Genomic DNA, 57,671 nt, shown 5'->3' on the forward strand with positions numbered 1-57,671 from the left:
TACTGTTATTCCATTGTGGGTTAATCCATTATAATTAATAAAACATACAATATTATATAATGAATTCAAAATCCAACTAACTTCATTTATAGACATTCTTCCTTTGCAATATGTTAATAAATCTCTTAATAAAATTAAATCTTCATCTTTTTTAATTACTATTCCTATTTCTCCAGATATTGTTCTAAAACTTTCTTTTACTTGTGGTAAATATTTATAGAATTCTTTTTTCATATCAATATTATCATATTTTATATTATTTAATTTGTTTATAGCATTAAGAACTTTTCTTTCATATTTATTATCAATTAAATATAATATTGAATTATTACCCACATACATATTTCCTAACTCAAAGGTATGCTTAATTCTAAAATTCATTTCATAATAATTTCCATTAATACACTTTAACTTTATAATATTTTTCATTTCATCTATACTTAACATTTACCATCACCAGCCTATAAATAAATTTTAATAATCTATATTTATGATTCTGTAAGAAATATTATGTAATTTTAAATAAATATATTTTCAAATATTTTCCAATTTGTTATAATATAATATATGTTATGTAAATAACTATTCCTATGTTAAAGATTGGAGTGTTTTTGGTGGAAAAAAATTTAAAATTCAAAATATACAATAAGGTTTTAAATAAATGCTTTAAGGTAACTAGAATAGATTATATGGATGAGGTTGTTTATTACTTTGATAGAGACAAAAATGATGAAGATATAGTTTCTTTTGATGATGCAGTGCTTTTAATGCCTACTGGAATTTGTGACTCTTCAGGTCGTGAAATATTTGAAGGTGATGTTATAACCTACCAAGAAAGTAGTTTTACTTATAAAAAAACTGCTGAAATAATATATGAAGATGGATGCTTTATGACAAGACAACTATTTCCAAAAAATTTAGAACTTAAAGCTCAAAAAGAAAACCTCATTGTTGATGACTTTAAAGATTTATTATGTGTTGCTACATCATCTATCTGCAAACCAATTAAAATTATTGGTAATGTTTTTACTTATAAATTAAGCAAAAATAATGGTAAAATAAAAATAGAAGTTTAATAGGACTTCTATTTTTTTATAAAAAAATAGGATATCGCATATACTACCATATCCTATTTCAATATTTAAATTTCTTTATTATACTCCGATAACTTTTCTATTAAGGCCTATTTTATACTTCCATAATTATTGGTACAATTATAGGCTTTCTCTTAGTTTTACTATATATAAATGATCCAACATCATTTCTAATATTATTTTTTATCTCTGACCATTTAAATATATTTTTATCTATTGAACTTTGTATACTATCATAAGATATTTCTTTTATTTGATTTACTAGCTCTTCTGATTCTCTCACATATATAAATCCTCTTGTTACAATATCTGGACCTGAAACAATAGATCGACTTTCTTTTTCTATTGCTACAATAATGTTTATAATACCATCCTTTGATAAATTCTTTCTATCTCTTAAAACTATATTACCAACATCTCCGATACCAATACCATCAACTAAAATATTTCCTGCTTGAACTTTACCACTTATGCAAGCCGACTTCCTATTTAAGCTTAACACATCACCATTTTCTAAAATAAATGATTTCTCTTTTTCTAATCCTACTTCCTCTGCTATTAATATGTGCTTTCTTAAATGCTTATATTCACCATGTACTGGCATAAAATATTTAGGCTTTAGGATTGATTGTAATAATTTTAATTCCTGTTCACAAGCATGACCTGATACATGAATTTCTTCTATGGATTTATAAATAACATTAGCACCCTTTTGTGTTAACTCATTTATAACTTTTGATACAGCTTTCTCATTTCCTGGAATAGGATTTGCAGATATAATTATCATATCATCTTTTTCTATTTGAATATTTTTATGAGTAGAGGATGCCATTCTTGTAAGGGCTGACATAGGCTCCCCTTGACTTCCTGTAGTTACAATTGTTATTTGATTGCTGTTATATAGCTTTAAATCTTTTAAATCAATTAACAAACCTTCTGGCATATCTAAATATCCAAGTTTTATTGCAACCTCTGATATCTTTTCCATACTTCTTCCACTAAAAGCAATTTTTCTTCCATACTTAATAGATGAATTTATTATTTGTTGTAACCTATGAATATTTGATGCAAATGTTGCTACAATTATTCTTCCAGTTCCTTTGCTAAATAAATTATCTAATGTTTCACCTACTGTCTTTTCTGACATTGTATATCCTGGATGACATGCATTAGTACTATCAGCCATAAGTAATAACACACCTTGTTTACCTATCTTAGCTAATCTTTGTAGGTCTATTACCTTACCATCAACAGGAGTAAAATCTACTTTAATATCTCCAGTATGAACTACTATACCTAATGGAGTGTGAATTGCTAATGCACAACTATCTGCAATACTATGATTTGTTCTTATAAATTCTACTTTTAATTTTTCTAAAGCTATAGTATCTCCTGGCTTAACTACATTTAACTCTACTATATCAAGCATTTTATGCTCTTCTAACTTATTTTGAATTAACCCTATTGTTAAATTAGTAGCATAAATTGGAGCATTAATTTGCTTTAATATATATGGTATTGCCCCTATATGATCTTCATGTCCATGAGTTATAAAAAATCCTTTTACTCTATCTTTATTGTTAACTAAATATGTTACATCTGGAATTACAACATCTATTCCATACATTTCTGAATCTGGAAAAGTCATTCCACAATCTACAACTATAATTTCCTCACCATATTCTATTACTGTTATATTCTTTCCTACTTCTCCTAGTCCACCTAACGGTATAACTTTTATCTTTTTTTTGCTTTCCATTAAAGTCCTCCAAATTATTTATTTCAATCTATTTTTCTCTATTTTTTTGCATAAAAACAAAAAGTTGTTTTAAATCAACTTATTTATAATTAAATATTATTTTATAATTCAATACGTTCAATTCTTATAACTAAACTGACATCTCTTATAAAGTTATTTACTTAACATTGCATTCACAATATTTAACATCTGATTATGTTAATTCTACTTATTGCCTAATGGTGCTAAGTTTATTTAAATATAATTTTTATATAATAATTATAAAACAACTTAAATAAATACACTTAAAAATATATTACTTATATTCATTTAACTTTTTTTATATTTATAAGTCATTATAAACAATTTCCCACATTTTTTCAACTCTATCCCCAAATTGTTCCTTGGAGCTTGAATGCCGTGATGACGAAAATTAATGATATTTCTAGAAGTAATATCATTAATTTTTCTCTATCACTGACTTTTAAGCTAAATTAAATTAATTCTAATAACTTTAAAACATGAGTTGCAATTTTTCTTTCTTTGCCTTTGTATGGATATGAATGTATGTGGATTGCTGGATTGAAGTTTAGTTCTATTATTGCATAATTAGTGTTTTCATCTCTATAGTCTTCAAGCATCATATCCACACCACAAATCTTAGCTCCTGCAGCTTTTGCTGCATTTACTGCTATATCTTTAAACTTTTGTGGAATATCATCTGTATAATCTACACTATCTCCACCAGTGCTAATATTTGAATTTTCTCTTAAATAAATTATTTCATCCTTTTTAGGAATATAATCAAAATTTTTACCTTGTTGTTTTAAGAATAACTCTGCATTTTCTTCTAATCTTATTTTTTCAAGTGGCGTTACATACCCTTTACCACGTAATGGATCTTGATTTTTAACTTCAACTAATTCTGTTATAGTTTTTTCTCCATCACCAATAACATTAGCTGGAACTCGATGTAATATTCCTACTACTTCATCATTTATAACTAAAAATCTATATTCTTTTCCTTTAATAAATTCTTCTATAAGAACTGTATTATCATTTTTAAAGGCTATTTCAAAAGCATGAATTATATCTTCTAAATTTGCACCCTCTGGGAAAATATTAATTCCTATACCAAAGTTAGTACTCTTTGGTTTTATTACAATAGGTTTATTAATATAGTTATGTGCCTTTATTTTTGCATCTTCTATACTATTAAACTCCTCACCTTTTGGTACCTTTACTCCCTTTTCTGCTAAAACCTTTTTAGTTACAGTTTTATTTTCCATAATCAATACAGATACATATGTGTCCTTAGAGGTCTTAGTTGCTTGCTTTACATATTCTATTTTTTCGTTATTTTTAAGAGATATAAAATTTTCACTTCTATCAACTATATTTACAGTAATTCCTCTTTTAATAGATTCCTTCATTAGAATTTGAGTTGATAACTCTAAATCCTCATATCCTTCTAACTTAAATCTATTTTTGTATGCAGATTCCTTATAAATTCTAGCTAAATTTAAAAATGCATCAATATATCCTTCTTCTTTTATTTTTTCAGTTATTTTATATGAGTAAGTTAATTTGCTATCTTTAACTTTATCTATCATGTTATTAATTATATCTTCAAAACCTAAATTTAACTCATTATTAACACTCATAACCTCATTAAGTATTTCTAATCCAAAATCTATTCTATTTATAGATTTTCCATCTTTCTTTAACTCTATATCATCAATTCCATGTACTGCAATTAATTGTTGATTTTCTAAAGCTTCCTCTTGCCAATTTTTAAAATCACTTTCTTCCTTAGTTAATAAATAAATATTAAATACTTGTAAAAATCTTAAATCCTCTAAACTTATTCCACCCTTTTCAAATGGATTAATATCAATTGTTCTATATTCTAAATATTTTATTCCATCATTAAGTAAAGATTCTTTAAAATTCTTTGTATCACTTGGCTTTAATCTTATTTGACTATATAATTCTTTATGATTTTCTATTAATTCATCTTTAATATATTCATTTATACTTTCTAAATGTTCATCAACACTATTATAGCTTGGGAATAAATCTACTTTATTTTTATATCCACACTTTCCATTTCTATGAGATATTGCACCTGAACTACTATACTCACTGTGTTTAATTTTCTTTAATGGACATTTACAGCCATCAATAAAACTTTCATGTACAATTGGTGACGCTCCAAGAAGGTATACTATAAGCCATCTATATCTTAAATAATTTCTAGCAATCTTTAAATAAATACTATTTTTAAATTCTTTATAAGACAGATTCTTATCACTATCTTCATATAATCTTTCAATTATAGTTTCATCAAAAGAAAAATTATAATGAATTCCAGATATAAGTTGCTTTTTCCCACCATATTTAAGTAATAATTTTTCTCTATATTCTTGAGCTTCTTTACTATGATTAGCAAACTTAGCTACTGGTATATCCTTATCATCTGGTATTATACATGGCATTGATTCAGGCCATAGATATTCATCTCCTATTTCCATGGCAGCTATATCATATAATGCTCTTGTAAAATTATAAGTTTCTTTAATATCTGATAATGCTGGTGTTATAACTTCTATCTGACTTTCCGAAAAATCAGTAGTTATATATGGATTATGTGCTTTATCCCCGAACTCTTCTGGATGATCACTTTTAGCCAAATATCCATTTCCATCTACCCTCAAAGTTTCTCTTTCAATACCAAAATTTCCATTTAAAATTTCTTTACTAGCAAATAAATTCTTTATTTTATTTAACATCTTTATAATTTCTCCTTATTTTTATTAAATATACTGAATACGCTGCTACTCCCTTTAATATACTAGAAATTGCTATACTCCACCATACCCCTTGAATTCCAAGTGTTTTCATTAAAACTAATGCAATTGGAATTCTTAAAACTGTAAAAACAATACTAATTATGGCAGGTATCTTAGGCATCCCTAAACCTGTAAATAATCCATTTGATACCATTTCTATTGTACTAAAGCTTTGAGAAAATGCAACTGCCTGTAAGTAACCACTAGCAATTAAAATAGTACTTTTCTCTCTAATAAATAATCTTATAATTGGTTCCTTAAAAATAATAAAAATTATAGACATAATCATTGAATAAATAATACCCAATAATAATGCAGTATAATATCCTTGTTTTATTCTCTTAAACTTACTAGCTCCAAAATTTTGACCTGTAAAACTCGCTATAGCTCCATTTAATCCTCCTATAACCATGTATGTTATTGACTCAATTTGCAATCCTATCTTTTGTGCTGCAATTGAATTTGTTCCAAAGATGGCAATTATCTTAGCTAAAATTATATTAACTACTGTAAATAATATTCTTTGAAATGCCATTGGAAAACCTAATCGCATAATTTCCATTACTTTTTCTTTATCAATACCTATGGATTTATCATAATGTAAAATTCCATTTGATTTTATTCTATATAGAATAAACATTACTATATTAGCTATTAGTGTTGCTACTGCTGCTCCTACCACACCTAATTTAAATATATAAATAAATATTGGATCTAAAACTATATTTATTATCATCCCTATAGCATTTATCTTTAATGAATCTCCATTATTTCCAAAACTACTAAATATTCTTGTATATAGAGAATTGAAAAATGAGAAAAATAAAATTGGTGCATTCATAGCTAAATAATAATATGAATTTCTTTCTACAAATTCATTATTAAGGTTTAAAAATGAAATAAAACTTTTCCCTAAAATTATTAAAATTAATGCATATATTATTGATATAACAAAATTTATTGCTAGTCCTGAATTAATATATTGCTTTACATCCTTATTATTTTTTTCTCCAATAGCATGAGAGACTTTTATTCCTGCTCCTATAACAACTAATGAGTTGATAGAATACCCTAATCCAGTAAAAAAGCTTGAGGATCCTATACTTGCTACGGCATCACTTCCTAATCCACCTACCCATAACATATCTATTAAGTTATAGGTAAATTGTAATAATGAACTTCCCATAATAGGTAATGCTAAAGCTGTGAGCACTTTAATAACTTTGCCTTGTGTTAAATCGATTTTCTTCATTATATTCTCCTTAAAACTATTTTTAGTTAATCAATAAAAATAATACTTATCACTTAAATATAGATACTCATCTATGTTTAATATAGTTTTTTATTTTTTAATTGTCAACACTAATAGTATTAACTCTCACTATAAACTTTTATCTTATAACTTAAAATACAAGGTTTATCACAATACTTAAACTTATTATGATAAACCCTTTGTAAATTTAGCAATCACACTTGCTATCTTCTTCAATTATTGTTTTTTTATTATTTAACATTAATTCATTTAAGAACATTAATAATTCCTTTGCATTATCCTCATTTAAACTATAATAATTCCAAGTTCCCTCTTTTCTTGAGCTAACTAAACCACATTCCATTAATACCTTCATATGATGAGATAATGTTGGTTGAGTAAATTTAAAATGTTCTAACAATCTACAAGCGCATTTCTCACCTAATGATAATATATAAATTATTTGTAATCTATTCGAATCACTTAATGCCTTAAATATTTTTGCATTATTAGCATATTTACTATCCATAAATTCCTCCAATAAAACAACTTTAAATATTATTCTACCCTAAATTCTTCTCTTAAATTACTAATTATTGTTTTTCTAATATCTTCTGCTAAATTTCTTTCTTCATCCTTTGTTAATCCTTCAGTTTCTATTGGCTTACAAAAGGTTACATTAACAGTAGATGGCTTGAATTTATTATTTTCTTCAAATGATGTAAATGCTGCATCTATTGTTACAGGCACTATTGGCACCTTAGCTTTAATTGCTAATTTTAAACTTCCTTTTTTAAATGGAAGTGGCTTTCCATCTAAACTTCTTGTTCCTTCTGGAAAGATCATCATTGAATATCCATCCTTTAAATTCTTTACTCCTTCAGTAATCATTCTTACTGCATCTCTAGGATTTTGTCTATCTAAAGCAATGCACTTCCCTTTTGGCAACCAGTAACTTAAAATAGGTGTTTTTAATACCTCCTTTTTTGAAACAAATCCTACCTGTCTTTCTGTAGAATATAATATAACTGGAATATCTAATATACTTGTATGATTTCCAATAAAGACGCATGGTCCATTAGGTATATTTTCTTTCCCTTTAACAACTACATTCATTCCTATAGTATTTATAGTGAACTTTGACCATAAATACATACACTTTACTGCATATTCTGTCGCTTTATGTATACCCTCTTTACGTTTTATATGTTCATATTTAAACCCCTTAAGTCTAGTATATACCATATAGAAAAAATATTTTATAGCCTTTATTATCATATAACTCCTCCTATGTTTATAGCTTTAATTATTATAACATTACTTTGTACAAGCTAACAAATATTTATTTTCTATGAGTTTATAATATGATAAATAAAGCATCTAATAAGATTAATTTTTCTTAATAGATGCTTATTTCTCTTTAAATTAAATATTATTTAAATGGATTTTCAGTCTTATATAGCATTCCTTTTGGTTGATTAAATCCAACTTCTTTAACTCCTAGATAATTAAATACATTTGTTATAGCCTTACCAAAATGTCCAAATGCAACTGCACCATGATGTGGGTATCTTCCTTCTATTAATATATGTCTATAGAATCTTCCCATTTCAGGAATTGCAAATATACCAATTGATCCAAATGATCTTGTTGCTACTGGTAATACTTCTCCTTCTGCAACATATGCTGTTAATTCGGCATCTGCATTACTTTGTAATCTAAAGAATGTAATTTCACCTGGAATGATATCACCTTCTAAAGTACCTCTAGTAATGTTTGGTTCTTGGTTTGGTTCTAAACTTCTTGCCATAATCATTTGATTTTTCATATTTTTGAATGATAATTTACATGCAGGAGTATTTCCACAATGGAATCCCATAAATGTATCCTTTAATGTATAGTTGAATTTATCTTTAATTTCTTCTTCATACATATCTCTTGGTACACTATTATTAATATCTAATAATGTTACAGCATCTTTACTTACACAAGTTCCAATATACTCACTTAATGCTCCATAAATATCAACTTCACATGATACTGGAATTCCTCTTGAAACTAATCTACTATTTACATAGCATGGTACAAATCCAAATTGAGTTTGGAATGATGGCCAACATTTATTAGCAAATACAACATATTCTCTAGATCCTTTGTGAGCTTCCATCCAGTCTAATAATGTTAATTCATATTGAGCTAACTTAGGTAAAATACCTGGCATTTTATTACCTTCTCCAAGTTCTTTTTCCATATCAGCTATAACTTCTGGAATTCTTGGATCATTTGCATGTTCATTAAATGCTGCAAATAAATCTAATTCTGAATTTTCTTCAATTTCAACACCTAAATTGTATAATTGTTTAATTGGTGCATTACATGCTAAGAAATCTTGTGGTCTTGGTCCAAAAGATATAATTTTTAAGTTTTGTAATCCTAAAAGTGTAGTAGCTACTGGTTCAAACTCTTTAATCATTTCTGCAACTTCTTCATAAGTTCCCACTGGATATTCTGGAATATATGCTTTAATATTTCTTAATGCTAAGTTATAGCTAGCATTTAACATACCACAGTAAGCATCTCCTCTTCCACCAATTAGATTATTTCCTGATTCCTCAGCAGCAGCTACAAACATAACTGGTCCACCAAATTCTTTTGCTAACAATGTTTCTGCAGTTTCTGGTCCAAAGTTTCCAAGATACACTACTAAAGCATTTACTCCAGCTTCTTTAACTTCTGCTAAAGCTTTTCTCATATGAACTTCACTTTCAACTGTTGTTGGACATTCATATATATCACCATAAGCTTCTTTATAAGCCTTAACTACAGCTTGTCTACGTCCTGCAGATAACTCCATTGGAAAACAATCTCTACTTACAGCAACAATTCCTAATTTTACATCTGGTATATTTTTAAAATTCATAATTAATTCCTCCACCCTTTTTTGTTCTATAATAATTTATTTTTAATTTTAATTACTTAACTTTTTAACTTACTTTAAAGAAATATTCTTTCCCTTAAGTCCTATAAAGGCTCCTTGCTCTCCTAGATTCGTTTCTGGATGACCTATAAGCCATTTATTTTTTGCAAACAATAATGCATCTTCACCTTGCTTTTGTATATTATCTTCTAATGCTGTATTTGTATCTTTATGTAGTATAACTACACATTTAAATCCATCTTCATTAGCATTACATGGTGCATAATGTAATGTAGTTCCATAAACTTCTATAGCAGTTCCTGCAGGAACAAATATAGCTTCAATATTTGAAGTGTCATAAGAGTAGTCCTCTTCAATATCTTGCTCTAATCCCAGTAGTAAAATTAAATCTGTAACTGCAATATTTATTTCACTAGTTCTGTGATATTCAACTGCATTTAGCATATAATTATTACCATTACAATATCCTATTTGAATATCAAGTCCACCAAATTCTCTATTTCTAAATTCTTTAGCTATTTCTAATTCCTCTAATTCTTTTATAGAAGGTTCATATATAACATCCTTTGGTAATGGTGTTTTTTCCATCCTATTTAAAAGCTCTTTAACATCATAATTCTTAAGTACTCTACCATACTTTTTAAATTCTATATCATTAACACTTTTTATAACCACTCAATTCATCTCCTTATATATAAGTACAAGCTTCTCAACATTTATTTAAATAATTTCATTGTTTCATCAACAACATTTTCTACTGTAAATCCAAACTTCTTAAATAATGTTACTGCATTTCCTGATGCACCAAATGTGTCTAATGAAATAATTCTTCCATCTAAACCTACATATTGATGCCATCCAAATGAAGTTAGAGCTTCAACTGCAACTCTTTTTCTAACGCTGTTTGGAAGTACACTTTCTTTATATACTTCATCTTGAGCATTAAATATTTCAAATGATGGAATACTTACAACTCTTGCATCTATTCCTTTTGCTTCTAATTCATCTGCAGCCTTGTAGATAAGTTCAACTTCAGAACCTGAAGCCATTAAAATTACATCAGGAGTTTCTTTCTTAGAGTCTTTAAGAATGTATCCTCCCTTTAATGCTCGCTTTGCACATCCATCATATAATGGTAACTTTTGTCTAGTTAATACTAATGAAGTTGGAGTAGTACCATTAGTTACTGCATAATACCAAGCTGCAGCAGTTTCCTTTGAATCTGCTGGTCTAAATACAGTCATATTTGGCATACTTCTTAATGCTGCTAATTGCTCAATTGGTTGATGAGTTGGACCATCTTCCCCTACACCAATACTATCATGTGTTAATACATAAGATACTGGTAAATTCATTAATGAAGATAATCTCATTGCACCCTTCATATAATCACTAAATACAAAGAATGTTGCACAGAATACTTTTAATCCACCATGAGCATACATACCATTTGCTATTGCAGCCATTGCATGTTCTCTTACTCCAAAGTGAAGATTTCTTCCACTTCTATCTTCAGCTGAGAAATCACCTTTTTCACTCATATATGTTTTATTAGATGGTGCTAAATCAGCTGATCCTCCAACTAAATTAGGTATTAAATTTGCTAATCTATTTATGATAATTCCTGAAGACTCTCTTGTAGCCATTTCTTTATCAAAGCTCCAAAATTCTTCATTATTTAATAAAGTCTCATTATCTATTTCTCCAGACATCCACTTAGAATATTCTTCTGCTAATTCTGGATATTCATTTTTATAAGACTCAAACAAATTATTCCAAGAGCTTTCTTTTTTAACTCCTGCATTAATATACTTATCCATATTAGAATATACTTCTGCGGGAACATAAAAATCTTCTTGTTTCCATCCTAGATTTTCTTTCATTGCTTTTATATTTTCAGCCCCTAAAGGTTCTCCATGGGCAGATGCTTTTCCTTGTTTTGCAGGGCATCCAAATCCAATTTGGTTTTTAACAATTATCATTGATGGCTTAGAAGTTTCACTTTTGGCTTCTTCTATTGCTTTTTCAATAGCTTCAATATCATTTCCATCATTAACTTTAATTACTTGCCAATTATATGCTTCATATCTCTTTGCTACATCTTCTCTAAATGCTATATCAGTATCACCCTCAATAGAAATATTATTTGAATCATATAAAACAATAAGCTTTCCTAATCCTAAAGTTCCAGCAAGTGATGAAGCTTCCCCTGAAATCCCTTCCATTAGGCACCCATCACCAACAATAGCATAAGTATTATGATTAACTACTTCATAGCCTGGTTTATTAAACTTTTCAGCTAAGTGAGCTTCTGCAATTGCCATACCAACAGCATTACATATACCTTGTCCTAAAGGTCCAGTTGTTATTTCAACACCTGGAGTATGTCCATATTCAGGATGTCCCGGTGTTAAGCTATCAACTTGTCTAAAACTCTTAATATCTTCAATAGTTATTCCATATCCAAATAAATGTAATAAAGAATATTCAAGCATTGAGCCATGACCTGCTGATAATACAAATCTATCTCTATTATCCCATTTTGGATTTTTACCATTGTGATTCATTTTCCCCCATAATGTATATGCCATCGTGGCTGCACCAAGTGGTAATCCTGGATGACCTGACTTTGACTTTTCTATTGCATCTGCTGATAATACTCTTATTGTATTTATACATAATTTATCTAGTTCTTTACTCATCTTTAACCCCTTTTAATTCGATTTATTTTCCAATTTATCGGGACAAAGGTCCCGATACTTTTCTACTTCCCGAAGGCTGAAGCCCAATCTGCCTTAAACTTTTCTAGACCTGCATCTGTTAATGGATGCTTAACCATTTGCATTACTAAAGCATATGGTACTGTAGCAATATGTGCACCAGCTCTAGCAGCTTCTGTAACATGAATTGGATGCCTTACACTTGCAGCTATTATTTCTGTAGTTATTCCGTGTATATTAAAAATTTCTGCAATTGTTCTAACAAGTTCCATTCCATCCATTGATATATCATCTATTCTTCCTAAAAATGGACTTACATAAGTTGCACCTGCATTAGCTGCTAAAAGTGCTTGATTAGCAGAAAAAATTAATGTTACATTAGTTTTAATTCCTTCACTAGCTAATACTTTAACAGCTTTAAGACCTTCAGCTGTCATTGGAATTTTAACAATCATATTTGGATGAATAGCAGCAATTTCTCTACCTTCTTTAATCATCCCCTCTGCATCTTCTGATATAACTTCTCCACTTATTGGACCATCAACTATTTCAGTTATTTCTTTAATAGTTTCAGTAAAGTCCCTACCTTCCTTAGCAATTAATGATGGGTTTGTAGTAACTCCACATATAACTCCCATTTCATTTGCTTCTTTAATATGTTCTACATTTGCAGTGTCTAAAAATAACTTCATATTAAAACTCCCCTTTATATTATAAATATTATTTAACAACTTTTTAAAATTACTTTCAAAAGTTTCTTTATAAAAAGGCAGCCATTATTTTCTGCCTTTTTATATTGTAAGTTTGATACCCATAACATTAATTAATTTAAAAACTCCTCTAATGGAACCATTGCTGCTCCTAAAAGATATGATTCTTTAAACTCTGTAACATCTATCTTACAATTTTCCTCATTTGTAAATAAATTATCTTTATATACAATACTTCTTAAAACATCTATATTTTCTTTTAATAAACTATTTATATCTCCACCTAAAACTACACTACTTGGATCTAATAGCATTGTTAAGTTAGCAATTCCTATACCAAGAATATTAAAGTATCTCTCTAAAACTTCTTTTGTAGTTTTATCTCCCTTTTCAAATAAAGATATAAATTCTTCTATATCATTTAATTTTTCATTACTTATTTCATTGAAGTCTTCTATTAACACATTCTTTGATGTATATGATTCTAAACACCCTTGAGAACCACACTTGCAGCTTTTACCACCTATAATTATTTTAATATGTCCCATTTCACCAGCGGCATTATTGCTTCCTCTATAAATCTTCCCATCTATTATTATTCCTAATCCTAATCCATCAGTGATTGAAACATATAAAAGATTACTTAATATATCCTTCTTATTTAAAAATTCATAATAAGCTGAAAGATTAGCTTCATTATCTATATAGATAGTAGTATTAAATTCTTCAAAACTTTTCTTTAAATTATAATTTTCAGCTCCTAATAAATAACAGTTTTTTATTATTCCTTCTTCTGAATCTACTGTCCCTGGAATAGAAATACCAATACCTAATAATTTATCAATTGAAATTTCCTTATTATTTAATATTTTATTTATATTTTCTTTAGCAATAGCTATTATACTTTCAATATCTTTTTTATTATGCCTTATTCTAATATCGCCTATAACTTCTTTTTTTAAATTTATTAAAGATAATTTTACATGACGAGGAGTCAACGCTATTCCTAAAGCAAACCTACAATTCTCATTAATTTTTAAAGCCATTGCTTTTCTTCCACCTGTAGATTCTAAGGATCTAACATCACTAACAATTCCTTCTTTCTTAAGCTCTGTAATATTAGTTGAAACTGTTGTAATACTTATATCTAAGCTTCTTGAAATATCTAATTTAGTTACTTCATTCTTTTCTAATAATAACTTAATTATCTTTTTTCTATTTGTTTCTTTGATTTTACTATGATTCACTTCTATCAAATTATGCCTTCCCCTCTCAGTTTACATTATCCAAAATTTTAAATATCCTTTAATCTTGGATAAAGTGAATTATATACTTTATATATCTTATCATAAAGGGCTATATTATCACAATTTGGATTCACTAAATCCTGACCTTTTATAATCTTTTCACATGCATCTTCTACAGAATTATATATACCAACACCAACTCCAGCTAAGATAGCTACTCCTAATGCTGGTCCCTCTGATGCTTTTATAGTCCTTAAAGGATAATTAAATACATCAGCTAAAATTTGTCTCCAAACTTCACTTTCAGCTCCTCCACCACTTACTCTAACATCAGTTATTTCAACTTTCATGTTCTCTATAATATCTAAACAATTCTTTAAGCTGAAGCTAACACCTTCTAGTATACTTCTGACAAAATCTCCATGATTATTTATTAAAGATACTCCAACAAATCCACCTTTTACATTTGGATCTATATGAGGTGTTCTTTCTCCCATAAGATATGGCATATAAATTACTCCATTTGATCCTGGTTTTGAACCAGCAGCTTTTTCTGATAAATAATCATATATATTTATATTTTTTTCTTTTGCTTCATCAATTTCTTTTCTACAGAAGTTTTCTTTAAACCATTTTAAAGAAAGTCCTGCACCTTGAGTTACCCCCATTACATGCCACTTATTAGGAACTGCATGACATAAAGTATGAACTCTACCTTCTTTATCAAATCTTGGAGTATCTGTTGAAGCAAAAACAACTCCTGAAGAACCAATAACTGTTGAAATTATTCCTTCACTTACTATTCCACTTCCTACTGCTCCTGCCGCTTGGTCTCCAGCTCCTCCAACCACAGCAGTACCAGCTTCTAATCCTGTCTTTCTTGCTACCTCTTCTGTAACATGTCCACTTACTACTACTGATTCATAAACATCTGCTAATATCTTCTTATCTATATCTAATTTTTGAAGTAACTCATCACTCCAGTTTCTTGTATTAATATCTAACATTTGCATACCACTTGCATCTGAAACTTCAGTTGCAAATATACCTGTTAATTTAAATCTTATATAATCTTTTGGCAGAAGAATTTTATATATATTATTATAATTTTCTGGTTCATTATCTCTAACCCATAATAGTTTAGAAAGTGTAAAACCTGTTAATGCTGGATTACCTGTTATTTCAATTAATTTTTCCTTACCTAAAACTTCAGTCATATATTGGCATTGCTTTTCAGTTCTTTGATCACACCAAATAATTGAATTTCTTATAACATTATAATCCTTGTCCACTAATACAAGACCGTGCATTTGTCCACTTAATCCTATACCTTTTATATCCTTTGCATTAACTTTACTGTTTTTTACTACATCTTTAATTCCATTAAGACATGCTTCCCACCAATCCTCTGGATTTTGTTCTGCCCATCCTGCTTTTGGTTGAAATAAATCATAACCATAATTTGCAGTTTCTATTGTATTCCCTAATTCATCAAACAATGCTGTCTTTGTACCAGATGTACCTATATCTAAACCTAATAAATATCTCATAAAATCCCCCGTATTATCTTAAAATTATTTTTGCAACAAACATTTAAAAACTATTATTAAATAACTTTTTAAATGTCTTTTCATAAGTTATTATAATACCACTTTTATACTTTTGCAATAACTTTTAAAAAGTTTTGTATACATTTTCAGAAATAAAGTTAAATACTTTTAGATTTTAAATAATTTAAAAGTATTTAACTTTACCTATTATCTTACTAATTTTCTCACTACTACCCCTGTCCCTATTCCCATCATAATAACTCCAAATAATATCTCAACGCTAGCAAGAATCTCTGATATATTTATAGGAATACTTTCATTTGCTCCAACTCCACTAAACAAGTTTATACTTAATATGATTCCTTGCCTTAAACATTCAAATACATTACTATTAAATATAGTAATTATAATGTTATCTATTTCAATTCCAAAAATTGAATATAAAACTCCAAATATAATCATAACAATAAATGAAAACAATAAAGCATTAATAGGTCTTTCTCCATATCCACATGTAGCCCAATATAAATCTGAAGCTAACCTCTGGGTAAACTTTAAGACATTTCTCTCTACTCTCTTGCATAAATAATAATATTCTCCAAAATTATTATTTAATGAATTTTCCTTAAACTTATCTGCAATAGTTTCATAAGTCATATAAATTCCTTCATATTCATTCCTATCTTTTTTTCTAAGTTCTATCTTATCAAAAAATGTTTTTTCATCTAGCTTTGTTTTCATTTTATCAGTAAAATCTAAATCTATAATATAGCTACCCATAATCTTCGCACCTGATAAATCACAATCCTCTATTCTTACTCTATTTACTTCACAATTATCAATAATTATGCTATTCATATCACTTAATATAAAATATGTATTATGAATTAAAGAATTATCAAATATTAAATAACTTAATGTACATCCATCAAATTTAGCATATATACTACAATTATTAAACTCACAAGAAAAATTATCATATCTATTTAATGATGGCTTCTTCTCACTTTCCTCTTTAAAAAAAGTACAATTTTCAAATATTACCCCACCATTTTCAAAATTACACTCATTAAATATACACCCTATGAAACTACATGCATCAAATTTTATATTTCCAAATGTACATTTATTAAATACTGCACAAATAATATCTTTATTAGAAATTACACTGAACTCTTCCTCGCCTAAAATTCTTCCTCCTCCAAAATGCTTTTCTTCAAATGTTTTATAACTATATTCCTTATCTGGATTATATGTATTAGGAAGCTCTCTTGATTTTACTAATTCATCAAATAATTTTTTATTATTTTCTCTCCTCTTTTTAAGTTGATTTGTTGCTTTATATCTTTCTTCCTTAAAATTAACATAGCCCATAATATCAACTCCTTTATGATATTATGAGCTATATATTATAACATTATTCTAATTTTAGCTTCTTTCAATTTTAACCTTACTTCCTCCCATTCCTGCTTCCGCTGGAGTAATTAAAAGCTTAACAGGAACTCTATTTTTAATAGACTCAACATGACTTATTATTCCTACCTTTAATTTATCATTATGAATTCTTTCAAGTGAACTCATAACAACTTCTAAAAGATTATCATCTAAAGTACCGAAACCTTCATCTAAGAAGAATAATTCAAGTGGTGCAGTTCCCTTAAGTTGAATTTCTGCTGATAATGCAAGTGCTAATGAAAGTGATGCTAAGAAGGTTTCCCCTCCTGAAAGTGTAGAAGCATCTCTTTCAGCTCCACCATTTTTATAATCTCTAATTATAAATCTTCCATCTTCATCAACTTCTAATCCATAATTTCCATTAGTTATTTCTTTTAACTTTTTACTAGCTTCAAGTGAAACATACTTAAGTCTAGTAGCTGCAACAAATTCAACAAACTTTTTACCCTTAAATAATTTATCTAAATCATTTAATAGTGCAAGCTTATGGTCTAACTCTTCCTTTTGTTTCAATAAACCTTTTAGCTCTATCATCTTTTCTTCTATTACCTTAAGTTCTTCTTGAAGCTTAATTTTTATTTCATTAAACTCCTTAACTCTAACTTCTTTTTCTTTTTTTTCTTCTTGTATAGAAACCCATTGCTCCTCACTTAATTCTCTATTTCCAATTTTTTTAGAAATACTTTCAATTGCTCCTTTAATCTTTGCTAAACTATCATTATAATTATCAATTTTAACTTTTAAAACTTCTATTTCACTTTTTTCTAAAACATTATTCTTAACTTCTTCTATACTTAAAAACTTTTCTTCCTTTAAAGCCTCATCAAGCTTTTGTTTTTCTTCATCTTTTCTTTTATACAGCTCTCTACCTTTTGAAGCAATACTAATTAGCTTAGAATTACATTCTTCATAATTTTTATCAGCTTCTTCTTTCGCTTTTTCTGCAAGTATATAATTCTCTTCAACTCTCTTTATTTCACTCTGAATATTTTTTAATATTTCTTCAATATTATCTATATCCTTAACTTTACTTTTTATCTTTATTAAACTTTCATCTTTAATTTTTATTTTTTCTTCTAATGTTGTATTAATCTTTGCTAACTCCTGATTAGTATCATTTAAGTCTTTTATTGCATCTTCTCTATTTTTACTTAATTCCTCTAATCTATTTCTATAACTTTTAATAGTTTTTTCAACATCTTCTCTTTCATTCTCAATTTTATTTATTTCATCATTCTTAGCTATAAAATCTTCAACTTTAGTCTTTTCCTTAAGACAACTCAATTGTCTTTCAATATCTTGTAACTTTTCTTCTTCCTTTTTCTTATCTTCTAATAGTTCTTTTATTGTATTTTCACCACTATTAATTTTAGTTTCTAATTGTGTATATTTAAGTTTTAAATTATTACATTTCTCTTTTAAAGTCTTATTTATATTTTCATATTCTTCTTTTTTAACATTATACTCATTTAGTTTAACTCTTAAATCACTTATCTTTAATTGAAGGTTAGATACCTCTTCTGCATTAAAATCATCACCTAAATTTTTAATTACCTCTTCATTCTTCTCTACATTTTCTTTAAAAAGAATTAACTTAGCTTCTATATCCCTTATATTATTAGATAATTCATCAAAAGATTTTTCTTTTAAAGCCATGCTATTTTCAAGACTATTAATATCTCTAATTTCTATATGTCTAATATTTTCTTTATGATGTTCCATAGAACCACAAACTGGACAAACATCTCCTGATTTTAACTCTTCCCTCAGTTTATAAGCTAAATTTTCTCTTTCTATTTCAAGAATATCTACTCTTAGCTTCTTAATTTCATTATCTAAATTAATATACTCTTCTTTTTTAGGCTTTAACTCTTTAGTTAATTTTTCAATTACATTTTTATTTTTTAATATCTCTTCTTTTGCTCTTTTAAATATATCTAATTTACCCTTAAGATCAGAATATTTTTCTTGCATATCAAATAAATCATTTTGATTTCCTGGGCAATTCTTTACTAAATTTTCCAAAACACTTTCATTTTCTATTAATAAATTATTCGTCTTATCTAACTCAAGTTTTAAAATATTTTTTTCTTCTACAGATTTTTTTATCCCTTCATTATTAGATTCTAATTTTACTTTATAATCTTCAACTTTCTTAAAGAAATTATTATAATCTCTAGTAATAACTACTCCTTGCTGAACATTTTCTTTTAATTCTCTATCAATATTTAAAGTATCCCTATATACTTCCTTTTCTTTTAATAGATTATTTCCTTTCTTTAATCTATTTTCGGAATCTATTAGTTTATTTTCATTTTCTTTTTTCTTTTTAAGTAAATCTTCTACAACTTTATTAATTTCTTTTATTTCACTTTCTAAAGCTACTAAAGCTTTTTTATCTTCTATTGCCTCTTTTATTTTCTCTTCTTGTATTTTATATTTAGGCAACTCATTATCTTTATTTATTCTAGCCTTATTCCATACCTCTTCATATTTATCTCTTTTTTCTTTAAGCTCTTCACATTGCCCTTTAATTTCACTTAATTCTTTTTCTGTAATTTTAATATTCTTTAATGTTTCTTCATAGGCAATTACAAATGGATTAACCTTACTTGCAGCTTCAGCATTTTTTACTCTCTCTTTAAATGAATTTATTTCATCTGATTTTTCAATAAGCTCATTTTCTCTTTCTTTATAGTCTTTAACTTCAAGTTGCATTTTCCATAGTTCTGAATTTTCTTTAAAACTTTTTTCAATTTCCTTAAGCTCTTTATTAGCTTTTTCTAAATTTTCAATACTTATATTTAACTCTTCTTCTTTCTCTTTTTTCTTATCTTCGCTTATATCTTCATAGCCCATAAGCTGTCCTAATAAAACACTATTTTCTGTTTTTTCCTTATTAATTTCTTTAGATAATTTACTTGAAAGTTTATCACCATATTCTCCTAAATTAAAAAGTCTTTCTAACATTTCTCTTCTAGGCTTTCCTTCAAGCTTTAAGAACTCTGAAAACTTTCCCTGTGGTAATACAACTGTTCTAGTAAAATCCTCTAAACTTAATCCAATTACCTCTTTACATTTATCCGTCACAGTTTTAACCTTATCTGCTAAAACCTCTTCTCCATTTGTTATATCAACTATTTTACACTTACCAGACACAGGATTTCCTGATTTTTTATCTCTTTTAAACTCTCTATTAACTAGATATCTTTTAGTTTCTGCTCCTGATATTTGAAACTCAAAGCTAACATTTAATCTGTCACAATTTGTATTTATATAATTAGAACTTTTTCTTGAAACATCACCATATAGTGCTAACGTTATACCATCTAAAATTGTAGATTTACCACTTCCTGTTGGACCAAAGATTCCAAATAATCCACGGTCAGTTAACTTTTCAAAATCTATAGTTTGTTCTTCTATAAAACTATTTAATCCTTTTATCTTAAGCTTAATTGGTCTCATTTTCATCCCCCTCTTCATTTATTAATTTTAAAAGTAAACTTACAATTTCATCATCAGCTTCTACATTTCTTTCTTTTTTATAAAAATCTCTAAATATTTCTTCAAAAGATTTCTCTTGAATAGCAATATCATTTTCAATATCATCTTGTGAATTTTGAAGCTTTGGTATTATTTCTAAAATATCCTTTTTAATTTCCTTCATCTTCTTTATTTCATCTTCTCTTATATATCTATCACATTTAATCTCTAAATAAACCCAGCAATCTCTATCTTTATTTTCTTCGCATCTTTCTATTGCATCATCAATACTTTCACACTTCCAAATTTCTATAGGTTTATATACCTTAAATTCTACTTCACTTATTTTACATTCCTCTTTTGGTTCTACATCAATAATAAAACATTTCTTATTAATATTTATTTCCTTTTTATTATAATGAAGGGGAGAACCTGAATATCTTGCCTTCTTATTGGTACCTGGTACAACCTGTGGTTTATGGACATGTCCTAAAGCTATATACTGTGCTTCTTCTGGTAAACATGACCCATTAACAATATAACTTCCACCAAGTTGAATACTTCTTTCTGAGCCACCTTCTTCACTTCCCATAGCAAATAAATGTGATACTGCTAAATTAATAGTATCTTCTCTATAGTTTTTCTTTAAAGAATCAAATAAAGATTTTATTCTTTCTCCATAAGTTTTTAATCTATCTTCATCACTATCCATCTCTCCATAAAGAACTTCATTTAATCTCTTTTCACTTGGATATGGTACTGTTAATATTACTGCTTTTTCATTATTAATTTCTATTTCAACAAATCCTTCTCCTGAGTTAATAACTTTATGCTGTCCATATTCACCACATTGTACAATAGTTTTAGGGGTCCCAACCATTATTATTCCATGCTCCATAGCAAGTGGCCCTGCTGCAACTAATCTTTCTGGATTATCATGATTTCCTGCAATAACTAAGGTTAATCTTTCTCCATTTTTAGAAAGTTTTTTTAATGTATTATAAAACATTTTTTCAGCTCTTGCCGGTGGATTACTACTATCATAAACATCTCCTGCAATTATAACTAAATCAACTTTATTTTCTTCAACTATATCTATAAAATCTTTTAAGAATAATTCTTGCTCATCCATTCTACTTTGGCCTTCTAAGTTCTTTCCTAAATGCCAATCTCCAGTATGTAATATTCTCAAATATATTACCTCCTTTTTTATTCCACTTTATAAATTTTATCTATTTTTAATTATACAATTAAGTAGTATATGTAATCAAACTTAAGTGATGCTCTAAATCTTAGATTTAGTTATCAGAGCTTACTCCTACAAATGAATGTGAGTAGTGAGTTTCCTTTAAGTAAAAAAAGATGATACATTTCTGCATCATCTTTTTCCTATTATCTATTTAACTTCTTTACACCAGCTTGAAGAAATTCTTGAATTATTTATATATCCTAAATAGCTATGTCCAACTTGTACTTCTAAACCATCATATTGGTCTATTTGATTATCATTTAACTTTTCTACTCTCTCATCACTTGCTAGATAAACATCCTTACTAAAAATATACTTATTCCCTTTACAAAATATCATAGTTATCACCTCATGAATGTTATTTTCATGTCATATTATACACCCTTTTACTAATATAACCATTTTAGTTGTAATTTTCAATTTTTTGAATAATTTTATTCATAAATTTTCCTATTATTCAATTTACAGAAAATAAAAAATAATTGAAATTAAACAAATTTAACTTCAATTATTTTAACTAATTATGTTTCCTCTATTTTAATAAAAATTCTCTTATTACTTTTATTTTTAATATTATATATGCAATTATACTTCCTATAATAGAGCTTAATGAAAATGGAACAATATAAACAAATAATGCAACTTCTCTTCCTAATAAAACTGCTGCTACTGGATAAGCAAGTAAAGCACCTATTATCCCTGTTCCAACAACTTCACCAACTACTGCTAATTCTATTTTTTTAAATCTCTTATATACAATTCCCGCTAAAAATACTCCAACCATACTACCTGGAAAGGCTAATAAGCTTCCAGTACCTAAAATATTTCTAAGTAACGATGATACAAAAGCACAAGAAACCCCATAAACAGGACCTAAAGTTATTCCAGCAATAACATTAACAAAATGCTGTACTGGCGATGCCTTTGCTCCTAATACTGGTATTGAAAATGTTCCTAGAACTGTTGCTATAGCAATTAATATTCCACTTAACACTACTTTTTGTGTAGTTTTATCTTTATTTTTAGCTATCTCCATATTTCCTCCTTTAATATCATTAATTAAAATAAGATTATTATTTTATATTTTCTCAATCCATTTTTCACATTCTAATTTTATGTTCTCAGCTCCAAGTATTGCAGATACAACTGCATACCCATCTACATTACACTCTTTTAATTTATCAATATTACTTAGTGATAATCCTCCAATAGCTACTACTGGTAATTTAATCACTTCTTTTATTTCTTTTAATTTTTCTATAGATACAGATTTTGCATCAAGCTTAGTTCTTGTTGTAAACATAGCTCCAACACCAAGATAATCAGCCCCATTTTCTTTAGCTGTTAAAGCCTCTTCTACTGTTCTTGCTGATACTCCCACTATCTTATCTTCTCCTATAAGCTCTCTAACTTTATTGGCTGGTATATCACTTTGTCCAACATGAACACCATCAGCATCACAAAGCATTGCAATATCTACCCTATCATTAATAATAAACTTCACATTATATTTTTTAGTTAATTCTCTAAGCTTAATTGCCTTTTCTAAAAACTCTTTTCCACTGGCATTTTTTTCTCTTAGTTGAAGCATAGTTACTCCACATTTTAATGCTTCTTCAATACTATTGTAAAAATCTCTATCTCTTAAAATATCTGAATCTGTTACTAAATAAAGTTTTAATTCTTTCATTTTTATTCCCTCTTAACTTCAATATTTTATGCTGCAGTATTTTTTATACTAACTTCTTTTTTAAATCGCTTTAAAGGAATTATTGATATAAGAACTGTACACAAAATTCCTTCAACACCTGCACTTGTAAAATTATATAAGAATGAATAAAGATAAGGATTCATTCCCTCTGGTGCAAATTGTGCAAAAAATACTACCCCTGATACAAAATAGGAAAATACACTTAAAGTAACTGCAAATAATGATCCTAAAATTATTTTATATTTTTTATCACTTCCAAAAATACATGTAAATCCTAATGCCATTGGTCCAAATAAACAATCTAAGAAAAATTGTATTGGATGTATTACATAGGCTCCATTTAATAAAGATAAAAGTCCCCATATTAATCCACCTGTAACCCCAGCAGTTCTACCATATAATAATGAAAGAACCATTATTGGTAACATAGAAAATAATGTTATTCCTCCACCTTGAGGATATTTTACAAATTGGATTAACCCAAGCATAAATGATAATCCACTCATCATTGCAATTATTATCATTTTTTTAGTTGTTATAGGATTTCTCTTCAAGTCTCTAAAATATAATGCAAATATTATTACTGATATTATCCCAATAAAAATTACCATATTAATCATTCCCACCATAACACTAAATTTATTTATTTGCCATATTCCAAAATTCCATCTCATAAAGACTAGATTTTATAAAAATATCTTTTAGCCTTTCCTTTTCATCTTCTGATATGTTTTCACATATTTCATCAATATAATCAATCCATTCTTCAGTACATTGTCTAAACTCTTCTGAAGCATATCCCTTTATCCATGGAGAATAAAAATTTTCTTCTAATCTATTCTTATATGTTTCATATAGATGTTTTCCGATGTAGTAATAGCTCCAAGTACAAGGCATTATTGTCATTGCAATATCTTTCGAATCACCTTTTAATGCAATTCCAAGCATATAATTTGTATAACTTGCAGTTGTTAACTCAACCTTATACTTTTCTACCTCCTCTGTACTTAACCCAAACCCTTTTAAATAATTAACATGAACTGCAGTTTCATCATCTAAAACCCCTTTTATTGATTCATGATAAAACTTCATTTCTTTCATATTTCTAGCTTTAACTAATCCCATTGCAAAAACTTTAGCATAATCTTTTAAATATAAATAATCTTGAATTAAGTAATTTTTAAACTTCTCTTTATCTAAAGTTCCTTCACCTATTCCTTTTACAAAAGGATGTTTTAAATATTCATCCCAAATCTCTTTAACTTCATCAAATAACTCTTCTGAAAACTTCATACTATTCAATCCTTCCATACTCTTTTAGTTTATCAATGTTCATTTCATAAACATTATTCATAAGTTCCTCTTTAAAAGTTCCTATTGATATATTATCTTTATCTGCTAACTCTCCACTTACTGCCATAGTAAGAACACCCATAGCAACTGCTTCTACCTTTTTAAAATTATCTCTTTCTCTACCTTCCAGATTGTTATATGCCCCTAAATAACTACCTATCAAACTTCCAGTCATACAACCAGTACCTGTTACACTTTTTAATTTTGAAGTTCCATTAAATATCTTTATAACTGTGTTACCATTACTAATGAAATCAATCTTTCCAGTAGCTACTACTATACATCCAATCTTTTTAGCTATCTTTTTAATAACTTCTGATATATCTTCTCCATCATCAAATGAGTCAACGCCTTGTCCTCTTACATCTAAACCACCTATAAACTTTATTTCAGCCACATTACCTTTAACAACATCAAATTTGATTTCATTTAAAAGTTTATTTGTAAAGTCAGTTCTTGTTTTCGTAGCAAAAACTCCTACTGGATCTAAAATAACGGGCTTATTAAATTTATTAGCTGCTTTCCCTGCTTTAACAAATAAATCTAATCTACTTGAATTCATAGTTCCTATATTAATAACTACAGAACTTGCAATACTTACAACTTCTTCAACCTCTTCATTTGAATAGCTCATTAATGGACTTGCTCCCAATGCAAGAGTAATATTAGCACAATCATTTATAGTAACTTCATTTGTATAATGAAGGACTAATGGATTTATTTCTTTTACTTTATTAATTAATTCAAACATCTTATATCTTCCTTTCTTATTTTAAATTTTGAAACTTATAAAAATGATTTACTGGACCTACACCTTTTCCAATATCAAAACTTTCTCTTATAGCTTCAGTTATATATTCCTTACTTAACTTCACTGCTTCAACTATGTTATATCCTAAAGCTAAATGTGAAGTTATTGCAGATGATAAAGTACATCCTGTTCCATGAGTATTTTTTCTATCTAATCTTTCTTGTTTATAAATCGCAAAAGTATCCTTACCTATTAATACATCAACAGCATCTCCTTGAAGATGTCCACCTTTCATCAATACATATTTAGGACCTAATTCTAATATTTTTTGCCCAACTTCCCTCATATCATCAACAGTATTTATTTTCATTCCTACTATTTCCTCAGCCTCAAGGGTATTTGGTGTTATTATATATGCCATAGGTATAAGTTCTTCAATTAAAGTTTTCTTTGCTTCTGGTTTTAGTAATGAATATCCACTTTTAGATATCATAACTGGATCTACTACTAGATACTTAGGATTATATTGTTTTAAAGTATTAACTATTGTATTAATAATCTCCGGACTAGATACCATTCCTATTTTTACTGCTGCAGGCTCTATATCCTCAAATACAACTTCTATTTGCTTTTCAATTATTTCTTTACTTAAATCTTCTACAAGAAATACTCCTTGTGTGTTTTGAGCTGTTACTGCAGTTATTACACTCATTCCATAAGTTCCAATTGCACTAAATGTTTTTAAATCAGCTTGTACACCTGCCCCTCCTGATGAATCTGAACCTGCTATTGTTAATGTTGGCATTTTATAATTTCTCATTTCTCTTCTCCTTTGAACTCTTAAATTTAAATATGTAAATAAAAAAGCAGCTATACTCCACTGGAATATAACTGCATAATCACAAATAATATATAAATCTTTTCTACACTCTATTAATATAAAACATTGGTTTTATAACAAAATTTTACACTCAAATTTGTAGATTTATTTTAGATATACATTAATAAGCTTTCCTACGCTGGTATTATCCAGATCAGGTACAAGGGTTAATAATAATTTATTTCTCAGCCTTATGGCACCCCTAGCATTTTTATTTAATTATTATATTTTAATTATATTACTTCTTAATTTGTTGTCAATATTTTCTAATATTTCTCTTTTTATTTTTTTTAATTATGTTTGCACTTTATTAAGTTATTTATTATTATATATATTAATATCTACATATACTAATAAAAAATAAGGAGGTTTTTTAATGTCAAGAAGAGCAGCATTTTTTGATATAGATGGAACAATATATAGAGAAGGACTTATTACTGAAGTATTTAAAAAAATAATTAAATATGATTTAGTTGATGAAAATAAGTGGTTTAAAGAAGTAAAGCCTGCTTATATTAATTGGGATAAAAGACAAGGTGATTATGATACTTATCTTTTAAAAATGGTTGATGTATATATAGAAGCTATTAAAGGATTAGATAAATATCATATAGATTATATTGCTAAAAAAGTTATTGAACAAAAAGGAGACAGAGTTTATACATTCTCAAGAGAAAGAATTAAATGGCATAAAGAAAATGGAGATATTGTTATTGCTATTTCAGGTTCTCCTATAGAACTAGTTAGAGAAATGTCTTTAAAATATCATATGGATGACTATAGAGGAACAATATATGAATTAGATAAAGATAATAAATATAATGGATATATTACTCCTATGTGGGACTCTGAAAGTAAAAAGAAGGCTATTAAAGAATTATGCGAAAAGTATGACATTGACTTAAGTAAAAGCTATGCTTATGGTGATACTGCTGGTGATTTTACAATGTTCAAGTCTGTTGGAATACCTTATGCTATGAATCCAACAAGAGAACTTATAACAAAAATTATGGATGATGAAGAGTTAAAAAAGAAAATTAATATTATTGTTGAAAGAAAAGATGTAACTTATCAACTGGATGTAAACTGTCTAAATCTTTTATAAAATTAATAATTAAATTTAATTAGGAACTCAATAACGAGTTCCTAAAAATATATTCTATTTAGTTTTATATGTAAACTTTATTTTATCTTTTTATTAAAACATTATCTAACATACTAATCTGCATTTCCCTTAACTTCATAAAATAATTAATTACTAAACTAGCTATCACTAGTATAATAAATGTAAATTTGAAGTTAGTTAATAGCATATAAATTAATAATAGCCATATAATTTGTGACATTTCTTTTGATTTAAATTTTAATGATAATCCTTTAATAACAAAAGAAAGTGAATCTTTTAATATAAAGTATATAATCACTACTCTTATTGCCATTACAACAGTTTTAAAATATACAAAATTAAATTCAAAGCCTGTAGCATTTAATACTTCATATAAAATTAAATATACAATACCAAATATATAAGTTTTCTTACTGCAACATATATAATCCCCATACTTTTTAAAGTTACTAATAATCATATACTTTTCATTAGTATTTTCATTTAATATATTGAGCTTTTTACCGATAAATAAAGCTCCTATATAAGCTACCAATATTGTACTTATAGGAATTGTAGCAACAAATATACTAAATACAATGGCCATATACTCTTCATTTAAAGGAAATAAAACTCTATAACTATCAAACTCTTTCATAAAGCTATAGCCTGTTAACTTTGAAAAGTATATATCAATTAATACCATAACAAAGCATCCTAAAATTGATGAGTAAAAAAAATCATCAAATATAGTTCCTTTTTTTCTTATGAAATATCCACATATTAATCCCATTATTATTCCTTGACTCATCCATATTGCAGATGCTATATCTCCTACTGCTAATGTTACAATAAGCAATGAAGTTATAGACGATAATAAAGTATATTTACTTCCTAACCTCATATATGTTAAACAAATAAAAAGTGGAACAATCATATCAAGATATAATGTATATGCTATCCCCGTATAAATTGCCATCATGCTAGTTACAACAAACAAAGCAGATAACATTGCTGCTTCTGTTAATTTTCTTGCGTTCACTTTAATCCACCACACTTATCTTTTTTAAAATAACTCTCTAAAATTTTAAAAAGTTATTTTATTTCTTAAGTTCTTTAATCAATTATACTCCTTTATTTTAAAGTTAAAAGTAAAATTTATTTTAATTTTCTTTTATTAAAGCCTTTTCTTTATAATAATTATTTAATCCTTCAAATGTTGGATTAATACCTAATTTAAAACATTCTTCTACATAAGCTTTTAAAACATAAATACTCATTTATTTAACACCTCTTTTTAAGACTTTTTTATTGATTTATGTTTTAATATATGTAATAAGAGTTATGTAAATTACTAAAAATAATAAAAAAATAAAAAAATTTAATTTGTAGGTGAAAAATGAACTATATAATTTTTGATTTAGAATACAATCAGCAGCATCCTGATGATATTAATCCATCAGAGCCTAAACCGCCATTATTATTTGAGATAATTCAAATTGGAGCAATAAAAATGTCTAAAGAGTTAAAACCAACTTCTGTATTTAATTCTTTAGTTAAACCTAATATACACTTAAAACTTCATCCTTATGTAGAAAACTTAACTAAAATTAATATGGATGATTTAAATAAATCCCCAAACTTTAAATCTGTTTATACTGAATTTATTAATTTTATTGGCAAAGAAGAAAATATTCTTGTTGTATGGGGTAATTCTGATATAAAAGAATTAATTAAAAATATAGAATTTTATAATCTTGATTCCTCTAAAATTTCAAATAAATATATAGATATTCAAAGTTATGCTAGCAAATTATTTAAGCTTCCTAAAGGACAAAAAATAAGTTTAAAAAATGCTGTAGAAGCTCTTAATATTCCTGTTGAAGGTGACTTTCATGATGCATTTTTCGATGCCCACTATACTGCTGAAGTTTTTAAATCTATTTATACAAAAAAACTTTCTCCAAGTACATTTATTAAAAGCACCGAAAAGAGACCTAAAGTAAAAAAAGAAAAGCTTGATTCTCACGCTTTAATAAAAGAATTTGAAAAGATTTATAATCGCAAAATGTCTAAAGAAGAAGTTGAAATCATTAGATTAGCATATTTTATGGGTAAAACTAAACAATTTATTTTAAAAGATGAATAATTTTCCAAAGAATTAGGTAACCTAATACTAAAGGAGGCTATCTCAATGTTGCTTGTTTTAGTAAATATTATTTGGCTAATTATAAAATTAATATTTTATATGCTATTTTTTTTAATTAAAGCAATACTTAAAATATTTATTTTTATTTTTAAAAAGCCATTTTTAAGATTTCCATTCTTAATTATTAGTATTGGTTACTTACTTCATATTAACTTTAATATATTAGCAACTATATATTTTATTTATTTAATGCATTTATCTGCAATAAAATTTAACATTTATAATAAAATTTATACTGATTTAAATTATATTTATAACAAAATACGTAATTCTTATAAAGTTTCAAGTTGTTTAAAATCATTAAAAAATGATGGTATTATATTAAATAACATATATTTAGAAAGTAACGATGATGATTCTTGCTCTATAGATGAGCTTGTAATTACTAATGGTGGTATTTTTGCCATTAAAACATTAAATTATGCTTATGATGATTATACTGAATTTAATATTCCTAAGGTACTATCCTTAAATAATAGTAAATACAAAGATGACACAGTAGTAGATCTTAGTTTGATAAATTCTATATCTGAAGAATGTTTGAAATGTTATACTATTTTGCAAGACATCTTATCTTGTGATATACCAATAACTAACATTATTGCTATTCCACAAGAAAACTGTGTTGTAAAAGAAGATTATTCATTAGAAACTCCAATTGTAACCGCTAAGGATTTACCTTATTATATAAAAAATAAAATAAATAAAAATGTTAATTATTCACCATTATTAATAAAAGAAAGTTTATTAGAAAATAAACTTTGGACTTTTGATATAGTTATTTCAAGGCTTCAAAACTTTCTTAAGCATAGTAAAATTATTATATTGTTTTTTACTATATTTCTAGGTATATATTATGTCTATATAACTTTTATATCTTATATATTTTTTAAACTAATTACATTATAGAATATAAAAAAAAGTAACTAACTTTTTATCATTAAAGATATCTAAGTTAGTTACTTTTGTTTTATAGTTAAGTTATCCTAGCATTTCATATTTATCCATATTAGTTTGTTTTACAATTTTATTATAAACAACCTTTATATCATCTGCATTGTTATCAAAAGCTAATGCTTCTACTAATGCATCTAAAATAATAATTACTTCTTTCTCATCTAACTTTATATCCATAAATTTTCCTCCATACCTTAATATTATTTACTAAGTTCAATAAATTTCTCTATATCTTCTTCTATAGTTTTTAATGAATTTCTCCAAAATTCTTTGTTATGAATATCTATACCAACTTCTTTTGTTATATCTGCAATTTTATTTTTTCCTGTAATTGATAAAAGTCTTTCATATTCACTTGTAAAACTTTCACCCTTCTTTAAATACTCAGCATATAATCCCTTTGCAAATAATAATCCAAATGCATAAGGGAAATTATAATAATTATAATCTGCATCATAATAATGTGGCTTCCATGCCCACATATAAGGATGTAGATATTCTGGATCTAAACCATCACCATAAGCTTCTCTTTGTGCTTCTAACATTAATTCTTTTATTTGACTAACTGTTAATGCACTTTCTTTTCTTGCTTCGAAAACTGACTTTTCGAATAAAAATCTTGAATAAATATCTACTATTACTTGTGTACAATCACAGATTTCAGCTTCTAATATAGCTAAAGCTTCATCTTTATTGGCTTCCTTAATTGCTGCTTTTTTTATTATAGTTTCACAGAATGTAGAGGCTGTCTCAGCTATAGGCATTGGATACTCTGAATTAAGTATTGCTTCATTTTTTAAGCATTCTCCATGGAATCCATGTCCAAGTTCATGTGCCATAGTAACTACATCACCAAAGCTACCACCATAATTTAGCAATATTCTACTTTCTCCTATAAAGTGAAGTCCAGCACAAAATGCTCCTCCAACTTTCCCCTCTCTAGGTTCTACATCTATCCAATTGTTATCTATAGCCTTTTGGGCAAAATCTCCTAAATTATCACTAAATGTTCTAAAGTTTTTAACTACAAATTTTGCTCCTTCATCATATGTAAATTTCATATCAGCATTTGATATTGGAGCATATAAATCATAAAAAGGTAATCCATTTTTATGTCCTAACATTTCTGCTTTTCTTCTTAGATACTTTCTAAAAACAGGTAAGCTTTCTTTCATAGCATCTAACATTGCATTTAATGATTCTTCATCCATTCTTGAATCTAATAAAGTTTTTTCTAAAGGTGACTTATACCCTCTAAAGTCACAAACTGTTAATACTTCTCCCTTTATTCCATTAAGAGCAGCTGCAACTCCCTCTTCTATCTTCTTATAAGATGCTATTTCTGCTTCATAAGCTCTTTTTCTTACTTCCTCTGATTTATCCTCTGCCATATTTAATACTACTGTTAATGGATACTCTTTTACTTCATCATTTTCTTTAATTTCAACCATAAGTGATGATATTAAATTATCCTTAAGCTTACTCCATGCATTAGAGCCTGTATTTTTCATATTTGCAATAATGCTTTCTTCTTTATCACTTAATAAATACTTGCTTTGTTCCACAATACTTTTTAATACATATTCATGTGCTTTAAGTAACTCTGATTTTTCAATTATATGTTCAATATTATCAATAGTACTTATATACCTTTCTACTTTAGTTGAAGCCTCAACCATATAAGTTAACTTTTTTTCAAATATATCAGAATATCTTAATGCTTCTGTATCTTTTGTATTAACACTAATACTTAACTCTATAAAGGCACCTATTTTACTAATTAATTCAGTTAACTTTGAATATCTCTTTATATACTCTTCCAACTTTACTAATATATCATTATTATCTTTTACGATCTCATTAGCCCATTCATTAACTTCGTTAATTTTATTTGTAAGTTTATCCATATCAATTTTAAATTCTTGACTTTCAAATGATGGATATAACTCTTTCAAACTCCAATTCAAACTCATTTATGATCCTCCTCTTATTTTTACAAATTCTTATTATAATTATATACTGTTGTTGAAAATAATTCCAACAAACATATAAAAAAAAGTAAAATAAATTGCAAAATTCACAATTTATTTCACTTTTGTTAAATTTCTATTTTCTAACTCTAACTTGAAGTTTTTCTATCCAACCTTTATTATACTTCAATGAAATATAACCTATTATACTTATAATTAATGCTCCAACTGCATCTACAAATAAATCTATCATAGTATCCGTTAAAGCAGCTCTTCCTATTAACTGTGTACCATTTTCTAAAGCAAACTTTTGCATGTTAAGACCTAACAAACCATCAAAAGTAAATTCATAAAATTCCCAAACAACTCCTAGAGTTACTGCAAAACAAAAGGAAAATAAGGCTACAAATAAAGGACTTAAATTCATAGGAACCTCTTCAGTCTTATTTAATAAAGTTACAATTGAAAAACCTAATGCACCTATCATTGCTCCACTAAATGTATGTAAAATATTATCCCAATTTGAAACATTATAATAAAAACTCTTTACTTCACCTAAATATATTGCAGAATATAAGAATATAGTATATAAAATTAACATATTTGATGGTATTTCAATTCTTAACTTATGTTCTAACATTCCTGGTAGTAACATTGCAACTACCCCTAAAATACATTGCGACAGCATTAAAGCATAATCACTTTTTATACGAATAAATGGCTGGTTAGGATCTGCAACTGTTGGTGCCTTATTAATTGCAAAAACTAAAAATACAATTGTAGAAACTAATGTTATTATAACAAAATAACTTAAAATTTTCTGCCAATTAATTTTACTTTTCTTCATATGCTTTCTCTCCTTCATTTAAAATTTATAAATATTAATTTGTATTAGTTCGAATTATAATTCTATAATAAATATGAGTAAAAGTAAAATATTATGTGAATTTTATCTATATTTTATATATATTTGCTTATTTTTTTGCTTTTTATATATTTACATCCAGAATATTTTATTATATTATTATTAATAACATAAGATAATTAACAGGCATTGATGGAAAGAGTAATTTTAATGATATCTTTAAGCGAGTAAGGGATGGTGTAAGCCTTATAAGATTAGTTTTAATGAAAAACGTTCCTGAGCTTCTAACCGAACAGTTGAGATTTTTTAAAGGAAACACCTTTTCCTTACGTCAAAGTTGTAAGTTCCATTTGCCAAATTAAAATTTGGAATCTCACTTATCTCACTTAGTAGACTTAGACGGGACCCTACCGTTACAATGGGACAGTCTTAAATTTATATTTAAATTTAGCACTGATAAAGAGGCTTTATGCAAATTAGGTGGTACCGCGGAATTTACCTTTCGTCCTATATTTTTTAGGATGAAAGGTTTTTTTATATTATTTAGGGGGTTGTTTTTATGACAAAAGAATTAAAATCTAAAGTTTTCATACCTGAAAACTACAAATCTAACTTATCATTAATAGAAACAGAAATAGCAATAAAAAAAGTTAAAGACTTTTTTGAAACTAAACTTGCTGAAGCTTTAAACTTAACAAGAGTTTCTGCTCCATTATTCCTTGAAAATAGCTCAGGTTTAAATGATAATTTAAATGGAGTCGAAAGGCCTGTAAGCTTTGACATGTTAGCAATTGAAGATAGTAATATAGAAATTGTTCACTCATTAGCAAAATGGAAAAGATTCGCTCTTCATAGATATAAATTTGAAGCTGGATCTGGTTTATATACAGATATGAATGCAATTAGAAGAGATGAAGAGTTAGATAATATACACTCTATCTATGTTGATCAATGGGATTGGGAAAAGGTAATTACTAAAGAAGATAGAAATATAGATACTTTAAAGGATACAGTTAGAAAAATATTTTCTGTATTTAAATCAACAGAAGATTTTGTTTCTAGTGAATATCCATCTATTGAAAAGATTTTACCTGAAGATATTACCTTTGTTACTTCACAAGAATTAGAAGATATGTATCCTTCTCTAACATCTAAAGAAAGAGAAAATGCTATTACTAAAGAGCATAAAGCTGTATTTATATTAGGCATTGGAGATGAGTTAAAATCTGGCGAAAAGCATGATGGAAGAAGCCCTGACTATGATGACTGGAAACTTAATGGAGATATTTTATTTTACGACCCATTATTAAACTCTGCTATAGAACTTTCTTCTATGGGTATTAGAGTTGATAAAGCGGCCTTAGAATATCAACTACAGAAATCTGGATGTGAAGACAGACGTAATCTTCCATTCCATAAAGCATTATTAGAAGAAAAACTTCCTTTAACTATGGGTGGTGGAATCGGTCAATCAAGAATATGTATGTTCTTTTTAAGAAAAGCTCACATAGGCGAAGTACAAGCTTCTATTTGGGATGAATATACTCATAAACAATGCGAAGCTGCAAATATTCAACTATTATAAAATCTATATAAATTTTTAATACTACAAACCACAATAATTATAATAAATTATTGTGGTTTTTTGTTTATTAATTATATTTTAAGCAAGCTTCACCATATACACCTAAAAAAATATTCTAAGAAAATATTGACATTTTTTATTTGAAATTGTAAAATTACTCTTGTATTAGTAATAGTTAACTATAAATTTAGTATTACTAAACTTTTCGAATATTTTTTATAGGAGGTTTTATGAACACCGCATTTTTATTAAGAAAATACTTATCCGTTGGATGGATGTAAATCAAATTATTGGAGGTTTTTATTATGAATATTGAACAATTAGGAAGACACATTTTAGTGGAGTATTACAACTGTGACAAAGAATTATTAAAGGATCATGAGGCTATTGAAAAACATATGAATCAAGCTGCTTTAGAAGCAAACGCAACTATAGTAACTAGCTGTTTTCATAAATTCAATCCTTGGGGAGTAAGTGGTGCAGTTATAATACAAGAATCACATCTTACAATACACACATGGCCAGAATATGGTTATGCATCAGTAGATTTATTTACCTGTAGTGATAGCGTCAATCCTTGGAAAGGATTTAAATACCTTGAAAAGGCATTAAGTGCAGATAGAAGTGAATCTACAGAAGTTTCTAGAGGGCTAGTTGATAAAATTAGAACCTTTGGCAATGGTGAATATAATAATTTAACAATAACTCATAAGATGGAGGTTTAAAGAGATGAATATGGAATTATGGTATACTGAAAATCAAACAGAAAATGTTAACTTTTCAATGAAAGTAAAAAATCATCTTTATTCTGCTAAAAGTGATTTTCAAAAAATAGACATAATAGATACCTACGAATTTGGTAGAGTATTAGTTATTGATAATTGGACAATGGTTACTGAAAAAGATGAGTTCATTTATCATGAAATGATAACACATGTGGCGTTAGCTACAAACCCAAATATAAAAAATGTCCTTGTAATTGGTGCTGGTGATGGCGGTACCGTTAGAGAATTAACTAGATATAATAATATTGTTAATATAGATATGGTAGAGATAGACAAGCTAGTTGTTGAAGCTTCTATTGAGTATCTACCTTTTACATCATGTAAATTAAATGATCCTAGAGTTAATTTATATTTTGAAGATGGAATTAAATTTGTTAAAGATAAAAAGAACTTATACGATTTAATCATAGTTGATTCAACAGATCCTATCGGTCCTGGTGAAGGTCTATTTACAACTGAATTTTATACTAATTGCTTTAATGCATTAACTGAAAAAGGTATATTAATTAATCAATGTGAAAGTCCTTATTATGATAATAATGCCTACGAGATGAAAAGATCTTATGGCAAATTAAATAAATTATTTGATATTTGCAAAGCATATCAATACCATATGCCAACCTATCCATCTGGTCATATGATATTCTGTTTTGCTTCAAAAGTATTAGATCCTGTGGCTGATTTAAACTCTGAATCATGGAACTCTTTAGGATTAGATACAAAATACTACAATACAGATATACATAAAGGGGCATTTGCTTTGCCTAATTATGTTATAAAAATGCTCAACGATACTTTAGAATAATATATACTCCAAGAAAAAATAAAAAAATCATAGCTAAAATAGCTATGATTTTTTTATTTATATTATGCCAGCAATAATTCCTCCACCAACAACTTTGTTTCCTTGATAGAAAACAACAGATTGACCTTTTGTTATTGCTCTTTGTTTTTCTTTAAAGCTAACTTTAACTTTTCCATCTCTTAAAGGTGAAATAACCGCTTCTGCTGGTTTTCCTGAATATCTAACCTTTGCTTCAACTGTTATTGGCTCTTCAAGCTTATCAAATGGAATAAAATTAACATCCTTAGCAACTAAGTCAGTCTTAAATATATCCTCTTCTGGACCTAATACAACTTCATTAGTTTTAGGATTTATATCAGTTACAAATACAGGTCTTCCAAGCGCTATTCCTAACCCTTTTCTTTGACCTATAGTATAGTAAACTATTCCTTTATGTTGTCCTAATACATTTCCGTTTTTATCAACAAAATTTCCTGGAACAACCTCTAATGGTCTAGCTTCACTTATGTATCTACCATGATTATTATCTGGTATAAAACAAATTTCTTCACTATCTTTTTTATTATATACTGATAATCCAATTTCCTTAGCAATTTCTCTTATTCTATCCTTAGTGTATTCTCCACAAGGCATAAGAGTATGTGCTAATTGCTCTTGAGTAAAGTTATATAATGCATATGTTTGGTCTTTTCTATCATCATCTGAACGAATTAATAGATATCTTCCATTTTCATCTTGTTCAATTTTAGCATAGTGGCCTGTTGCAACATAATCAGCACCTATTCCCTGAGCTTTTCTTAATAACTCATCAAACTTTAAGTGCTTATTACATGCTATACATGGGTTTGGTGTTTTTCCATCTATATATTCTTGAACAAAATAATCAATAACTTTTTCTTTAAAGCTATCTCTAAAGTTCATTACATAAAAAGGAATACCAATTTTATTAGCAACTCTTCTTGCATCATCTACAGCTGAAAGTGAACAACATCCACCTTCTCTTTCTGTATAATCTTTATCTTCTTGCCATATTTGCATTGTAACACCAATAACATCATAGCCTTGCTCTTTTAAAAGGTAAGCAGCAACGGAGCTATCAACTCCGCCACTCATACCTATAACTACTTTTTTCTTCTTTTCCATCAAATCACACCTTAAGTTTTTTATTCGTGTCCGTGTACTGCATCATGTAATTCATCATGATCTGTTTCTTCGAATTCCCATCCTTCAGTGCTTAATCCAGCATTTCTTCTATAGTCATTTATTGCTTTGTGTATAGCTTCTTCAGCTAATACTGAACAGTGCATTTTTACTGGTGGAAGTCCATCTAAAGCTTCAGCAACAGCTTTATTTGATAATTCCCAAGCTTCTTCTAAAGTTTTTCCTTTAATCATTTCTGTAGCCATTGAAGATGAAGCTATAGCTGATCCACATCCAAAAGTTTGGAATTTAACATCTTTAATAATGTTATCCTCTACTTTTAAATAAACTCTCATTATATCTCCGCACTTAGCATTTCCAACTTCTCCAATACCGTTTGCGTCTTCAATTTCTCCTACATTTCTTGGATTTCTAAAATGGTCCATAACTTTATCTGTATATATCATAATTATTTTTCTCCCTTCTTAACAAAATCACTCCATAATGGTGACATATTTCTTATTCTTTGTATAATTCCAGGTAACACCTCTAAAACATAATCAACATCTTCTTCGCTTGATCCATCACCTAATGTTAATCTTAATGATCCATGAGCTAATTCATGTGGTAAACCTATTGCTAAAAGTACATGTGATGGGTCTAATGATCCTGACGTACATGCACTTCCGCTTGATGCACATATTCCTTCAAAATCTAATGATAATAAAATTGATTCACCTTCTATATAAGTAAATCTTACATTTACATTACCAGGTAATCTCTTATCCCCTCTTGGTCCATTTAAATATGAGTATGGAACTTTTTCTAATATTCCATCTATAAGCTTATCTCTAAGAGCTGAAATTCTTTCCATATGAGCTTCTAAATCTTTTGTAGCTAACTCTATAGCTTTACCTAATCCAACAACCGCTGCAATATTTTCAGTTCCTGCTCTTCTAGCTCTCTCTTGACCACCACCGTGGATTAAGTTGTCTATTCTTACACCTTTTCTTATGTATAAAGCTCCTATTCCCTTAGGTCCATATATTTTATGACCAGCTAAAGATAAAAGGTCAATATTCATTTCTTTTACATCTACCGGAACATTTCCTACTGCTTGAACTGCATCTGTATGGAATAAAACTTTTCTTTCTCTACAAATTGCACCTATTTCTTTTACAGGTTGAATAGTTCCTATTTCATTATTTGCAAACATAATTGATACTAAAATAGTCTTATCTGTTATTGCATTTTTTAATTCTTCTAAATCAATAAATCCTTCTTCATTGACATCTAAGTAAGTTACTTCAAAACCGTTTTTTTCTAAATATTCACAAGTATGAAGAACTGCATGGTGTTCTATTTTAGTAGTTATTATATGATTTCCTTTTTTTCTATGTGCTGATGCAATACCTTTAATTGCCCAGTTATCTGCCTCAGATCCACCCCCTGTGAAGTAAACCTCGCTCATATCACAATTTAAAGCATTAGCAACTTGCCCTCTAGCTTTATCTATTGCCATTTTTGTTTCTCTTGATATTCCATAAAAAGATGATGGATTACCAAATTTTTCTGTAAAATATGGTAGCATTTCTTCTAAAACTTCTGGCTTCACAAAAGTGGTAGCCGCATAATCCATATATACTGTTTTCATATATTATTCACTCCTCTGTAATGTTAATGCTTCATTTTTTTCTTTAATTTTATTATAATCATCTACTATATCTTGTAACGTTACGCCTTCCATAACTTCATCTATACTATTTTTTATTTTAGTCCATAAAAGTCTAGTTGCACAACAATCTATATTATTACAGGCAACCCCTTCAATACAATCAGCAATCTCTATAGGACCTTCAAGTACATGCATTATATCTGAAACCTTAATTTCTTTTGGTTCTCTTCCTAGTATATATCCTCCTTGAGCACCTCTTATACTATTTATAAGTTTTGCTTTTCTAAGCGGAGAAAATAACTGTTCTAAATAATATTCAGATATTCCTTGTCTTTGCGAAATAGTTTTTATTGATAGGGGAGAATCTCCATAATGTATCGCAAGCTCAACCATGGCCTTTACTCCATATCTTCCTTTAGTTGATAATTTCATTTTCTCACCCCTTATTCAGACTTTTTTGCTCTGCTTTATATTTATATCTTACTAAATCACTCTGCTTTTGTCAACAATGATTTAATTCAACTTTTAATTTAATAAAAAAAACTTTTTTATGTCAAGTTTTTTAGTTAATTTTTATTAAGATAAAACAAATTTTTTTAATATAAATTACTCTTCAAGCATTATGTCTAAGATTTCCTTATCAGTTTCCTTCATTCCCTCTTTTCCTAATCTACCTACTGCAGTTATTGTTTCTTCAATGCTTTCTTTTAAAATACCTGTTTTAGGACTATAACCTTGATCTTCCATAGCAAGATAATGGCCCATCATACTTGCATCAACACTTGTAGCAATCTTAGCCGCACATGATGCTTTTGCACCATCACATACTATTCCTGAAATATTAGCTAAAGTGTTTGCAACAGTTTTATTAATTTGATCTAATGTTCCACCCTCTAAATATGTAATTGCCGCTCCACTAGCACATCCTGCACTTACAGCTCCACAAAAGGCTGAAAGTCTCCCTATTCCAGTTTTTTGATGTATTGTCATAAGGTTAGAGAATATTAACCCTCTATATAATTGTTCCTCTGACAATCCTTTTTCCCTTGCATATATTATTACAGGAATTGAAGTTGCCATACCTTGATTTCCACTTCCTGAATTAGTCATAACAGGCAATGAACTTCCACTCATTCTAGCTTCTGAAGCTGATGCTGCATAAACTTTAAGTTTAGTAACAATAGAGTTCGGATAACATTTCATAAGCATCTTTCCTATACCTACTCCATATTCTCCTTTTAAGCCTTCCTCTGCTATTGTTATGTTATATTCAATTTGTCTATCTAATAATTCTTTTACATCATTAATATCTACATTATTTGCAAAGTCAAATATATCATTAACATTTAAAATGCTTCTATCAATAAATACTCCTAGATACTTACTTGGATCTTCATTCCCTTCAAATAATACTTCACCATTTTTAATTACTTTAGAAATATTGTTATGTGCATATTTTATTTCTACTATTGCACTATCCTCTCCTGAATATACTTCCATTATTATATGTAACTGAATATCTGTATCTAACCTTTCAACAAAACAATACTCTTCACTCATAAGCTTATTAGCTTCTATTATATGTTCTTCTTTAACTTCACTAATAACCTCTAATTCCTTACTTGAATCCCCTGCTAGGACACCAATAATAGCACTAGCTTTAATCCCTACTAAATCTCCAGTGTTAGGTACTGTTACACACATTGCATTTTTAATTATGTTTCCACTACATTTTGCTATAACTTTTTCCGGTATTTTCCCTAAAACATCTCTTGCCTTAGCTGCTGCATATGCAATTGCAATAGGCTCAGTACATCCCATTGCAGGTACTAACTCTTCCTTTAAAATTTGTAAATAATCATTATACTTATCTTTTTTCATCATTTCTTCCCCCATGTTATTAAATTATTTTTCTACTTCTTAACTCTATCCCAATAATCTTTTGTGGCCTTTTCAAACTTATTGTCCCCATATTCATAATAGGTTCTATGTTTTATATTATCGGGTAAATATTGTTGATGTACATAATGATTAGGATAACTATGTGGATACTTATATTCAACCCCTCTTCCCATTTTACAAGCACCACTATAATGTGCATCTTTTAAATGGTTAGGAATATCACCTATAGTCATATTTTCTAAATCATTCAATGCAGAATCTATTGCTAAATATGCTGAATTTGACTTTGGACTTGTTGCTAAAAGTATTGTAGCCTCTGCAAGTGGAATTCTAGCTTCTGGAAATCCTAATTCTCTAGCAGAATCTACTAATGATTTAACTATTAAACTTGCTTGTGGATATGCTAATCCAATATCTTCTGCAGCAATTACTTGAAGTCTTCTACAAATAGATATTAAATCACCAGCTTTAACAAGTCTAGCCAAATAATGAATTGCAGCGTCTGCATCACTACCACGAATTGATTTTTGAAATGCGCTAAGTATATCATAATGTGCATCACCATCATTATCGTAAGAAATTACCTTACTTTGAGTTGAATCCTTAACAACACTTAAATCAATTACTACAAATTTATCACTATTAGGTTTAGTTGAATTTAATGCAATTTCTAAGCCATTAATAGCCTTTCTCACATCTCCATTACAATAAGAAGCCAAATAATCTATAGCTTCTTCCTTAACATCTAGTTTTATTTCATTATACTCTTTACTTTTAATAGCTATGGCTCTATTAAGAGCTTTCTTTATATCCTCTTCTTCTACAGGTTTAAATTCAAATATAGTTGATCTAGAAAGCAAAGCCTTAAAAATATAAAAATAAGGATTCTCTGTAGTGGATGCAATTAATGTTATTCTACCATCTTCTATATATTCTAAAAGTGATTGTTGTTGCTTTTTATTAAAATTCTGAATCTCATCTAAATAAAGCACTACACCATTAACACCTAAAAAGGTATCTAACTCCTTTGTTATCTCTTGAATATCTTTTAATGAAGCATTAGTTGCATTAAGCTTATAAAACCTTTTACCAGCTTTTTCTGCAATAATATTTGCTACTGTAGTTTTTCCTACTCCTGGTGGTCCATAAAATATCATATTTGAAATTCTACCACTCTTTACTATTCTATCTAAAATTTTATTCTCTCCTAATATATGTTGTTGACCACAGACTTCACTTAATTGTGTAGGCCTAATTAAATCTGCTAATGGTTTCATTTTTTCACCTCAAAGTATTTATATTAGTTATAAGTATACCATAATATTCTACATATATTTACTCATATAATGGTAAGATTTTAAAGCTTCTATTTTTTAACTTCCTATATGATATAACAAAATTTTAATTAAATATTATCTCATTGTTATTTTTATCTTTATTATTGTATATATATTTCCAATTTTATTGTTTTATAAGATAAATAAAAAGAAAGCCAAAACTGACTTTTTATAATATTCGTATTTTATTTTCTTTAAGCAACATCCATTTTACTTAATTATTTTCATTATACTCACGAGGGTTTTTAAGTTCTAAATCCTCTATACCAAATTCCTTTCTTAATTCTTCAAATCTAGAATATGTTAAAGTTCCTAAAACTTCTTTACTAGAAACATCTATAATCCAATAGGTATCACTTTTACTTAACTCCTCTACACATATAAAACTATTATTCCAAGCTACTTTCCCAACATCTTCTATTATTATTTTTGATGAATTTCCTTCATCCGCTATATCAGTCGTACCAGCATGATATAACTTAAAATCACCAGATAAATTATAATTATAATCTGCAACACCGGGACCAAAACATCCAACTAGCATTAAAATAACTACCATTATAATAGACAATAAAACCTTTTTACAAAATCTCATTACACTTTAATTCCTTTTACTTTTTTACAAATAACAACTGCTAAAAATTGGTTATTAAGTATATTATACAATTATTGTAACTATATTTAAAATATTTTTATGTAGTTCTATTTATTCTTTTCATTTATTTTTTATTTTACATTTCTACTTTCATCAATACCATAAAATAATCTTTTTCCTCTGTTACTATAAAAATATTATACACAAAAAGGAGGATTCAATTTTGAATCCTCCTTTTCTCTCTGCTACTATCTATGATAGCTTGTACTATTCTTTTGGATTATTAGTATTTATATATATTCTTATTATAGAAGTTAAATTTTCATTTTTTAATAATATTTACTATCTATAAAACTCTTGCGTAGCATATACTTTATTTCCTATCTTATATACTCCAACTCCTATGCTTGAGAAGTTAGTAGATAAAATATTTGCTCTATGACCTGATGAGTTCATCCAGTTAGTCATAAATTGTTGCGCTAAGGCATCTGCACTTACATTACCACCAATATAAGCTATATTTTCTCCCCATGCTTTATATGATACTCCATCATTTTTCATTTGAGTTGTTATAAGATTTCCATTTAAGTCTTCATGACTAAAATAATTATTATCTCCCATATCTTGAGATTTAATTCTAGCATATTTTTGCATTGTATTATTATATGTTAACGCTGGAACTCCTGCCTTAGCTCTTTCTTCATTTACTTTATTATATATAGCTTGTTCTACAGCAGCCATAAAGTTCGTATCTGCATTAGTTGAGTTATCCTCTGTTGAATTATCCGGAGTCTCATCAACTACTGGTGTATCTGGAGTACTTGGTGTCTCCTCTGGAACGCTTGGTGTCTCCTCTGGAACACTTGGCGTTTCATCTACTGTTGGTGTATCTGGTGTGCTAGGAGTTTCTGTATCTCCTGTTGGTGGAACAACTGTATCTCCTGGCGTTTCATCTATACTTGGATTATTAGGAACATTTGGTGTTTCCGTATCTCCTGTTGGTGGAACAACAGTATTATTATCATTATTGTTACTATTATTATTGTTATTTCCATCATGATTAGGCTTGTCCACTGTGCCTCCAATAATTATTATTCCGCCTGAACAATTACCCCACCATATTTTTTTAAAAGTTACTCCTTGAAGTAAACTTCCTGATATACTACACTTATTTGATTTTTCTAGAGAAGCTTCCTTAGTAGCTGCAAAAGTTGGTGTAACAACTCCCCCTATTAAAGATAATGTAACTATACTAGCAATTAGTTTATTTTTCATCTGTACCACTCCTTTTTATTTTTTCGAACAGTTTAATTCTGCCCAATATCTTATTAGTTCAAAGTACTTTTTACTTTCACTAACGCCGCCAGTTACAGTTATATCATAGCTTGTCTGTTTTTATTATAGTAGATTACCTCCTTACATACCTTATCTTTTATTGTTAAGATTTTATTTCCTTTTTCACCACTAATATTACAATGAAATTTTCGCATATTTTCTTACTTTATAGCATCTTAGAAATATACACCATGTTATATATTGCTAGATATTTTTATTAATTTTTTATAAAATTTTTGTTTTCATTTTGTGCAATTTTCAAACTATCATATTCTTTCACGCTTTCAATGTAAAATTTACCTTCTTTTTTTGTCAGTACAACTTCTACTGGAACATCATTTCCTTCTGCTGTATCATAACCTTGCTCTACCCCATCACTTTCTAAAGTTGTTGCTTGAGCCTCCATATCTATCAATAAGCATAAATTATATTTACCATCCTCTTTCGTAACTCCAATAACTTCACTTTCATATTTATTTAAAACTATATCGCCTATATAATAACTATAAAATACTACATAATTAGATTCATTAAAAGTTTGACTATCTATATATTCACTAACCTCATCGTCATAATCTCCATCATATGATAATACCTTATCAACTATCTCTTTCATTTCCTCTATATCTTTTTGTGAAATACTACTACACATAACCATTGTTAAGTTAAACATAACCATCACTATTACCATTATATTTTCAATAAATTTTCTCATAACTTTTCCCTGCCTTTCATTTATTAATTTCTATACTATTCTTATGTAACGTTATTTAATTATATGAATCTTATATAATTAAATTTAAATTAAGCTCTAAATCTGGCTTTACTTAAGTAATCAATTATACTAATATAAAAAAGCAGTAATGTATCTTAATGATACATTACTGCTTTTTCTTATTAAGTATTTGGATACTTAATTCCGCTCCAATATATGTTATTCTTTAATATAGCCTTATCTGAAAGAGTAACTCCGTCTAATGCCCACTTCTTAAACTCTTCAAATCCTGTTCTATCTACTATATAACCAATGTGTTCTTTACCACCTGGTGCATTTTTATCTATATATTCAGTAACATACTTATAAGTATTTTGAATTACTTTAATTATGCTATCTTCATCTACCCAAATTATAAAGTCTTCTGCTAATCTTGGATTTTTCTTACCTGTTCTACCCATTATAGCTAATCTATAATACTTTTCTTTACTTCTAGTCCATGCTCCTGTAGGGCAGTTAATTACACATTCACCACATCCAATACATTTGCTATGATCTCTTACTGGTGTGTAGTTTTCAGCATGTAAAGCAGCTGTAGACTTTTTAGTACATGCTCTAACACAAGCTCCACAAGATATACATTTGCTTTCATCTAATTGTGGCTCAGTCATTCCTATAATACCAAAGTCGTGCATTCTAACTTTCATACAGTCATTAGGACATCCTGTTAATGCAACTTTAAAGTGTAAGTCATGTGGGAATATTGCTTTTTCTATTTTTTTTGCAAAATTAGTTGTATTATAATTTGCAAATGGACAGACATTATTACCTATACAAGCACTTATATTTCTTGTACCTGCTGATGTATATCCCTTACCTGGAATTTCTTGATTAATTTCTAATCCTTCAATGATTGGTTGAAGTAATTCATTAACCTTGTCCATATCCTTCATATCTATTCCTGGAACTTCAAAACCTTGTCTTGTAGTTAAATGAACTGTTCCATTACCGTATTTTTCAGCAATTTCTTGAATAAGACCTAAGTATTTAGCATTTAAATGTCCACCAGGTACTCTTATTCTTGAAGCTGTAATTCCTCTATGCTTTGTAACTCTAAAAGCATTCTTTTTAAGCTTTTTAGTATTGATATCCATTAATTACTTCCTCCTAATCAATTAAAGATTTTCCTACTGTATAATTAAATACTGGACCGTCTAAACAAATATAAGTATCATCTATCTTACAGTGTCCACACTTACCTATTCCACAGCACATTTTTCTTTCTTGAGAAATCCAGATATTCTCTTCTTTTATTCCAAGCTTTAAGAATTCTAAAACTGTAAACTTCATCATCATTGGAGGCCCAACAACAACTACTTGTACATTATCCATATCTTTGATTTCTAATTCAGGAATATATTTAGTAACTAATCCTACTTTACCTTCATAACCTTCTTTTGCAGTATCAACTGTTAATATAAGGTTCATAGTCTTTTCCCAAACTTTCATATCTTCTTTAAATAAAACATCTTCTGGTGACTTGAATCCTGTAATAAGAGTCATTCCCTTACAGTCATTACTATTCTTTGAGAAGTATTCTACTATTCCTCTTACTGGTGAAAGTCCTGTTCCTCCAGCAACTACTATTACTTCTTTATTTTTATAATTTTCTATATCAAAGCCCTTTCCATAAGGTCCTCTTAAGAATAACTTATCTCCAACATAGTTCTTAAATATTTCATTAGTAACTTTACCAACTCTTCTTATTGTTAAGTCAACGAAATCTTCTCCAATTCCACTTACTGATATTGGTGATTCTCCGTACTTAGGTAATGATACTTCAAAGAATTGACCAGGTTTAACATCACCTTTATAAGCCATTCTAAAAGTATACTCAATTGGAGTGTGCTCAATTACTTCTAAAATTTCTGATCTAAATGGTATGTATTCATTCTTAGTCATTGTTCTTCACCTCGTTCATAGCATCTTCTAACTTGTTTATAATTGTTGAGAAACTGATATATTCTGGACAAATATCATCACATCTACCACATCCAACACACATGTGATATCCCCATTTTTTCTTATAATCATATACTTTATGAAGAGTCTTAAATCTCATTTTTTGAGCCTTTTCTTTTCTAAAGCTATGCCCACCTGCCATATCTGTATATCCATCTACATGACATGAAGCCCAAACTCTTCTTCTTTCACCTGCGTTTTTATTATCTTTATATGTAATATCTTGCATAGTAAAGCATGTACATGTTGGACAGACAAAGTTACATCTACCACAAGTTATACATCTTTCATTGTATTCATTCCACATTGTAGATTTCATAACTTCTAAACTTAAATTTCCTGGAATATTAACCTTAACTGGATTTTCTGTAACAAAATCTGGTTTAACTTCCTTTTTTTCTTTTTCTATAGAAGATATTATATTTTCAATTTCTTCATCCTTAATATCTAAATATACATCTTGTCCATCAACTTTAATGTATGCATTATATTCATCAGTTTTATTTGATCCCATGCTTACACAGAAGCAATTTTCAAAGCTCTTTTCACAACCAATTAAAACGAACTTTGCTCTCTCTCTCATTTTTTTGTAATATATATCTTCGAATCCATTTCTTAAATAAATATCATCTATTCTCTTTAAAGAATGTATTTCACAACTTCTTAAGAATATTAAAGCTGGTCTTTCATCAACTTCAGCTTCTTTACACTCATCTTCTGTAAAGAAAAATAAAGTTTGTCTTGTAGGTAAAATAGTTTCTTTATATGAAAAACTTGATTTCTTATCAAACTCTATTTCTTCAAAACTTTCAATTTCCCCATATCTAACTCTATCAGTATCAGAAAAAGTCCCTGCACCAACAAAAACTTTTGGAGCATAGATTTTATATGTTTTCTTTAACTCATTTAAAGCTAAATTCATATTTTCTAAGTTAAGTTTATATCCCATCTAAAACACCTCTTAGCTTATTTTTTCACTTTCTTGTTAATTCATTAACAAGATCTATGATTTTATTATATTTTTTTTCACCAAAAAAAGATGTGACATTTATCACATCTTATTAATTTTCTTTGTTTAGTAATTTTCGGTAATAAAATTTAATTTTCTTTGAAAAATTTTACCAACTTATCTCTATCTGGAACTATTATTTTCTTATTTTTATTAATAATTAAACCTTCATTATTTAAAATTTTTAAAGCTCTTGATATTGTTTCTCTAGGTGCTCCAAACATATCTGCTAAATATGTAATAGTTATATTTAAGTCAATTAATGTACCTTCTTCAATTTCTATTCCATAATCTCTTGACAATTTCCATAACTTAGCTGCAACTCTTTTTTCAACTTTTATTGGAATAGAATTTTTACCCTGCCTATATAATCTTCTAACTTTCATTGCTAATGAATTAATAATTATTTTAGAAAGTTCAAAATCATCTTTCATAATATCTAAAAACAGCATTCTGTCAAAACATAAAATTTCTGCCTTCTCAAAGGCTTCACAATTAATAGATGATGGTAAATCATCAATTATTACCTCATTTACTATAGTATCTTTTCCTAAAATAAATATTACTTTCTTTTGAGCTGATTCACTTTGCTTATATAGAGCAACCTTTCCACTTTTAACTACATATATGTTCTTTATAACTTCCTTATCTCTAAATAAATGCTCTCCCTTTTTTAACTCTTTCACAAAACAAATTTCATTTAATTTAAAAATTGTATTCTTGTTTACTTGTGAAAATAACGAAAACTCACTTAATTTAAAAACTTTCTTTCCCAAAATTTTATCTCCTAGTATTTTTATTGTGAATATTATAGCACAATTATCTAAAAATATATCTTTTCATTTTATAAATATTATAGATATATATTATTTAATTTATAGTTATAATAAATACTTTCATCCTAGAATATATAAAAAATACAAGTATTAGGATAAAAAGAGCATATATCACAATAAGATACTGCTCTTTTATACCCCTTTTATTAATTATACCTCTTTATGGCTACAATTCCCACTCTTAATTTAAACTTATATTTTTTTAAAGAAGTTATTGCATTTATATTAGTATCTCCACTTCTAAAAGTAATATTAAAATATACGCATTCATCTTCCTAAAACTTTATCTTTTCATTTCATACTTCACCTTAAAATAAAGAACAAATCTAGCATAAAAAAAGCCCTAGCTTTTGCTAGGACTTTTTCAAAATATATAATATTGATTATTTATTTTTCTTTTCTTTTTTGCTTGGAGCTGCTTCAGCTTTAGCTTCATTTTTAGCATCGCTTCCATAATAGCTAGTGATATACATTTCTTTTAATTCAGACATTAATGGATATCTTGGGTTAGCTCCTGTACATTGGTCATCGAATGCTTGCTCAACCATTTCATCTATTGTTTCGAAGAACTTAACTTCGCTTACTCCTGCTTCTTGAATTGTCTTAGGCATATTTACTTTATTTTGTAATTCATCTATAGCCTTTAATAATAATTCAACTTTTTCTGCTTCAGTGTTTCCACCTAATCCTAAGTGATCTGCTATTTTAGCATATCTCCATGCTGCATTTGGATATTTGTATTGAGCAAATGCTGCTTGCTTAGTTGGAGCATCAGTAGCATTGAACTTAATAACTTCTTTCATAACTAAAGAGTTAGCCATACCGTGTGGTAAGTGATGGAATGCACCTAGCTTATGAGCCATTGAGTGATTAATTCCTAAGAATGCATTACTGAATGCCATACCTGCCATACAAGATGCATGAGCCATTTTTTCTCTTGCTTTAATGTTAGTTGTACCTTCATTATAAGCATCTGGTAAATATTTGAATACTAATCTGATTGCTTCTAAAGCTAATCCGTTAGTGTATTCTGAAGCCATTACTGATACATATGCTTCAATTGAGTGAACTAATACGTCGATACCAGCACAAGCTGTTAATCCCTTAGGAGAAGTCATCATTAATTCAGCATCAACTATAGCCATATCTGGAGTTAGTTCGTAATCAGCTAATGGATATTTAACTCCTGTTTGCTCATCAGTTATAACTGCGAATGGAGTAACTTCTGATCCAGTACCAGCTGAAGTTGCTATAGCAACCATCATAGCTTTTTGACCCATTGTTGGGAATTTGTATATTCTCTTTCTTATATCCATGAATGTCATTGCTAAATCGTGGAAGTTAACTTCTGGATGTTCGTACATAACCCACATAATCTTAGCAGCATCCATAGCTGATCCACCACCAAGTGAAATTACAACATCTGGTTGGAAGCTAGTCATTTCTGCAGCACCAGCTCTAGCACATCTTAATGTTGGATCTGGTTCAACATCTGAGAATATTTTATATTGGATTCCGTTTGCTTCTAAAACTTCTGTAACTTTGTTAGTATATCCCATTTCGAATAATACTTTATCTGTTACGATGAATGCTTTCTTTTTACCCATTTCACCTAATTCAGCTAAAGCTACTGGTAAACATCCGTATTTGAAGTAAGTTTTTTCTGGAACTCTAAACCAAAGCATATTTTCTCTCCTTTCAGCAATGCTCTTAACGTTAATTAAGTGCTTAGGACCAACGTTTTCTGAAACTGAGTTTCCTCCCCATGATCCACATCCTAATGTTAATGATGGTGCTAACTTGAAGTTAAATAAGTCTCCGATAGCTCCTTGTGCTGCTGGCATGTTAATTAATGTTCTAGCAGTCTTCATTCTTTCTCCGAATGTTAATACTCTATCTCTGTTCTTTAATTGATCAGTGTATAGAACTGATGTATGACCCATACCACCTAATTCGATTAATCTATCTGCTTTATCTAAAGCTTCTTCAAATGATTTAGCTTTGTACATAGCTAATACTGGAGATAATTTTTCGTGTGAGAATGGTTCTTCTAATTCAACTGAAGTAACTTCTCCAACTAAAACTTTAGCTGTTTCTGGAACGTTAACTCCTGCCATTTTAGCAATCTTGCAAGCAGATTGACCAACCATGTCAGCATTTAATCCACCTTTTTCATTTAAGATTATCTTTCTAACTTTATCTATTTCTTCACCTTTAAGGATGTATGCTCCTCTTTCAGCTAATTCTCTCTTAACTTCATCATAAACTTCTTCTAAAACAATGATTGATTGTTCTGATGCACAGATAACACCATTATCGAATGTCTTAGAAAGTAATATTGAGTTTACAGCCATTTTAATGTGAGCTGATTCATCAATGATTGCTGGAGTATTACCTGCTCCAACCCCTAAAGCTGGTCTTCCTGATGAGTAAGCAGCCTTAACCATTGCTGGACCACCTGTAGCTAATATTATATCTGATTCTCTCATAACGTTTTGTGATAATTCAACTGATGGTTGATCTATCCATCCGATTATTCCTTCTGGAGCTCCTGCTTTAACTGCAGCTTCTAAAACTATTTTAGCAGCTTCTATTGTAGAATTCTTAGCTCTTGGGTGTGGAGAGATTATGATAGCATTTCTAGTTTTTAAAGCTATTAAACACTTGAATATTGCTGTTGATGTTGGGTTTGTTGTTGGAACTATAGCAGATATAACCCCGATTGGTTCTGCTACCTTAGTAATTCCACTTGTTTTATCTTCTTCTAAAACTCCACAAGTTTTCATGTTCTTATATTGGTTATATATATATTCAGCAGCAAAGTTGTTCTTTACAACTTTATCTTCAACTATTCCCATTCCAGTTTCTTCTACAGCCATCTTAGCTAACTTAATTCTGTTGTGGTTAGCTGCTAAAGCTGCTTGTCTGAAGATTTCATCTACTTGTTCTTGAGTATAAGTAGCGAATTTCTTTTGTGCTTCTCTTAATTGTTTAATTCTTGCTGTTAATTCTTGAGCGTTTGTAACTTTCATTTATTACATCCTCCTAAATAATCAATATTTATAGTAATTTTCATTGATATCTTAATTTTCAGGGACTTTGTTAAGTTTTTGTTTTGATTGTTAATTCTTTAACTTGTCCACACCCTTATTGTACTCAATTGTTTATTTTTTGTCAAACTTTTTTTAAAACTTTTTTTATTATATTTTTTATCACTAGTTTTAATTTGTATTAAACCCCACTTTTTTCAAGTATGATAACATTTTCATCATCTTTTAATTTTTTTTGACATTTTTTCATTATTACCTTATTTATTTTTTTTATTTAAATTTTAATAAAACTAACTCAACTTATATCTTCCCTTTATATTTTTCGTTATATTAATAACAAACTCTTGATATCCTAATTTGTTTCGATATTATAATTTGTTATTGTATATATTTTTATTCACTACATAAAAAAAAAGTTGAAACCTAAAGCATATTTAACTTAATATGATTTAAGATTTCAACTATTTTATTTAATTTTACTACGCTAGTGATGTTAATAAACTTCTATCGCTTACTTCATCAATAACATTAGCCTTACTGAACATATCCATTAATTTTTCTGTTGTCAACTCTCGCTTCTCTTTACCTTTAATATCAAAAATGACTTTTCCTTCATGCATCATAAACAACCTATTACCACATTCTAAAGCTTGCTTCATATTATGAGTTACCATTAATGTAGTAATATTATTTTCTTCTATAACTTGTTGGGTAATTTCCATTATCTTAGCTGATGTCTTAGGATCTAATGCTGCTGTATGTTCATCTAATAACAGAAGTTTTGGTTCTGACATTACTGCCATCATAAGAGTTAGAGCTTGACGCTGCCCTCCTGATAATAGTGTTACCTTATTATAAAGTTTATTTTCAAGACCTAAATCAAGCTTAATAAGCAACTCCTTATAATATGCAATTCTCTTTTTATTAATTCCAAAAGAAAGCCCATAGGTTTTTCCCTTATTATCTGCTAAAGCCAAATTTTCTAAAATAGTCATATTAGGAGATACACCTACTGATGGGTTTTGATAAACTCGTCCTATTTCTTTAGCTCTAACATACTCTTCTTTAAATGATACATCCTTCCCATCTATTAATACCACTCCAGAATCAATAGGAATATTACCACTAATTAAATTCAATAAAGTTGATTTTCCTGCACCATTTGATCCTATAATAGTTATAAATTCGCCTTTCTTTACTTCTATACTAAAGTTATCAAAAACCTTATTTTCATTTATGGTGTTAGGATTAAATACTTTGCATAACTTCTGAATTTTCAGCATTTCCCTCACCACCTTCACTATTATCCTTTATTTTTTTTCTTTTATTCTTTATTTTAAATACACCACTATTTGATGCTAATGCTATAGCAACTAATATGGCTGTTAATATCTTTAAATCATTTGGATTTAATTTCATCCACAAGGCTACTGCTACTACTAATTTATAGATTATTGCTCCAAATATAGATAAAGTTGTAACCTTTATTATAGATAATTTTCCAAATATTGATGTTCCTATTATTACTGCTGCTAATCCCATCACAACAATACCAGTTCCCATTGTAATATCTGAAAAACCTTGATTCTGTGCTGTTAAAGCACCAGATAATGCTACTAATGCATTACTTATAGATAACCCTAAAACCTTCACTATATTCTTATTTACTCCTAATGATGATACAACCTGTTCATTATCACCAACAGCAACTAATAAAAAGCCTGTTTTTGTTTTTAGAAATAAATCTAAAATTACTTTTACTAAAATTACTATAGCTAAAATAATAAATATTGAATTAATAGCAGAATTTTCAAAAATATAATTAGTATTAAAAAGTGGTATGTTTGATTTTCCCATTATTCTCAAATTTATTGAGTATAATCCCATCATAACTAATATTCCTGACATCAAATTACTTATTTTTAATTTCACATTCAGAAAACCAGTTACAGCGCCAGCGCAGGCACCACCTAAAGTAGCTGCTAATATAGTAATCCACGGATTTATTCCTTGAACTAACATGGCTGCTGAAATTGACGCACCTAAAGGAAATGTTCCATCAACAGATAAATCCGGAAAGTCTAGTATCTTATATGTTATATAAACTCCCATTGCCACTAAGGCAAATAGTAACCCTTGTTCTAAAGCATTAAGTATTACTTCCACTATTTAACCCCTCCAGTTACTTTATTTGCTTTTGTATTCAAATCTTCTGGAATTGTTATATTTAACTTTTCTGCTACATCCGTATTAATAGTAACAGACATATCACTTAAAGTGCTTATTTCAATATCACTTGGATTTGTTCCATTTAAAATTTCTGCAGCTTTATATCCTGCTTCTTTTCCCAACTTAAAATAATCTATACCAATAGAGCAAAGCCCACCTTTAGATACTCCTGCTTCCTCACCGCATAATATAGGAATGTTTTTATTTACGCAGATATTTCCAACCAAATCATATGCTGAAGCTACTGTATTATCTGTAGGTGCATATAATGCATCTATTGATCCTATTGCTGCATTTAAATTTTGATTTATTTCATTAACAGTTGTCACAGATATCTCTTTAATATCTATTCCTTTTTTATCTGCTTCTTTCTTAAGTTCTTGAACTTGTGCTAATGAATTTGCTTCTGATGAATTATATATTACACCCAGTGTTTTTATATCTGGAACTAATGTTGTTAATAAATTTAATTGTTCTTCCATAGAAACCATATCTGAAGTTCCTGTAACATTTGTACCTGAATTTTCCCAACTTTCAGCCACTCCTGCTTCAATAGGATCTGTAACTGCAGTAAATACTATTGGAATGTCTCTTGTAGCATTATAAGATGCTTGAAGGCTTGATGTAGCTATAGCAAATATCATATCTACCTTAGATGTAACAAATTGATCTGAAATAGTTTTAGCAATGGCTAGATCTCCTTGTGCATTTTGATAATCAATCTTTAAATTCTTTCCGTCCTCAAACCCTTTTTCCTTCAAAGCTTCTAGGAAGCCTTCTCTTGAAGCATCTAATGCATCATGTTGCACCAATTGATTTATTCCAATTGTATACATCTCATTAGCTTCACTTAAATTTTTGCTTACACCATCTGTTTTTTCAGCCTTATCTGATGAAGTTGTATTAGTACAGGAAATTAATCCTGCAATAATTAAAATTCCACTCAAAATTAATGCTATTTTCTTCTTTCCTACCATATTCCCATCCTCCTTAAACTCAAAATAACTCAAACCCTCCTACTACTCTACTTTACATAATGATAAAAATCCCCTTATTTTTTCTTATTTTATTTAATTATAGTAATATTTATTTATGTTTTTATTACTAAAAATTGAGTTATTTTATTAAATTATTATTATTTATATTATCATATTTTGAATATTTTGTAAATATTTTAATTTTATTCCTTTTGCATTTTGTAAAAAAAATAGATTAGTATAAAATAATATCTATACTAATCTACTATATTATTCCGGAACAGCCCTATGTCCAATCCCAATTACAACCTCATCTAAATGTAAAAGTCCTACACTTAAAAATATACAAACACTCATATGCTGTCCTTTTCTAGCTATTCCAACTTTACCTCCAACATTTTGCCCACTAGCACGTTCTCTAATCTGCATTAACGCATCTCTAGTTGCTCCGATAACTCCACCTTCATGTAAATGCTCATCTCTTATAACATTACTTCTTTTAGCCGCTACCAAAGCACGTTCTAATATCTTAGAGGTAGATTCATTAATATTACCACCTATATTAACTGCTGTAACTAAAACGCCTACCTTTTTATATAAATTCTTTAAATTCTCTTCTTCATCTCTTGTGGATATTGCCATTTGCGTAGCTATTTTGGCAACCTCCATACTTGAACTATAAGTTATTCCCATACTATTCTTTCTATACCCCTTTAAGTTAAATATTTAAATATCTTTCTAAAATAAAGTTGCTGAGTAAATTCAACTAACCAAGAAGATTATATTTTTCTTCAAAAAAGTTAGTCATTCTCTTTAATGCTGTTATAAGTACAGTTTCTTCTGTCTCTGGAAGCTCTTGAATAATACTTTTTATCATATCAGTGTGGAATTGTGCATGACTATCAAATGCCTTTTCCCCTTTATGTGTTAATTTTATTAGTACAACTCTTCTGTCTTCTTCTATCCTTCTTCTCTCAACATACTCTTTTTTTATTAATCTATTTATAGCAGTAGTTAATGTTCCTACCGTAATCTCTAAATCTTTTGCTACCTCTGTCATAGTCATCTCTCTATCTTTACCAATAGCCTCAATAATATGGTTTTCAGTGACAGATAAATCACTAAATTCACCTTGCTTTATGGCAGCTGCTTCGATCTTTAAAATATCATTAAATAATTTTACTAATAGCATATTTAAAACGTCCTCAGACTCTTTACGTATCATTTGTTTCACTCTCCCAAAAAATATAAATATATTATTATTATAAAATATATTAATACCTTTTATCCAGTATTATTTGAAATTATTTATCATTTGCACCTAACTAGAATTAAATAAGAGGAGATGTACGATTTTCTCCTCTTATTTTTAACTCTAGATTAATATTAGACCAATAGATATTACCATAATAATAAATGCTATTATTCCAAAACAAACTGACTTTTTAAGTAATTCATACTTTGAATATCTAGTTATCTTTTTTATATTTCCTTCTGGATAAATAAGTTCTACTTCGTCTCCCTCATTTAAATCTGACATTTCATCATAATCGTGATAATCAATTCTTAATTTTTCATTACCTAA

The 57,671-nt window shown here is 28.2% G+C and carries 52 protein-coding genes, 1 pseudogene and 1 riboswitch (1 of these 54 running past the window's edge); of the genes and pseudogenes, 7 read left to right on the plus strand and 46 right to left on the minus strand.

Translation table 11 applies throughout. The features are described 5' to 3' along the window. Window positions 1–447 (minus strand): annotated as a pseudogene (locus EJJ37_RS11840) (hypothetical protein); the annotation flags it as partial. Between the two features lie 167 nt (window positions 448–614). Between EJJ37_RS11840 and EJJ37_RS11845 the strand changes: the two are divergent. Further along, complete coding sequence (locus EJJ37_RS11845) at window positions 615–1,076, plus strand: YopX family protein (RefSeq protein ID WP_166484758.1); 462 nt, start codon at window positions 615–617, stop codon at window positions 1,074–1,076. 112 nt (window positions 1,077–1,188) lie between these two features. Here the strand turns inward: EJJ37_RS11845 and EJJ37_RS11850 are convergent, their stop codons facing one another. From EJJ37_RS11850 to thiD, 21 genes are all read right to left on the minus strand, one after another. Then, window positions 1,189–2,853, minus strand: coding sequence for a ribonuclease J (locus tag EJJ37_RS11850; protein WP_133015791.1), 1,665 nt, complete (start codon window positions 2,851–2,853; stop codon window positions 1,189–1,191). Between the two features lie 473 nt (window positions 2,854–3,326). Further along, window positions 3,327–5,624 carry a bifunctional glutamate--cysteine ligase GshA/glutathione synthetase GshB gene (gene gshAB / locus EJJ37_RS11855; protein WP_133015792.1) on the minus strand — a complete coding sequence of 766 codons (2,298 nt, stop codon included), beginning with the start codon at window positions 5,622–5,624 and terminating at the stop codon, window positions 3,327–3,329. Next, the gene (locus EJJ37_RS11860) at window positions 5,614–6,936 is read right to left on the minus strand and encodes an MATE family efflux transporter (RefSeq protein ID WP_133015793.1); all 1,323 of its coding nucleotides are present in this window, start codon (window positions 6,934–6,936) and stop codon (window positions 5,614–5,616) included. Before EJJ37_RS11860 ends, gshAB begins: the two co-directional genes overlap by 11 nt. A 208-nt stretch (window positions 6,937–7,144) precedes the next feature. After that, window positions 7,145–7,465, minus strand: a complete 321-nt coding sequence (locus EJJ37_RS11865; RefSeq protein ID WP_133015794.1) for an ArsR/SmtB family transcription factor — start codon at window positions 7,463–7,465, stop codon at window positions 7,145–7,147. 29 nt (window positions 7,466–7,494) lie between these two features. Then, on the minus strand, window positions 7,495–8,214 hold the full coding sequence (locus tag EJJ37_RS11870; RefSeq protein WP_133015795.1) for a lysophospholipid acyltransferase family protein: 720 nt from the start codon (window positions 8,212–8,214) through the stop codon (window positions 7,495–7,497). A 154-nt stretch (window positions 8,215–8,368) separates the two neighbouring features. After that, window positions 8,369–9,856, minus strand: a complete 1,488-nt coding sequence (locus EJJ37_RS11875) for an L-fucose/L-arabinose isomerase family protein (protein WP_133015796.1) — start codon at window positions 9,854–9,856, stop codon at window positions 8,369–8,371. Window positions 9,857–9,925: 69 nt separating this feature from the next. Next, complete coding sequence (locus EJJ37_RS11880; RefSeq protein ID WP_133015797.1) at window positions 9,926–10,549, minus strand: DUF4867 family protein; 624 nt, start codon at window positions 10,547–10,549, stop codon at window positions 9,926–9,928. A gap of 41 nt (window positions 10,550–10,590) precedes the next feature. Next, entirely contained in the window at window positions 10,591–12,576 is a 1,986-nt protein-coding gene (gene tkt / locus EJJ37_RS11885; RefSeq protein WP_133015798.1) for a transketolase, read from the minus strand. A 62-nt stretch (window positions 12,577–12,638) separates the two neighbouring features. After that, complete coding sequence (gene fsa, locus EJJ37_RS11890) at window positions 12,639–13,286, minus strand: fructose-6-phosphate aldolase (protein ID WP_133015799.1); 648 nt, start codon at window positions 13,284–13,286, stop codon at window positions 12,639–12,641. Between the two features lie 131 nt (window positions 13,287–13,417). Continuing rightward, window positions 13,418–14,560 (minus strand): ROK family transcriptional regulator, encoded by a 1,143-nt coding sequence (locus tag EJJ37_RS11895; protein ID WP_133015800.1) that lies wholly within the window; start codon window positions 14,558–14,560, stop codon window positions 13,418–13,420. Window positions 14,561–14,598: 38 nt separating this feature from the next. Further along, complete coding sequence (xylB, locus tag EJJ37_RS11900; RefSeq protein ID WP_133015801.1) at window positions 14,599–16,101, minus strand: xylulokinase; 1,503 nt, start codon at window positions 16,099–16,101, stop codon at window positions 14,599–14,601. Window positions 16,102–16,308: 207 nt separating this feature from the next. Then, window positions 16,309–17,475 carry a pentapeptide repeat-containing protein gene (locus EJJ37_RS11905; protein WP_133015802.1) on the minus strand — a complete coding sequence of 389 codons (1,167 nt, stop codon included), beginning with the start codon at window positions 17,473–17,475 and terminating at the stop codon, window positions 16,309–16,311. Window positions 17,476–17,529: 54 nt separating this feature from the next. After that, window positions 17,530–21,021, minus strand: a complete 3,492-nt coding sequence (locus EJJ37_RS11910) for an SbcC/MukB-like Walker B domain-containing protein (protein ID WP_133015803.1) — start codon at window positions 21,019–21,021, stop codon at window positions 17,530–17,532. Beyond that, the gene (locus EJJ37_RS11915; protein ID WP_133015804.1) at window positions 21,008–22,231 is read right to left on the minus strand and encodes an exonuclease SbcCD subunit D; all 1,224 of its coding nucleotides are present in this window, start codon (window positions 22,229–22,231) and stop codon (window positions 21,008–21,010) included. The genes EJJ37_RS11910 and EJJ37_RS11915 overlap by 14 nt, the downstream gene beginning before the upstream one ends. A gap of 204 nt (window positions 22,232–22,435) precedes the next feature. Beyond that, window positions 22,436–22,627, minus strand: coding sequence for a hypothetical protein (locus EJJ37_RS11920; protein ID WP_133015805.1), 192 nt, complete (start codon window positions 22,625–22,627; stop codon window positions 22,436–22,438). Between the two features lie 193 nt (window positions 22,628–22,820). Next, window positions 22,821–23,324 (minus strand): energy coupling factor transporter S component ThiW, encoded by a 504-nt coding sequence (gene thiW / locus EJJ37_RS11925; protein ID WP_133015806.1) that lies wholly within the window; start codon window positions 23,322–23,324, stop codon window positions 22,821–22,823. Between the two features lie 42 nt (window positions 23,325–23,366). Next, on the minus strand, window positions 23,367–23,984 hold the full coding sequence (gene thiE, locus EJJ37_RS11930; RefSeq protein ID WP_166484761.1) for a thiamine phosphate synthase: 618 nt from the start codon (window positions 23,982–23,984) through the stop codon (window positions 23,367–23,369). Window positions 23,985–24,004: 20 nt separating this feature from the next. After that, window positions 24,005–24,619, minus strand: a complete 615-nt coding sequence (gene thiT / locus EJJ37_RS11935) for an energy-coupled thiamine transporter ThiT (RefSeq protein WP_133015808.1) — start codon at window positions 24,617–24,619, stop codon at window positions 24,005–24,007. Window positions 24,620–24,638: 19 nt separating this feature from the next. Further along, entirely contained in the window at window positions 24,639–25,292 is a 654-nt protein-coding gene (gene tenA, locus EJJ37_RS11940) for a thiaminase II (RefSeq protein WP_133015809.1), read from the minus strand. 1 nt (window position 25,293) lies between these two features. Beyond that, the gene (thiM, locus tag EJJ37_RS11945; protein ID WP_133015810.1) at window positions 25,294–26,103 is read right to left on the minus strand and encodes a hydroxyethylthiazole kinase; all 810 of its coding nucleotides are present in this window, start codon (window positions 26,101–26,103) and stop codon (window positions 25,294–25,296) included. 16 nt (window positions 26,104–26,119) lie between these two features. Next, window positions 26,120–26,923: a bifunctional hydroxymethylpyrimidine kinase/phosphomethylpyrimidine kinase gene (thiD, locus tag EJJ37_RS11950; RefSeq protein WP_133015811.1), complete on the minus strand. Its 804-nt coding sequence runs from the start codon at window positions 26,921–26,923 to the stop codon at window positions 26,120–26,122. 174 nt (window positions 26,924–27,097) lie between these two features. After that, window positions 27,098–27,197: riboswitch (TPP riboswitch) on the minus strand. Between the two features lie 162 nt (window positions 27,198–27,359). Here thiD and EJJ37_RS11955 point away from each other — a divergent pair. Beyond that, the gene (locus tag EJJ37_RS11955; RefSeq protein ID WP_133015812.1) at window positions 27,360–28,088 is read left to right on the plus strand and encodes an HAD family hydrolase; all 729 of its coding nucleotides are present in this window, start codon (window positions 27,360–27,362) and stop codon (window positions 28,086–28,088) included. Between the two features lie 82 nt (window positions 28,089–28,170). On the opposite strand, the gene EJJ37_RS11960 is transcribed toward EJJ37_RS11955, so the two are convergent. Then, window positions 28,171–29,130, minus strand: a complete 960-nt coding sequence (locus tag EJJ37_RS11960; protein ID WP_133015813.1) for a DUF2232 domain-containing protein — start codon at window positions 29,128–29,130, stop codon at window positions 28,171–28,173. Between the two features lie 357 nt (window positions 29,131–29,487). On the opposite strand from EJJ37_RS11960, the gene EJJ37_RS11965 reads away from it, so the two are divergent. Beyond that, window positions 29,488–30,237 (plus strand): 3'-5' exonuclease, encoded by a 750-nt coding sequence (locus EJJ37_RS11965; protein WP_133015814.1) that lies wholly within the window; start codon window positions 29,488–29,490, stop codon window positions 30,235–30,237. Window positions 30,238–30,282: 45 nt separating this feature from the next. Beyond that, entirely contained in the window at window positions 30,283–31,206 is a 924-nt protein-coding gene (locus tag EJJ37_RS11970) for an NERD domain-containing protein (RefSeq protein ID WP_133015815.1), read from the plus strand. A gap of 72 nt (window positions 31,207–31,278) precedes the next feature. Here the strand turns inward: EJJ37_RS11970 and EJJ37_RS20280 are convergent, their stop codons facing one another. The 3 genes from EJJ37_RS20280 to EJJ37_RS11980 all read right to left on the minus strand — a co-directional run bounded on the left by EJJ37_RS20280 (window position 31,279) and on the right by EJJ37_RS11980 (window position 34,071). Further along, complete coding sequence (locus tag EJJ37_RS20280) at window positions 31,279–31,431, minus strand: hypothetical protein (RefSeq protein WP_166484759.1); 153 nt, start codon at window positions 31,429–31,431, stop codon at window positions 31,279–31,281. A gap of 23 nt (window positions 31,432–31,454) precedes the next feature. After that, window positions 31,455–33,227, minus strand: coding sequence for a M3 family oligoendopeptidase (locus tag EJJ37_RS11975; protein WP_133015816.1), 1,773 nt, complete (start codon window positions 33,225–33,227; stop codon window positions 31,455–31,457). 133 nt (window positions 33,228–33,360) lie between these two features. Continuing rightward, the gene (locus EJJ37_RS11980; protein ID WP_133015817.1) at window positions 33,361–34,071 is read right to left on the minus strand and encodes a DUF2238 domain-containing protein; all 711 of its coding nucleotides are present in this window, start codon (window positions 34,069–34,071) and stop codon (window positions 33,361–33,363) included. A 577-nt stretch (window positions 34,072–34,648) separates the two neighbouring features. On the opposite strand from EJJ37_RS11980, the gene asnA reads away from it, so the two are divergent. The 3 genes from asnA (at window position 34,649) to speE (ending at window position 37,264) form a co-directional block, all read left to right on the plus strand. Next, the gene (asnA, locus tag EJJ37_RS11985; protein WP_133015818.1) at window positions 34,649–35,674 is read left to right on the plus strand and encodes an aspartate--ammonia ligase; all 1,026 of its coding nucleotides are present in this window, start codon (window positions 34,649–34,651) and stop codon (window positions 35,672–35,674) included. Between the two features lie 311 nt (window positions 35,675–35,985). Further along, window positions 35,986–36,399 (plus strand): adenosylmethionine decarboxylase, encoded by a 414-nt coding sequence (speD, locus tag EJJ37_RS11990; protein WP_275547954.1) that lies wholly within the window; start codon window positions 35,986–35,988, stop codon window positions 36,397–36,399. A gap of 10 nt (window positions 36,400–36,409) precedes the next feature. Beyond that, window positions 36,410–37,264 carry a polyamine aminopropyltransferase gene (gene speE / locus EJJ37_RS11995; protein WP_133015848.1) on the plus strand — a complete coding sequence of 285 codons (855 nt, stop codon included), beginning with the start codon at window positions 36,410–36,412 and terminating at the stop codon, window positions 37,262–37,264. A gap of 57 nt (window positions 37,265–37,321) precedes the next feature. Here speE and mnmA read toward each other — a convergent pair whose 3' ends face one another. The 20 genes from mnmA to EJJ37_RS12095 all read right to left on the minus strand — a co-directional run. After that, on the minus strand, window positions 37,322–38,407 hold the full coding sequence (gene mnmA / locus EJJ37_RS12000) for a tRNA 2-thiouridine(34) synthase MnmA (protein WP_133015820.1): 1,086 nt from the start codon (window positions 38,405–38,407) through the stop codon (window positions 37,322–37,324). Window positions 38,408–38,427: 20 nt separating this feature from the next. Continuing rightward, window positions 38,428–38,871: a Fe-S cluster assembly scaffold protein NifU gene (gene nifU, locus EJJ37_RS12005; protein WP_133015821.1), complete on the minus strand. Its 444-nt coding sequence runs from the start codon at window positions 38,869–38,871 to the stop codon at window positions 38,428–38,430. Between the two features lie 2 nt (window positions 38,872–38,873). Next, complete coding sequence (gene nifS / locus EJJ37_RS12010; protein WP_133015822.1) at window positions 38,874–40,058, minus strand: cysteine desulfurase NifS; 1,185 nt, start codon at window positions 40,056–40,058, stop codon at window positions 38,874–38,876. Window positions 40,059–40,061: 3 nt separating this feature from the next. Further along, window positions 40,062–40,511 carry an RrF2 family transcriptional regulator gene (locus EJJ37_RS12015; RefSeq protein WP_133015823.1) on the minus strand — a complete coding sequence of 150 codons (450 nt, stop codon included), beginning with the start codon at window positions 40,509–40,511 and terminating at the stop codon, window positions 40,062–40,064. Window positions 40,512–40,685: 174 nt separating this feature from the next. After that, a complete protein-coding gene (locus EJJ37_RS12020; RefSeq protein WP_166484760.1) occupies window positions 40,686–41,963 on the minus strand; it encodes an L-cysteine desulfidase family protein in 1,278 nt (425 codons plus the stop codon). Window positions 41,964–41,992: 29 nt separating this feature from the next. Next, the gene (locus EJJ37_RS12025; RefSeq protein ID WP_133015824.1) at window positions 41,993–43,258 is read right to left on the minus strand and encodes a replication-associated recombination protein A; all 1,266 of its coding nucleotides are present in this window, start codon (window positions 43,256–43,258) and stop codon (window positions 41,993–41,995) included. A gap of 274 nt (window positions 43,259–43,532) precedes the next feature. Continuing rightward, window positions 43,533–43,913 carry a DUF3997 domain-containing protein gene (locus EJJ37_RS12030; RefSeq protein ID WP_133015825.1) on the minus strand — a complete coding sequence of 127 codons (381 nt, stop codon included), beginning with the start codon at window positions 43,911–43,913 and terminating at the stop codon, window positions 43,533–43,535. 342 nt (window positions 43,914–44,255) lie between these two features. Beyond that, window positions 44,256–45,188 carry a CAP domain-containing protein gene (locus EJJ37_RS20680; RefSeq protein WP_193553926.1) on the minus strand — a complete coding sequence of 311 codons (933 nt, stop codon included), beginning with the start codon at window positions 45,186–45,188 and terminating at the stop codon, window positions 44,256–44,258. A gap of 277 nt (window positions 45,189–45,465) precedes the next feature. Further along, window positions 45,466–45,963, minus strand: a complete 498-nt coding sequence (locus EJJ37_RS12040; RefSeq protein ID WP_133015826.1) for a hypothetical protein — start codon at window positions 45,961–45,963, stop codon at window positions 45,466–45,468. A 182-nt stretch (window positions 45,964–46,145) separates the two neighbouring features. Beyond that, on the minus strand, window positions 46,146–47,117 hold the full coding sequence (asrC, locus tag EJJ37_RS12045) for a sulfite reductase subunit C (protein ID WP_133015827.1): 972 nt from the start codon (window positions 47,115–47,117) through the stop codon (window positions 46,146–46,148). Between the two features lie 13 nt (window positions 47,118–47,130). Next, window positions 47,131–47,925, minus strand: a complete 795-nt coding sequence (asrB, locus tag EJJ37_RS12050; protein WP_133015828.1) for an anaerobic sulfite reductase subunit AsrB — start codon at window positions 47,923–47,925, stop codon at window positions 47,131–47,133. Next, a complete protein-coding gene (gene asrA, locus EJJ37_RS12055; protein WP_133015829.1) occupies window positions 47,918–48,934 on the minus strand; it encodes an anaerobic sulfite reductase subunit AsrA in 1,017 nt (338 codons plus the stop codon). Before asrA ends, asrB begins: the two co-directional genes overlap by 8 nt. A 149-nt stretch (window positions 48,935–49,083) precedes the next feature. Further along, the gene (locus EJJ37_RS12060) at window positions 49,084–49,770 is read right to left on the minus strand and encodes a Crp/Fnr family transcriptional regulator (protein WP_243124886.1); all 687 of its coding nucleotides are present in this window, start codon (window positions 49,768–49,770) and stop codon (window positions 49,084–49,086) included. A gap of 443 nt (window positions 49,771–50,213) precedes the next feature. Continuing rightward, entirely contained in the window at window positions 50,214–52,862 is a 2,649-nt protein-coding gene (adhE, locus tag EJJ37_RS12065; protein WP_133015831.1) for a bifunctional acetaldehyde-CoA/alcohol dehydrogenase, read from the minus strand. Window positions 52,863–53,359: 497 nt separating this feature from the next. Beyond that, window positions 53,360–54,163, minus strand: a complete 804-nt coding sequence (locus EJJ37_RS12070; RefSeq protein WP_133015832.1) for an ABC transporter ATP-binding protein — start codon at window positions 54,161–54,163, stop codon at window positions 53,360–53,362. After that, the gene (locus tag EJJ37_RS12075; protein WP_133015833.1) at window positions 54,129–55,046 is read right to left on the minus strand and encodes an ABC transporter permease; all 918 of its coding nucleotides are present in this window, start codon (window positions 55,044–55,046) and stop codon (window positions 54,129–54,131) included. The genes EJJ37_RS12070 and EJJ37_RS12075 overlap by 35 nt, the downstream gene beginning before the upstream one ends. Next, window positions 55,046–56,086 (minus strand): ABC transporter substrate-binding protein, encoded by a 1,041-nt coding sequence (locus tag EJJ37_RS12080; protein ID WP_133015834.1) that lies wholly within the window; start codon window positions 56,084–56,086, stop codon window positions 55,046–55,048. Before EJJ37_RS12080 ends, EJJ37_RS12075 begins: the two co-directional genes overlap by 1 nt. A gap of 270 nt (window positions 56,087–56,356) precedes the next feature. Continuing rightward, window positions 56,357–56,779 (minus strand): HutP family protein, encoded by a 423-nt coding sequence (locus EJJ37_RS12085; protein ID WP_133015835.1) that lies wholly within the window; start codon window positions 56,777–56,779, stop codon window positions 56,357–56,359. Between the two features lie 73 nt (window positions 56,780–56,852). Beyond that, window positions 56,853–57,311, minus strand: coding sequence for a MarR family winged helix-turn-helix transcriptional regulator (locus tag EJJ37_RS12090; protein ID WP_133015836.1), 459 nt, complete (start codon window positions 57,309–57,311; stop codon window positions 56,853–56,855). A 150-nt stretch (window positions 57,312–57,461) separates the two neighbouring features. Further along, window positions 57,462–57,671, minus strand: the 3' portion of a protein-coding gene (locus tag EJJ37_RS12095) for a hypothetical protein (protein WP_133015837.1). Its footprint extends 204 nt past the window's final position; 210 of the gene's 414 nt are visible here — the last part of the coding sequence; its start codon lies beyond the right edge, outside the window — the gene reads right to left on this strand; its stop codon occupies window positions 57,462–57,464.

It is taken from the genome of Clostridium cuniculi (assembly GCF_004353185.1).
Lineage (GTDB): Bacteria > Bacillota > Clostridia > Clostridiales > Clostridiaceae > Clostridium > Clostridium cuniculi.

Excerpts from the sequence above, each read along its gene's own strand:
- asrB (WP_133015828.1), bottom strand. The coding sequence starts at position 47,925 with ATGACTAAGAATGAATACATACCATTTAGATCAGAAATTTTAGAAGTA.
- fsa (WP_133015799.1), bottom strand. The coding sequence starts at position 13,286 with ATGAAGTTATTTTTAGACACTGCAAATGTAGAACATATTAAAGAAGCA.
- EJJ37_RS11920 (WP_133015805.1), bottom strand. The coding sequence starts at position 22,627 with ATGATATTTTGTAAAGGGAATAAGTATATTTTTAGTAAGGATGTTTAT.
- asrC (WP_133015827.1), bottom strand. The coding sequence starts at position 47,117 with ATGGATATCAATACTAAAAAGCTTAAAAAGAATGCTTTTAGAGTTACA.
- xylB (WP_133015801.1), bottom strand. The coding sequence starts at position 16,101 with ATGAGATATTTATTAGGTTTAGATATAGGTACATCTGGTACAAAGACA.
- thiD (WP_133015811.1), bottom strand. The coding sequence starts at position 26,923 with ATGAGAAATTATAAAATGCCAACATTAACAATAGCAGGTTCAGATTCA.
- EJJ37_RS12025 (WP_133015824.1), bottom strand. The coding sequence starts at position 43,258 with ATGAAACCATTAGCAGATTTAATTAGGCCTACACAATTAAGTGAAGTC.
- EJJ37_RS12030 (WP_133015825.1), bottom strand. The coding sequence starts at position 43,913 with ATGAGATTTTGTAAAAAGGTTTTATTGTCTATTATAATGGTAGTTATT.
- EJJ37_RS11955 (WP_133015812.1), top strand. The coding sequence starts at position 27,360 with ATGTCAAGAAGAGCAGCATTTTTTGATATAGATGGAACAATATATAGA.
- EJJ37_RS11850 (WP_133015791.1), bottom strand. The coding sequence starts at position 2,853 with ATGGAAAGCAAAAAAAAGATAAAAGTTATACCGTTAGGTGGACTAGGA.
- EJJ37_RS20280 (WP_166484759.1), bottom strand. The coding sequence starts at position 31,431 with ATGGATATAAAGTTAGATGAGAAAGAAGTAATTATTATTTTAGATGCA.
- tenA (WP_133015809.1), bottom strand. The coding sequence starts at position 25,292 with ATGAAGTTTTCAGAAGAGTTATTTGATGAAGTTAAAGAGATTTGGGAT.
- EJJ37_RS12020 (WP_166484760.1), bottom strand. The coding sequence starts at position 41,963 with ATGATGAAAAAAGATAAGTATAATGATTATTTACAAATTTTAAAGGAA.
- EJJ37_RS11905 (WP_133015802.1), bottom strand. The coding sequence starts at position 17,475 with ATGGGCTATGTTAATTTTAAGGAAGAAAGATATAAAGCAACAAATCAA.
- tkt (WP_133015798.1), bottom strand. The coding sequence starts at position 12,576 with ATGAGTAAAGAACTAGATAAATTATGTATAAATACAATAAGAGTATTA.
- thiM (WP_133015810.1), bottom strand. The coding sequence starts at position 26,103 with ATGTTTGAATTAATTAATAAAGTAAAAGAAATAAATCCATTAGTCCTT.
- EJJ37_RS11965 (WP_133015814.1), top strand. The coding sequence starts at position 29,488 with ATGAACTATATAATTTTTGATTTAGAATACAATCAGCAGCATCCTGAT.
- EJJ37_RS12015 (WP_133015823.1), bottom strand. The coding sequence starts at position 40,511 with ATGAAATTATCAACTAAAGGAAGATATGGAGTAAAGGCCATGGTTGAG.
- EJJ37_RS11970 (WP_133015815.1), top strand. The coding sequence starts at position 30,283 with ATGTTGCTTGTTTTAGTAAATATTATTTGGCTAATTATAAAATTAATA.
- EJJ37_RS12040 (WP_133015826.1), bottom strand. The coding sequence starts at position 45,963 with ATGAGAAAATTTATTGAAAATATAATGGTAATAGTGATGGTTATGTTT.
- thiW (WP_133015806.1), bottom strand. The coding sequence starts at position 23,324 with ATGGAGATAGCTAAAAATAAAGATAAAACTACACAAAAAGTAGTGTTA.
- EJJ37_RS11975 (WP_133015816.1), bottom strand. The coding sequence starts at position 33,227 with ATGAGTTTGAATTGGAGTTTGAAAGAGTTATATCCATCATTTGAAAGT.
- EJJ37_RS11870 (WP_133015795.1), bottom strand. The coding sequence starts at position 8,214 with ATGATAATAAAGGCTATAAAATATTTTTTCTATATGGTATATACTAGA.
- adhE (WP_133015831.1), bottom strand. The coding sequence starts at position 52,862 with ATGAAAGTTACAAACGCTCAAGAATTAACAGCAAGAATTAAACAATTA.
- mnmA (WP_133015820.1), bottom strand. The coding sequence starts at position 38,407 with ATGGAAAAGAAGAAAAAAGTAGTTATAGGTATGAGTGGCGGAGTTGAT.
- EJJ37_RS11875 (WP_133015796.1), bottom strand. The coding sequence starts at position 9,856 with ATGAATTTTAAAAATATACCAGATGTAAAATTAGGAATTGTTGCTGTA.
- EJJ37_RS20680 (WP_193553926.1), bottom strand. The coding sequence starts at position 45,188 with ATGAAAAATAAACTAATTGCTAGTATAGTTACATTATCTTTAATAGGG.
- EJJ37_RS12080 (WP_133015834.1), bottom strand. The coding sequence starts at position 56,086 with ATGGTAGGAAAGAAGAAAATAGCATTAATTTTGAGTGGAATTTTAATT.
- nifU (WP_133015821.1), bottom strand. The coding sequence starts at position 38,871 with ATGATATATACAGATAAAGTTATGGACCATTTTAGAAATCCAAGAAAT.
- EJJ37_RS12070 (WP_133015832.1), bottom strand. The coding sequence starts at position 54,163 with ATGCTGAAAATTCAGAAGTTATGCAAAGTATTTAATCCTAACACCATA.
- nifS (WP_133015822.1), bottom strand. The coding sequence starts at position 40,058 with ATGAAAACAGTATATATGGATTATGCGGCTACCACTTTTGTGAAGCCA.
- EJJ37_RS11865 (WP_133015794.1), bottom strand. The coding sequence starts at position 7,465 with ATGGATAGTAAATATGCTAATAATGCAAAAATATTTAAGGCATTAAGT.
- asnA (WP_133015818.1), top strand. The coding sequence starts at position 34,649 with ATGACAAAAGAATTAAAATCTAAAGTTTTCATACCTGAAAACTACAAA.
- gshAB (WP_133015792.1), bottom strand. The coding sequence starts at position 5,624 with ATGTTAAATAAAATAAAGAATTTATTTGCTAGTAAAGAAATTTTAAAT.
- EJJ37_RS11860 (WP_133015793.1), bottom strand. The coding sequence starts at position 6,936 with ATGAAGAAAATCGATTTAACACAAGGCAAAGTTATTAAAGTGCTCACA.
- EJJ37_RS12090 (WP_133015836.1), bottom strand. The coding sequence starts at position 57,311 with ATGATACGTAAAGAGTCTGAGGACGTTTTAAATATGCTATTAGTAAAA.
- EJJ37_RS11910 (WP_133015803.1), bottom strand. The coding sequence starts at position 21,021 with ATGAGACCAATTAAGCTTAAGATAAAAGGATTAAATAGTTTTATAGAA.
- EJJ37_RS12085 (WP_133015835.1), bottom strand. The coding sequence starts at position 56,779 with ATGGGAATAACTTATAGTTCAAGTATGGAGGTTGCCAAAATAGCTACG.
- asrA (WP_133015829.1), bottom strand. The coding sequence starts at position 48,934 with ATGGGATATAAACTTAACTTAGAAAATATGAATTTAGCTTTAAATGAG.
- thiT (WP_133015808.1), bottom strand. The coding sequence starts at position 24,619 with ATGATTAATATGGTAATTTTTATTGGGATAATATCAGTAATAATATTT.
- speE (WP_133015848.1), top strand. The coding sequence starts at position 36,410 with ATGGAATTATGGTATACTGAAAATCAAACAGAAAATGTTAACTTTTCA.
- EJJ37_RS11980 (WP_133015817.1), bottom strand. The coding sequence starts at position 34,071 with ATGAAGAAAAGTAAAATTAATTGGCAGAAAATTTTAAGTTATTTTGTT.